At 50.4% G+C, this 57,084-nt stretch carries 54 protein-coding genes and 1 tRNA gene (1 of these 55 running past the window's edge); 31 read left to right on the top strand and 24 right to left on the bottom strand.

Features of this window, described 5'->3' with window-relative positions:
• Positions 1–108 precede the first annotated feature (108 nt).
• Positions 109–1,767, bottom strand: coding sequence for a 2-succinyl-5-enolpyruvyl-6-hydroxy-3-cyclohexene-1-carboxylic-acid synthase (gene menD / locus BLP55_RS02165; RefSeq protein ID WP_091140664.1), 1,659 nt, complete (start codon positions 1,765–1,767; stop codon positions 109–111).
• A gap of 58 nt (positions 1,768–1,825) precedes the next feature.
• Between menD and BLP55_RS02160 the strand changes: the two genes are divergently transcribed.
• Entirely contained in the window at positions 1,826–2,323 is a 498-nt protein-coding gene (locus BLP55_RS02160) for a GNAT family N-acetyltransferase (protein WP_091140663.1), read from the top strand.
• 11 nt (positions 2,324–2,334) lie between these two features.
• Here BLP55_RS02160 and BLP55_RS02155 read toward each other — a convergent pair whose 3' ends face one another.
• Genes BLP55_RS02155 through ccsA form a run of 3 tightly spaced genes read right to left on the bottom strand, consistent with a single transcriptional unit; the run spans position 2,335 to position 6,499 of the window.
• Entirely contained in the window at positions 2,335–2,634 is a 300-nt protein-coding gene (locus BLP55_RS02155; protein WP_091140662.1) for a hypothetical protein, read from the bottom strand.
• A 1-nt stretch (position 2,635) separates the two neighbouring features.
• Positions 2,636–3,232, bottom strand: a complete 597-nt coding sequence (locus tag BLP55_RS02150; protein ID WP_091140661.1) for a glutathione peroxidase — start codon at positions 3,230–3,232, stop codon at positions 2,636–2,638.
• Between the two features lie 51 nt (positions 3,233–3,283).
• The gene (gene ccsA, locus BLP55_RS02145) at positions 3,284–6,499 is read right to left on the bottom strand and encodes a cytochrome c biogenesis protein CcsA (protein ID WP_091140660.1); all 3,216 of its coding nucleotides are present in this window, start codon (positions 6,497–6,499) and stop codon (positions 3,284–3,286) included.
• Positions 6,500–6,745: 246 nt separating this feature from the next.
• Here ccsA and BLP55_RS02140 point away from each other — a divergent pair, with 246 nt between their 5' ends.
• From BLP55_RS02140 to BLP55_RS02060, 17 genes are all read left to right on the top strand, one after another.
• Positions 6,746–8,146 carry a hypothetical protein gene (locus tag BLP55_RS02140; RefSeq protein ID WP_091140659.1) on the top strand — a complete coding sequence of 467 codons (1,401 nt, stop codon included), beginning with the start codon at positions 6,746–6,748 and terminating at the stop codon, positions 8,144–8,146.
• Between the two features lie 228 nt (positions 8,147–8,374).
• The gene (locus BLP55_RS02135; protein WP_091140658.1) at positions 8,375–9,313 is read left to right on the top strand and encodes a T9SS type A sorting domain-containing protein; all 939 of its coding nucleotides are present in this window, start codon (positions 8,375–8,377) and stop codon (positions 9,311–9,313) included.
• Between the two features lie 85 nt (positions 9,314–9,398).
• Positions 9,399–10,463 (top strand): hypothetical protein, encoded by a 1,065-nt coding sequence (locus tag BLP55_RS02130; RefSeq protein ID WP_091140657.1) that lies wholly within the window; start codon positions 9,399–9,401, stop codon positions 10,461–10,463.
• Between the two features lie 3 nt (positions 10,464–10,466).
• Complete coding sequence (locus BLP55_RS02125; RefSeq protein ID WP_091140656.1) at positions 10,467–11,900, top strand: MBOAT family O-acyltransferase; 1,434 nt, start codon at positions 10,467–10,469, stop codon at positions 11,898–11,900.
• Between the two features lie 87 nt (positions 11,901–11,987).
• Positions 11,988–12,950 carry a T9SS type A sorting domain-containing protein gene (locus BLP55_RS02120; RefSeq protein ID WP_091140655.1) on the top strand — a complete coding sequence of 321 codons (963 nt, stop codon included), beginning with the start codon at positions 11,988–11,990 and terminating at the stop codon, positions 12,948–12,950.
• A gap of 119 nt (positions 12,951–13,069) precedes the next feature.
• Complete coding sequence (locus BLP55_RS02115; protein WP_091140654.1) at positions 13,070–13,954, top strand: T9SS type A sorting domain-containing protein; 885 nt, start codon at positions 13,070–13,072, stop codon at positions 13,952–13,954.
• Positions 13,955–14,060: 106 nt separating this feature from the next.
• Complete coding sequence (locus BLP55_RS02110) at positions 14,061–14,954, top strand: pirin family protein (protein WP_091140653.1); 894 nt, start codon at positions 14,061–14,063, stop codon at positions 14,952–14,954.
• Entirely contained in the window at positions 14,951–15,346 is a 396-nt protein-coding gene (locus BLP55_RS02105; protein WP_091140652.1) for an OsmC family protein, read from the top strand. The genes BLP55_RS02110 and BLP55_RS02105 overlap by 4 nt, the downstream gene beginning before the upstream one ends.
• Before the next feature lie 86 nt (positions 15,347–15,432).
• Positions 15,433–16,188, top strand: coding sequence for a Rossmann-like and DUF2520 domain-containing protein (locus BLP55_RS02100; protein WP_091140651.1), 756 nt, complete (start codon positions 15,433–15,435; stop codon positions 16,186–16,188).
• The gene (locus BLP55_RS02095; protein WP_091140650.1) at positions 16,172–16,699 is read left to right on the top strand and encodes a KdsC family phosphatase; all 528 of its coding nucleotides are present in this window, start codon (positions 16,172–16,174) and stop codon (positions 16,697–16,699) included. Before BLP55_RS02100 ends, BLP55_RS02095 begins: the two co-directional genes overlap by 17 nt.
• Positions 16,700–16,742: 43 nt before the next feature.
• A complete protein-coding gene (locus BLP55_RS02090) occupies positions 16,743–17,669 on the top strand; it encodes a geranylgeranylglycerol-phosphate geranylgeranyltransferase (protein WP_091140649.1) in 927 nt (308 codons plus the stop codon).
• Complete coding sequence (locus BLP55_RS02085; protein ID WP_091140648.1) at positions 17,662–18,237, top strand: Maf-like protein; 576 nt, start codon at positions 17,662–17,664, stop codon at positions 18,235–18,237. The genes BLP55_RS02090 and BLP55_RS02085 overlap by 8 nt, the downstream gene beginning before the upstream one ends.
• Positions 18,237–18,767, top strand: a complete 531-nt coding sequence (locus BLP55_RS02080) for a mechanosensitive ion channel domain-containing protein (RefSeq protein ID WP_091140724.1) — start codon at positions 18,237–18,239, stop codon at positions 18,765–18,767. The genes BLP55_RS02085 and BLP55_RS02080 overlap by 1 nt, the downstream gene beginning before the upstream one ends.
• A 234-nt stretch (positions 18,768–19,001) precedes the next feature.
• Positions 19,002–19,388: a hypothetical protein gene (locus BLP55_RS02075; RefSeq protein WP_091140647.1), complete on the top strand. Its 387-nt coding sequence runs from the start codon at positions 19,002–19,004 to the stop codon at positions 19,386–19,388.
• Between the two features lie 100 nt (positions 19,389–19,488).
• Positions 19,489–19,791, top strand: a complete 303-nt coding sequence (locus BLP55_RS16675; RefSeq protein ID WP_139149563.1) for a hypothetical protein — start codon at positions 19,489–19,491, stop codon at positions 19,789–19,791.
• 126 nt (positions 19,792–19,917) lie between these two features.
• Positions 19,918–22,413, top strand: coding sequence for a PIG-L family deacetylase (locus tag BLP55_RS02065; protein ID WP_091140645.1), 2,496 nt, complete (start codon positions 19,918–19,920; stop codon positions 22,411–22,413).
• Positions 22,414–22,520: 107 nt separating this feature from the next.
• Positions 22,521–24,242, top strand: a complete 1,722-nt coding sequence (locus BLP55_RS02060) for a sodium:solute symporter family protein (protein ID WP_091140644.1) — start codon at positions 22,521–22,523, stop codon at positions 24,240–24,242.
• A gap of 403 nt (positions 24,243–24,645) precedes the next feature.
• Here BLP55_RS02060 and BLP55_RS02055 read toward each other — a convergent pair whose 3' ends face one another.
• Complete coding sequence (locus tag BLP55_RS02055; RefSeq protein WP_091140643.1) at positions 24,646–25,491, bottom strand: DUF2911 domain-containing protein; 846 nt, start codon at positions 25,489–25,491, stop codon at positions 24,646–24,648.
• Positions 25,492–25,639: 148 nt separating this feature from the next.
• Here BLP55_RS02055 and BLP55_RS02050 point away from each other — a divergent pair, with 148 nt between their 5' ends.
• Positions 25,640–26,920 carry a cryptochrome/photolyase family protein gene (locus BLP55_RS02050; protein WP_091140642.1) on the top strand — a complete coding sequence of 427 codons (1,281 nt, stop codon included), beginning with the start codon at positions 25,640–25,642 and terminating at the stop codon, positions 26,918–26,920.
• An 80-nt stretch (positions 26,921–27,000) separates the two neighbouring features.
• On the opposite strand, the gene BLP55_RS02045 is transcribed toward BLP55_RS02050, so the two are convergent.
• The 4 genes from BLP55_RS02045 to BLP55_RS02030 form a co-directional block, all read right to left on the bottom strand.
• Positions 27,001–27,657: an HAD family hydrolase gene (locus tag BLP55_RS02045; protein ID WP_091140641.1), complete on the bottom strand. Its 657-nt coding sequence runs from the start codon at positions 27,655–27,657 to the stop codon at positions 27,001–27,003.
• An 86-nt stretch (positions 27,658–27,743) separates the two neighbouring features.
• On the bottom strand, positions 27,744–28,460 hold the full coding sequence (locus BLP55_RS02040; protein WP_091140640.1) for a tRNA threonylcarbamoyladenosine dehydratase: 717 nt from the start codon (positions 28,458–28,460) through the stop codon (positions 27,744–27,746).
• Positions 28,461–28,608: 148 nt separating this feature from the next.
• Positions 28,609–29,262 (bottom strand): TatD family hydrolase, encoded by a 654-nt coding sequence (locus BLP55_RS02035; protein ID WP_394331892.1) that lies wholly within the window; start codon positions 29,260–29,262, stop codon positions 28,609–28,611.
• Entirely contained in the window at positions 29,262–29,864 is a 603-nt protein-coding gene (locus tag BLP55_RS02030) for a DUF1684 domain-containing protein (protein ID WP_091140638.1), read from the bottom strand. The genes BLP55_RS02035 and BLP55_RS02030 overlap by 1 nt, the downstream gene beginning before the upstream one ends.
• Positions 29,865–30,220: 356 nt before the next feature.
• Between BLP55_RS02030 and BLP55_RS02025 the strand changes: the two genes are divergently transcribed.
• Positions 30,221–31,432, top strand: coding sequence for an MDR family MFS transporter (locus tag BLP55_RS02025; RefSeq protein WP_091140637.1), 1,212 nt, complete (start codon positions 30,221–30,223; stop codon positions 31,430–31,432).
• Positions 31,433–31,440: 8 nt separating this feature from the next.
• On the opposite strand, the gene BLP55_RS02020 is transcribed toward BLP55_RS02025, so the two are convergent.
• On the bottom strand, positions 31,441–31,989 hold the full coding sequence (locus BLP55_RS02020) for a hypothetical protein (RefSeq protein ID WP_091140636.1): 549 nt from the start codon (positions 31,987–31,989) through the stop codon (positions 31,441–31,443).
• Positions 31,990–32,449: 460 nt separating this feature from the next.
• Here BLP55_RS02020 and BLP55_RS02015 point away from each other — a divergent pair, with 460 nt between their 5' ends.
• From BLP55_RS02015 to BLP55_RS02000, 4 genes are all read left to right on the top strand, one after another.
• On the top strand, positions 32,450–32,809 hold the full coding sequence (locus BLP55_RS02015) for a BlaI/MecI/CopY family transcriptional regulator (protein ID WP_091140635.1): 360 nt from the start codon (positions 32,450–32,452) through the stop codon (positions 32,807–32,809).
• A 1-nt stretch (position 32,810) separates the two neighbouring features.
• A complete protein-coding gene (locus BLP55_RS02010; RefSeq protein WP_091140634.1) occupies positions 32,811–34,571 on the top strand; it encodes a M56 family metallopeptidase in 1,761 nt (586 codons plus the stop codon).
• A 74-nt stretch (positions 34,572–34,645) separates the two neighbouring features.
• Complete coding sequence (locus BLP55_RS02005; protein ID WP_091140633.1) at positions 34,646–34,789, top strand: SsrA-binding protein; 144 nt, start codon at positions 34,646–34,648, stop codon at positions 34,787–34,789.
• A gap of 83 nt (positions 34,790–34,872) precedes the next feature.
• Positions 34,873–34,946: transfer RNA gene (locus BLP55_RS02000), tRNA-Arg, on the top strand.
• Between the two features lie 577 nt (positions 34,947–35,523).
• Here the strand turns inward: BLP55_RS02000 and BLP55_RS01990 are convergent.
• Both BLP55_RS01990 and BLP55_RS01985 read right to left on the bottom strand, forming a co-directional pair.
• Positions 35,524–35,919, bottom strand: a complete 396-nt coding sequence (locus tag BLP55_RS01990) for a hypothetical protein (RefSeq protein ID WP_091140631.1) — start codon at positions 35,917–35,919, stop codon at positions 35,524–35,526.
• Positions 35,920–36,106: 187 nt separating this feature from the next.
• A complete protein-coding gene (locus BLP55_RS01985) occupies positions 36,107–37,147 on the bottom strand; it encodes an NAD(P)-dependent alcohol dehydrogenase (RefSeq protein ID WP_091140630.1) in 1,041 nt (346 codons plus the stop codon).
• 95 nt (positions 37,148–37,242) lie between these two features.
• Here BLP55_RS01985 and BLP55_RS01980 point away from each other — a divergent pair, with 95 nt between their 5' ends.
• Complete coding sequence (locus BLP55_RS01980; RefSeq protein WP_091140629.1) at positions 37,243–37,674, top strand: DUF6526 family protein; 432 nt, start codon at positions 37,243–37,245, stop codon at positions 37,672–37,674.
• Here BLP55_RS01980 and BLP55_RS01975 read toward each other — a convergent pair.
• Positions 37,671–38,954: an MFS transporter gene (locus BLP55_RS01975; RefSeq protein WP_091140628.1), complete on the bottom strand. Its 1,284-nt coding sequence runs from the start codon at positions 38,952–38,954 to the stop codon at positions 37,671–37,673. The genes BLP55_RS01980 and BLP55_RS01975 overlap by 4 nt on opposite strands.
• Positions 38,955–39,033: 79 nt before the next feature.
• Between BLP55_RS01975 and BLP55_RS01970 the strand changes: the two genes are divergently transcribed.
• Positions 39,034–39,612 (top strand): pentapeptide repeat-containing protein, encoded by a 579-nt coding sequence (locus tag BLP55_RS01970; protein WP_091140627.1) that lies wholly within the window; start codon positions 39,034–39,036, stop codon positions 39,610–39,612.
• Here the strand turns inward: BLP55_RS01970 and BLP55_RS01965 are convergent.
• The 8 genes from BLP55_RS01965 to glyA all read right to left on the bottom strand — a co-directional run bounded on the left by BLP55_RS01965 (position 39,596) and on the right by glyA (position 48,994).
• Positions 39,596–40,054 (bottom strand): hypothetical protein, encoded by a 459-nt coding sequence (locus BLP55_RS01965; protein ID WP_139149562.1) that lies wholly within the window; start codon positions 40,052–40,054, stop codon positions 39,596–39,598. The two genes, BLP55_RS01970 and BLP55_RS01965, sit on opposite strands and share 17 nt — an antisense overlap.
• A 111-nt stretch (positions 40,055–40,165) precedes the next feature.
• Positions 40,166–40,663 carry a GNAT family N-acetyltransferase gene (locus BLP55_RS01960; protein WP_091140625.1) on the bottom strand — a complete coding sequence of 166 codons (498 nt, stop codon included), beginning with the start codon at positions 40,661–40,663 and terminating at the stop codon, positions 40,166–40,168.
• Positions 40,663–42,450, bottom strand: a complete 1,788-nt coding sequence (locus tag BLP55_RS01955; RefSeq protein WP_091140624.1) for a sensor histidine kinase — start codon at positions 42,448–42,450, stop codon at positions 40,663–40,665. The genes BLP55_RS01960 and BLP55_RS01955 overlap by 1 nt, the downstream gene beginning before the upstream one ends.
• 9 nt (positions 42,451–42,459) lie before the next feature.
• Positions 42,460–42,912 (bottom strand): response regulator, encoded by a 453-nt coding sequence (locus tag BLP55_RS01950; RefSeq protein WP_091140623.1) that lies wholly within the window; start codon positions 42,910–42,912, stop codon positions 42,460–42,462.
• 50 nt (positions 42,913–42,962) lie between these two features.
• Positions 42,963–43,526 (bottom strand): helix-turn-helix domain-containing protein, encoded by a 564-nt coding sequence (locus BLP55_RS01945; RefSeq protein ID WP_091140622.1) that lies wholly within the window; start codon positions 43,524–43,526, stop codon positions 42,963–42,965.
• Between the two features lie 173 nt (positions 43,527–43,699).
• Positions 43,700–44,293, bottom strand: coding sequence for a MiaE family protein (gene miaE / locus BLP55_RS01940; RefSeq protein ID WP_091140621.1), 594 nt, complete (start codon positions 44,291–44,293; stop codon positions 43,700–43,702).
• A gap of 776 nt (positions 44,294–45,069) precedes the next feature.
• A complete protein-coding gene (locus BLP55_RS01930; RefSeq protein ID WP_170826766.1) occupies positions 45,070–47,499 on the bottom strand; it encodes an outer membrane beta-barrel protein in 2,430 nt (809 codons plus the stop codon).
• 220 nt (positions 47,500–47,719) lie between these two features.
• Entirely contained in the window at positions 47,720–48,994 is a 1,275-nt protein-coding gene (gene glyA, locus BLP55_RS01925) for a serine hydroxymethyltransferase (RefSeq protein WP_091140618.1), read from the bottom strand.
• Positions 48,995–49,101: 107 nt separating this feature from the next.
• On the opposite strand from glyA, the gene fahA reads away from it, so the two are divergent.
• Positions 49,102–50,385, top strand: coding sequence for a fumarylacetoacetase (fahA, locus tag BLP55_RS01920; protein ID WP_091140617.1), 1,284 nt, complete (start codon positions 49,102–49,104; stop codon positions 50,383–50,385).
• 18 nt (positions 50,386–50,403) lie between these two features.
• On the opposite strand, the gene BLP55_RS01915 is transcribed toward fahA, so the two are convergent.
• Complete coding sequence (locus BLP55_RS01915; protein WP_091140616.1) at positions 50,404–50,649, bottom strand: hypothetical protein; 246 nt, start codon at positions 50,647–50,649, stop codon at positions 50,404–50,406.
• Here BLP55_RS01915 and BLP55_RS01910 point away from each other — a divergent pair.
• Positions 50,642–51,394 (top strand): hypothetical protein, encoded by a 753-nt coding sequence (locus tag BLP55_RS01910; protein WP_091140615.1) that lies wholly within the window; start codon positions 50,642–50,644, stop codon positions 51,392–51,394. The two genes, BLP55_RS01915 and BLP55_RS01910, sit on opposite strands and share 8 nt — an antisense overlap.
• On the opposite strand, the gene ytxJ is transcribed toward BLP55_RS01910, so the two are convergent.
• Positions 51,383–51,763, bottom strand: coding sequence for a bacillithiol system redox-active protein YtxJ (gene ytxJ / locus BLP55_RS01905; RefSeq protein ID WP_091140614.1), 381 nt, complete (start codon positions 51,761–51,763; stop codon positions 51,383–51,385). The genes BLP55_RS01910 and ytxJ overlap by 12 nt on opposite strands.
• A 129-nt stretch (positions 51,764–51,892) precedes the next feature.
• On the opposite strand from ytxJ, the gene clpB reads away from it, so the two are divergent.
• The 3 genes from clpB to BLP55_RS01890 all read left to right on the top strand — a co-directional run bounded on the left by clpB (position 51,893) and on the right by BLP55_RS01890 (position 55,515).
• On the top strand, positions 51,893–54,496 hold the full coding sequence (clpB, locus tag BLP55_RS01900; RefSeq protein ID WP_091140613.1) for an ATP-dependent chaperone ClpB: 2,604 nt from the start codon (positions 51,893–51,895) through the stop codon (positions 54,494–54,496).
• A 167-nt stretch (positions 54,497–54,663) separates the two neighbouring features.
• The gene (locus BLP55_RS01895) at positions 54,664–54,909 is read left to right on the top strand and encodes a hypothetical protein (RefSeq protein ID WP_091140612.1); all 246 of its coding nucleotides are present in this window, start codon (positions 54,664–54,666) and stop codon (positions 54,907–54,909) included.
• 81 nt (positions 54,910–54,990) lie between these two features.
• A complete protein-coding gene (locus tag BLP55_RS01890; protein WP_139149561.1) occupies positions 54,991–55,515 on the top strand; it encodes an energy transducer TonB in 525 nt (174 codons plus the stop codon).
• Positions 55,516–55,542: 27 nt separating this feature from the next.
• On the opposite strand, the gene BLP55_RS01885 is transcribed toward BLP55_RS01890, so the two are convergent.
• On the bottom strand, positions 55,543–57,084 hold the 3' portion of the coding sequence (locus BLP55_RS01885) for a M1 family metallopeptidase (RefSeq protein ID WP_170826765.1). 687 nt of this gene lie beyond the right edge of the window; the window shows 1,542 of its 2,229 coding nt (coding positions 688–2,229); its start codon lies beyond the right edge, outside the window; it ends in the stop codon at positions 55,543–55,545.

Genomic DNA, 57,084 nt, shown 5'->3' with positions numbered 1-57,084 from the left:
TTTGTGGTTCTTTGCGGTTCATTTCTTTGCTGACTTTGCGGTAAAATTTACCACAGAGACACGAAAGGTTTAGCACAGAGGTGCGCAAAGGTACGAAGTTCAGGGGACTTAAGTGAGCGCCTTGAAATAATCCTTCAAAATCGCATCGTTTTCTTTCTCGGGTGTGAAAACTTCAAGGATGCTTGGTTTTTTGGATTTGTAAAGCGCGGCCATTCCCGCATCCAAACTGTCCGAATCCGTAGCGGTCAGATAGTCGAATTGGTACATTTTGGCCAGATGTTCGGCGGTTAATTTGTGCGACGTTTCGAAATACGTATTGAAAATCTTGTTCTCCTGGTGACCCGGCAAAATCCTGAAGATACCGCCGCCGCCGTTGTTGATCAAGATGATCTTAAAATCCTTCGGGATGTAATTGTTCCAAAGCGCATTGCTGTCGTACAAAAATCCGATGTCGCCCGTAATCAAAGTCGTGGGCTTGTTCGAGGCCGACGCCGCGCCAATGGCCGTAGACGTACTCCCATCTATCCCACTCGTCCCGCGGTTGCAAAACACCGCGATCGACGCATCGGCATCAAACAATTGCGTGTAGCGGATGGCCGCGCTGTTGCTCACCTGCAGCATGGAATCTTTGGGCAATTGCGGGATGATTTGCGCAAAGGCCTTCAAATCAGAGAACGGAATTCCGCCCACGTATTTCTGGTGCGACACCGCGCGCTTTTTTTGGAGCGTTTGCCCCAGCTTAAAGTAATCGCTGTTGACCGTCTTGGTAAACGGCAGGATTTGCGCGAAAAAGTCGTTCGGATTGGTCTCGAAATGGTGCGGCAACACGCCAAACGTATTGTAGGCGCGCAGCGGATCTACATGCCAATGGTGGTCTGGACGGTACTTGCGCAAAAACGCCTTGACGCGCTTGGACACGATAAGACCGCCGAACGTGACCAGGATTTCGGGCTGGAATTCCTTAAAATCTTTGTCCTTGAACGGCGTGATGATTTTGTCGATGCTGTTCAAAAAAGCTGGATGGTGCAGGTTCGACGTCGTTTCGGTCATCACCATCACCGACGGGTCCTTGGCCAAAACTTCGAGGATTTCGTCGTCGATCTCCTGCGGCGCGTTAACGCCCACGAGCACCAGTTTCTTTTTGGCCGCATTCCATATGTTGGTCGACGCGATGATGTCTTCGGGCGAAATGCTCTTGTACCATTTGGCGTTGGCCGAAATGATCGGATCGACCGCAATCTTGCGCGTGGTCTCGTACAACGGCTCCTCGAACGGCACATTGAGGTGCGTCGGGCCTTTTTTGAGCATCGCCTTGTTGATGGCTTCGTTGATGAGCAGGTCGTTTTCTTCCGAAGCGTCTTCGGTCAGGTTCGCATTGAACAGCGAATGGTTCTCGAACACGTTGCGCTGACGGATCGTTTGCCCGTCGCCGATGTCTATTTTAGATTCGGGACGGTCGGCCGAAATCACGATAAGCGGAATCTGGCTGTAGAACGCCTCGGCCACGGCCGGATAATAATTGAGCAAGGCCGAACCCGACGTACACAACAGCGCCACGGGCTTGCCGATTTGCTGGGCGATGCCGAGCGCAAAAAAACCCGCGCTGCGTTCGTCGGCGATGCTGTAACATTTGAAATTGGGATTGCCCGCAAACCCTATCGTCAGCGGCGCATTGCGCGACCCGGGCGAAATGACCACATGATTGACGCCTTTGGCCATACAAATCTGTATCACGCTTTGGGCTAACGGAATCTTGGGATAAATCATCGGCTGTTTTTAAAAGGCGAACAAATTTAGCTACTTTTGGGTAAAGTCTTGTGTTTTTATGGAAATTATCCTGCGCCACGCTACGCTGGCCGATTTGCCCGCCATCCTCGACATCGTCAACCACGCCATCGCCCACACGACGGCCAACTACAGCTACGAACCGCAAACACTCGAAATGCAACGGCAATGGCTACTGGACAAACAACGCAACGGCTTTCCGGTGATCGTGGCCGAGGTTGATAGAGAAATACTCGGGTATGGCGCCTACGGTACCTTTCGTGAGAAAATCGGTTACCAGTACACGGTCGAACATTCGGTGTATGTGGTGGACGGCCACAACGGCAAAGGCATCGGCGGCCGGCTGATGGCCGAATTGATCCGGCTGGCGCGCGCACAAAACCTACACGTCATGGTGGGTGCCATCGATGCGGCCAACGCCCAAAGCATCGCATTCCACAAAAAATTTGGGTTTACCGAAAGCGGGACCATACGCCAGGCCGGGTTCAAGTTTGGCCAATGGCTCGATCTGCTGTTCATGCAACTGATCCTGAAATGACCGCGATGTAATCAGTCGACGAGGTTGAGCGTGATCAACACCGTAATGACGCACAGCAAAACCAGCCCGCACAAGAAGGCGATGTCGGCGATCTTTTCGTACTTTTTGCCCGACGACACATCGTTGCGCATCGACAAATAAGACAAAATACTGCTGGTCAGGAAAATGAAAATGGCCCCGGCGGTGAGTTCGTCGATGACCGATGTTTCGCTGTTGTCGCGCAGTTTGAGCGAAGTCAACACCACAAAACACAACCCCAACAGCGTAGACGACGCATTGAGGATGTGCGGGAAGTTCTCTTTCTGGGACATGCTATTTGCTCTCGATCCACGAGATGATTTGCGGATCATTTGGCTTGACATCCGAAGCGAGCACCTCTACGAGTTCGCCTTTTGGGTTGAGCAGGTATTTTTGAAAGTTCCATTCAACCTTTGAATTCTTCAAACCGTTCTTGGCCCTTTGCGTCAGGAATTGGTATACGGGATGCATCTGCTCGCCCTTGACGGTTATCTTGGCCATCATCGGGAACGAAACGCCGTAGTTTACTTCGCAAAAATTGGCGATTTCACGGTTGCTGCCCGGCTCCTGCCCGCCAAAATCGTTGGTCGGAAATCCTATGATGACAAGTCGGCCCTGGTATTTTTCGTAAAGCGCTTGCAGTTCTTTGTATTGCGGCGTGAATCCACATTCCGAAGCGGTGTTGACGATCATCACCTTCTTACCCGCAAGCTCGCGAAAATCGAAAGTACCGCCGTTGATGCTTTCTACTTGGAATTGGTGTATCGATGCTTTCATGGTTTTGGCTTGGGTTGAGGATTTGGCGCCCGACGACGTCGAAAGCGATTGGGCATTTGCAGTACCACAAAGTACGAACGATGCAATGCCCCATACGATCAGTGTTTTTCTCATGAACCGGATTTTTTATAAAAATAACAAAAAGTTTGGCACCAACCGATGGGCCTAGCCATTTTGTTTGACGCCAGGCCCTTTGAATTTTCGGTAACGCCAGTACACCAACACCGAAAACAATAAAAATCCTGCCAAGATGTAGCCGTAAATCACCGCGTTCTGGCGCTCGCCGCTCGCATACGAATGCAATCCCGAGAGGTGGAAATTCACGCCAAAATACGTCATCAAAATCGACGCAAAGGCCAATACCGCAAAGAAATTGTACGTAAACTTACCGCGCAACGCTGGCACGAATCGCATGTGGATCACAAACGCGTAGACCATGATCGAAATGAGCGCCCAGGTCTCTTTCGGGTCCCAACCCCAGTAGCGACCCCAGCTTTCGTTGGCCCATTGCCCGCCGAGGAAGTTCCCGATGGTGAGCATCACCAAGCCAATGGTCAAGGCCATTTCGTTGATGTAGGTCAGCTCCTTGATGTTGAGTTCCATCTTTTTCTTGTTCTCGTCGTTCACGAACAGCATGAGCAACATCGCGACCAAGCCCAACACCATGCCCAGCGTAAACGGTCCGTAACTGGCGACGATGACCGCCACGTGTATCATGAGCCAGTACGAATTGAGCACCGGCTGCAGGTTTGCAATGGCCGGGTCCATCCAGTTCCAATGTGCAATCATCAGAATCATCGAGGCAACGAATGTTCCCGACGCCACCGTGAGTTTCGACTTGCGCGCCAACATCAACGTAAAGAACATGGTAGCCCACGCTACGTAAATCATCGATTCATAGGCGTCGCTCCAAGGCGCGTGCCCCGAGATGTACCAGCGCAACACCAATCCGCCTGTGTGCAACAGGAAGAAAAACCCGATCAGGATGTGGAAAAAGTTGATGGTCCAACGGATCGGCTTGTTGTCCGAAAAGATCTGTACGATCGCAAAAAGCAACATCAACACGCCCGAAAGCATATACCAGTAGTAGAGTTTCTTGAAGATGTCGTACTTGTTGTAGAGAATTTCGGAATCGATCTTCTCGTCGCTCGGCATCACCTTGGCGCCGTAACGGTGCTGGAATTTGTTGATGCCCTTGAGGTAAAAATCGGCCTCCTTATAATTGCCCGTTTTGACCGCGTTGCCCGCAGCCGTTAAATACAGCGGCAAAATTTGGCGCGTAAACGTCGAATCGATGCCCTTGAGCCCCGCGTGGCTGAGTTGCAGGTACGACACCCATTTGTTGTTCGCGTCGTTCGGGATCGGGAAAATGCGCAGTATGCTGCCGCTAAGCGCCGAATTGAGCAGGTTGACGCGTTTGTCGGCTTCGATGAAATCTTTCTGGAACTGATCCGGGACGGCCGCTTTGTAGGCCGCGTCGAGGTATGGCGACAATTTGTAGTTGCCCCTTTCGTCAAAGAATTTGATGAACGGTGCATATTTGTCGTCCTTGCCGATACCGATGAGTTTGCGGATGCTGTCGTTGCCGCTCTTGAGGTAAATCAGCGGCACCTCGAACCAGGCCGCCGGGTATTGCGTCATCGACAAAAACACCTGGTCGGAATTCATGTCGCCATAGGTGTCTTTTTTGCTGACCTTGCGCAACAATTCCGACGAAAACGTGTTGACGGGTTTCATACGTCCGCCCTCGTCCTGAATGACCAAACGCCCGAACTGCGCGGCGTGCGCCTCGGTGACTTTGTATTTCCCGAGCAACGAATCGATTTCCTTGGCCGTGATGGGCTTTTGCGCGGTGGCCTCGTGGTTGTGCGCGCTGTGGTCGTGACTTGCGTGGTCGTGGCCTTCGTGGCTGTCTTGCGTTTGGGCCGTCGCGCCAAGGCTCAGGAACAACAGCAGCACGCCCATCAGCTTGGCTTTCTTGGCCTTGACCGCATCGAGTTTGCGGCGCAAATCGCCAAAACGCGAATGTTTGGTGAACAGGATCGCGAGCATGCCAAAGAACAAGGCAAAGTAACCGATGTACGTAATCCAGGTTCCCCAATAATCGTGGTTTACCGACAGTATCGTGCCCTTTTCGTCGGGGTCAAACGACGCCTGGAAAAAGCGGTAGCCTTTGTGGTCGAGCACGTGGTTCATGTAAATGCGCGCATCGAATTTCTTTTCGGGATCGAGCACGGTGACCTGGCTTTCGAATGCCGCATAGCTTTTCTCGGTACCCGGATACTTGGTCGCAATGAAATCGTTGAGTTGCACCTGGAAGGGCGTCGTATAGACCTTGCTTCCGAAAAATACGGTAAAATCGAGCCCGCCGATCTTGAGGCTTTGCGGTTCGCCTTGCTTGCCTTTGCCTCCAATGACGGTCACTTCGCGCTCCTGCCCTTGCGAGCTGATGGTCATCGTGATGGCATCGTCGTGTTGCTTGGCCTTGATGTCTTCGTTGGATTTGTAGGCCTTGACGCCCGTAATCGCGGGTTCAGGGAACACGAATTGCGCGCCGCCCACATTGTACAGCGAGCGCATCATGAGCTGCTGTGTCGAATCTTTGACGACCTTACCCTGGAACTGGTCGGCCATACGCATGAATTGGCCCTCGAACGGGGCTTGGATCGTATAGACGCCGCCCGTGGTGTTGATGTTCACCGCGCCCTGCGTAAACTTGTTGAGCGCAAACAGCACGTTGTGGATGTTGGCCACTTCGCCCGATTGAAGAAAGTGTTCGTGACGTGTCCCGCCGCCCGACTCGACCATCTTCAAATACAAGGTACCGTTCTCTTTGGGCTCGACGGTTTCGGTGGCGCCCATGATGTATTTCTTGAATTCGATCTCAAACGGAGTATCGGCAAATTTTTCGCTGACCGTAAAATCGTTGTTGGCCACAGGCGAAAACAACAGCGGTTCTTCAAACACACGGCGTTTGAGCGCGCCCTGGTACTGTCCGTCGACCAGGACCGTCAGGTAGGTTTTGTCGGAATAGATCTGGTTGGCGGCCTCGCCTTCGCGTATCGGCATCATGCCTTCGTAACTGATGTAGCGCGTGACGAATGCCCCGGCGATGATCAGGATGAACGCCAGGTGTAGGATGAGCGTGGCCCATTTCTCCTTTTTGTACAACTGGTAGCGTTTGATGTTGCCGATGAAATTGATCATGAACAACAACATCATGGCCTCGAACCACCTGGTGTTGTAAACCCAAATCCTTGCGGTATCGGTGTTGTAGGCGTCTTCGATAAAAGTCCCCGCAGCCATCGCCGCCGCAAAAGAAAGGAACAAAACCGCCATTAATCGTGTAGAAAACAAAAAGGAAAGTATCTTTTTTTCCATCGAATTGGAATTAAATAAGTGTAGCAAAAGTAATCAAAAAAACGGAATTGGCTTCGGGACAAGGGAGCTTCTATAATGGTATGACATTGGTTTTCAAAACACTCGTAACAAACACTAACATTGTCAGATTATTACAAGAAAATAGCCGTGTCCATATAAAAACTTTAACAAGACTTTAATATCGATCGGAAAAAAATGATTTTATTTATTTGATATATCAATTATATTTGCATCAAAAAAATTGCAATGGAAAGAAAAATTACTGGCTTCCTACTCTTGTGGTCCGCGTTGGCCGTTGCGCAAGTAGGAATCAATACCCCTAACCCCGACCCTTCGGCAAGCCTAGACATCCGGTCGGCCGACACCGGGCTATTGATTCCGCGCGTGGCGCTCGTTAGCGTGACCGACGCAACTACACCCATCCAGACCCCTCAGCGAAGTTTGTTGGTGTACAATACAAACAACATCGTAACAGGTGGAAGTGGTGAAGGTTACTACTACTGGGATGGCGCGGCTTGGGTAAAATTGCTTACAGACGACGAAAAACTATGGCAACGCAATGCCGCGGGACAAATGTTTCCCAACCGACTGGCCGACCGTGTTGGAATCAACACCAACACACCAAACGCGCCCTTGCAATTTTCGAACACCGTCGAGAACCGCAAAATTGTATTGCACGAGGTGACAAACAACGACCATCAGTTTTACGGACTCGGCGTCAACCCAAACACGCTGCGTTACCAAACGGCGACCACAGCAGACGACCACGCATTCTTCGCGGGCAACGGCTCTAGCACATCGCGCGAAATCATGCGCATGCGTGGCAGCGGCAATGTAGGTATCGGCACCGCTACACCGGCTTACCGGCTTGACGTATCCGGTAGCGGCGGCATCGACATCAACTTCAGAACTACCGGACGGCTTTGGAGCGACAGTCCTTATGGCGGCCTGTTTACAGGCAATGATTCTTTTGTTGGCAACTTCAACACTACCCATTTCGGAATATGGACCAGCGGTGCAGGCAACGCTTTTACAATTCTGAAGGCCAACGGAAATGTAGGCATCAACAACGACAATCCGACGCAAAAATTAGACGTGGTCGGAAAAATCAGGATTGCCGACGGAACGCAAGCCCCTGGCAGGATACTCTCTACCGATGCCAATGGCGTCGCGAGTTGGGTCAATTCGACCTCTATCACACCGGCAGTTTCAGGTGCCTTCGGAGCCAATGGGCTCACCTTTGGCAACGGGGTAGGACCTGGCGGCACCACACCGTACTACTATTGCGGGGCATACATCGATTTGCCGCCCGGAAAATGGATGGTATTCGGAACTTTCCTGATCAATGGATTTTTGGCCGCCGACGCCAGCGTCATTGTTCGTACCTCGCTCTCGTGCAGCGATACCAATTATACGGCATGCAACACCATCATGGGCGCCTTGATTTCTGGAATACTGTCCGGCCCCAACGAGTTTGGGATTGCCACGGGGCAGTCGGTTATCCTCAACAATACGGCAGGCGTGCGGCGCTATTATCTATGGGCGAGCCTGACCAAATACGGTTCTACCCCCGCTGCGTTCACGGTCAACAACCTGGCGAGTAACGTATGGGGAGAAAACCAATTGACCGCAATACCAATGAACTAGGAAAGAGAAAATCAGTTGTTAGGTTGGGCGTGCCAGAAATGGTGCGCCTTTTGCATTTCAATAGCCTTGGATACCGCTTAAATTCATTCCTTGTCCGATTCATGACACATTTTTGCGCTTTCGTTACATTCGAACACTACGCCCGGGAAAGTCGCGTTTACTTTTGCCGCTGAAAATGAATGGCGACATTCGTTTCGATCAATCATCAATAATCAAAAAATCAGAACAATGAGAAAATCGATCTTTGCGTCGGCAGTAATCGCGCTGACACAGTTTTCGGCCTGGGCACAGCCCGTGGCAACATCGGCAAACGTCGTCGACTTTACCGGTGAATTCTATTTCGCCGAAGCGAACAGTTTCACTCCGGGGCCAGCCGGAGCCAATCAGACCTGGGATTTTTCGAATCTCCAATTGACCCTCGGCGGACTCGACACGCCGCAAGTGGTTTCGCAAACACCTTTTGGGGCACAGTTCCCCACAGCCAACAATTGTTACAAATTCAGCGGGATGTTTCCGCCCGACCGCTACTACTACCAGCACGTCACGCCCGACCGTTACGACATCATCGGCATGGCCATCACCACTACGACGGGCGACAATTACACGCCAAATCCGCGTACGTTTTGTACGTTCCCATACACGTTCGGGACCGTCTACAACGATACCTACCGAACGGTCAATGAAGGCACGGACACTTCGGTCGTGGTGACCTATGACGCCTACGGCACCGTTATTTTGCCCACGGGAACTTATACGAATGTCATCCGTCAGAAAGTGGTCAAGAACGGAACGACCACCAATTACAATTGGTTCAACGTACAACCCTTCTACCCGCTCATCCAGACCGTCTTGGAGCAAAACAGCCTCGGAATCCTCAAGGGTTTGACGCTGGCGACGGACGAACACAATTTTGGCAAAAACTTCGCCATCTACCCGAACCCGACGCAGGATGTGCTGCACATCGAGGCGCTCGGTACGATCGACCATGCCATCGACATGGAACTTTTTGACCTGCTTGGCCAACGCGTATTGGCGCAACATTCGGGTGCGCTCGACCACGATCAGGTGCAACTCAACTTGGCTGGCTTGAACGCGGGCATCTACTTGCTCAGGATTACCGATTCTGAAACAAAATCATCTCATACACAACGAGTTATCAAAAAATAACGCTGCTTTGGCATGGCTGCCGCCGATGGATTTCTGTTCCAAAACGGGCGGCCTTGTCTTTTGATCAACTGTAAAAAATCAAACAATGGAAAAATCTATTGCAAAATCGGCATGGCTCATGCTGGTGGTCGTGATCGTTGCGGTGACGGCTTATGAAATAAAGCTGCGCAACGACGGACTCGCGGTTTCCTACGACGACAGCCCCGCGCTTTGGACCGACAAACGCAACAACGTGTACGGAAGCAAACAAGACCAGGTGGTTTTTATCGGGTCGTCGCGCATCAAATACGACCTGGATATCGCGACCTGGAAGTCGATGACCGGTATCGAAGCCGTACAGCTCGCTTGCGTGGGCAGTACACCGCTGCCGATCTTGAAAGACCTGGCCGCCGACCAAAACTTCGCGGGACGGCTGGTCATCGACGTGACCGAACCGCTGTTTTTTTCGAGTGCGCCGTTCTTTTACGAACGCCCGAACAACAACCTAAAATATTTTCACGACCACACCATCGCCCAAGACGCGAGTTTCGAACTGCACCGCGCGCTCGAATCGCAATTGGTGCTGTTGGACGAAGAAAACCTGTCGATGAATGCCCAGCTCGGCCTGCTCCCGTTCATGGTCCCGCAATTGCAAAACCGTCCGGGCGTGATGGGTCCGCCGGTGTTCCCGATGGAATTTGCGCGAACTACCTTTGACCGACAAACCTACATGACCGCCAATTTCTTGGCCGATACCGCGCAGGTGGGCATCGTCAAAAGTATTTGGGCGGGTCTTGCCAAGATGCCTTCGCCACCGCCCATGAACGATGCGCAAATCCTGGCCTTTTTGCAAGATGTCAAGAAAAATACCGACCAGATCAAGGCGCGCGGCGGCCAGATCATTTTTGTACGCACGCCGTCGAGCGGCCCGTTCCGCGACATGGAACGCATGGGCTTTGCGCGCGAACGCTACTGGGACCAACTCCTGAAAGTGACGGGTTGCGCGGGCATCCATTTCGAGGACGACGCAGCAACAAAAGGCTTGGTCTGCCCCGAGTTCTCGCATCTTTCAATCGAAGACGCCCGAATTTACACCAAGGCTTTCGTAAACAGCCTTTCCAAGCATCCTGACTGGAACGTCCGGTCTGAAAAATTACTCACAAAAATCTAAACCATGGTATTCAATTCTTATACATTCGTCGCGTTTTTCGCGATCATGCTCCTGGTATACAACCTTCCGATTTCATGGAAGGCCAAGAAAGTGTCGTTGCTCCTGGGCAGCTATGTGTTCTACGCGGCGTGGAATCCGCCGTTCATCTTGTTGTTGTGGCTTTCTACCGTAGTCGATTTCTTTGTCGGACGTGCGCTGTATACGCAGCAAAATCCGGTCAAGAAAAAAGTATTGCTCGTGGTGAGTTTGATTGGCAACCTCGGGATGTTGTGTTTCTTTAAATACGGTACGTTCCTTTTGGAAAATTTTGTCGCCTTGGTCAATACGTTCGGGGTAGACTTTCATCCGGCCGAGCCAAGCATCATCCTGCCTGCCGGTATTTCGTTCTATACGTTCACCACTTTGTGCTACACCATCGACATGTACAAAAAGGAAAGCCAGCCCGTCAAGTCGTTGCTCGATTTTTCGCTCTTCGTGACGTTTTTCCCGCACCTGGTGGCCGGACCTATCGTGCGTCCGCCGCAATTGGTACCGCAGTTCGAGCATCCGAAATCGGCCACGCGCAAGCAAATGCTCGACGGCTTGCTGTTGCTTTCGTTGGGTTTGTTCATGAAAGTGGTCCTTGCCGATGCATTGCTCGCCGATACGGCCGACACCGTTTTCAATACCCCCGAAGCCTTGGCCACACTCGATGCCTGGGCGGGCGTACTGGCATTCTCGGGCCAGATTTTCTTTGACTTCGCGGGCTACTCGACCTGCGCCGTGGGCGTGGCCTTGTGTTTGGGGTTTGTGTTGCCGCAAAATTTCAATTATCCGTATGCGGCCATCGGCTTCTCTGATTTCTGGAAAAGATGGCACATCACACTCTCGGCCTGGTTGCGCGACTATTTGTACATTCCGTTGGGTGGCAACCGCAAAGGCAAATTCCGTATGTATATGGCGCTCATGGCCACGATGCTTTTGGGCGGACTATGGCACGGGGCGAACTGGACGTTCGTCGCCTGGGGCGGATTGCACGGATTGTACTTGTGGGCCGAGAAGTTCATCGGCGACAAACGCAACCTGACCGCCGAAGAAAAAGATCGGCAAAACCGCCAATGGACGGGCTTTTTGTATGCGTTTTTGACGTTCATGCTGGTCAACATCACATGGGTGTTTTTCCGTTCGGAATCGTTCGGTACGGCGTGGCGCATCCTCGAATCGATGTTCGGCTTGGTCGATGGCGGCAAAATGGTACTGACCACCATGGCGCTCGTCAAGGTGGCCGTAGTCATCCCGGCGCTGTTCATTTTCCAGTGGTTCATGCGCAACCGCAAAGTCATCGAAGTGGCCTACAACATGAAATGGTGGTCGCTCGGGCTGACCTGGTCGTTTTTGGTCCTGATGCTGATTTGGGCACAGGAAAGCGGCGGGGCGTTCATCTACTTTCAATTTTAAAGTTTAGTTTTTTAGTTATGGACGGGCGTGGCTTTCGGGTCGCGCCTTTCTTTGGATACAAGAATCATCAATCATCAATCAATCATCATGAAATCAATCTTTTTAATGGCGATGGGCCTCACGACGGCGGCCTACGCGCAGCCGGTGATCACACCCGCAAATTTGTCGAACTATCTACCCACCGAAGCGCTCACGGCCTCAACCGTTGGCTTTGATCCTGGTACCCCAGGCGCCAACAAAACCTGGAACTTTTCACAACTCGCGTTCACGCCTTCGGGCACCAACGATGTGATGTTGCCCAAAGACATCGCCTCGAAGAATCCGTTTCCGGCCGCGACGCTTTGCTTGTCTTATACGGGCAAGGTGGGCGAAGGCTTCCTGTTCTTTAAACACGACGCAAACAAACTCGAATGGATCGGGCAATCGTTTGACGGTGTGGGTACCGTGGCCTGTACGGCCAACCCCAAGACCGTGCTTACTTTTCCCTACGCCTACCAAACCCAAATTACCGATGATTTCCAAATCGACGGAACGCAGCAGGCGACAAATTTTTCCTCGGTTTACGACGCTTACGGCACGTTAATCATGCCGTATGGTACGCACCGCAACGTCATCCGTCAACGTATCGTAGTGGATGGACAAGCAGATTATATTTGGTTCAACGCACATCCGTTCTATCCGATCTTACAAACCGATATGTCGCGCGGTACGCTGGGTGTGATGATGCTCGCCGAAGCATCGGCCGGTTTCGAACCCAACCGATCGTTCCAAGTAACCGAACAGGCCTGTCTCGGACGTTATGACATCGTCACAGGTCATGCGATGGCCGACATTAAAGTGTACGACCTTGACGGCAAAACTGTAGCCGCAACCCAAGCCAACAACGGCGTGGCCACGATCGACCTGCAACACGGCCCGTGCGGCATTTACATCGCAACGATCAAAACCGCCGACGGCTATGCGATGCAGAAACTCATCAAGACCAGCGCCGAAAAAAGACGCTCCACGCCCTCGGCACCTTGCGACGACACCGCGCTGCTCAACCGGTAAAGATTACAGTGCATTTTATCAAAGCGTGGCTTCGGCTGCGCTTTTTTTTTTTGACGTCTTTGTAACAAAAGAAAAAAGTGTCGACAAATATTTGATATATCAAATAAAATCAATCATCAATGAAAAATCATTTGCTTTTGGCCTTGCTGGCCACCGCTGCTTTGCAAGCGCAACCCGTCGTGAATCCGAACAACCTGATCATGGACCTGAACACCGAGGCCTTTTTTGCCGAAGTCGAAAACCTCGACCCAGGGCCAGCAGGCGCCAACCGAAACTGGAATTTGACCAACCTCGACCTGATTCCCGTTGGGACCAGCACGACGACGTCGCCGGTGGGTACGGCTTTCGAAAATTCGTTCCCGACGGCCAACTATTGTAGCGCCACGACGGGCGAATTCCAAGGCGGCTACACTTACTTTCGGTACGACAATCAATCGATGGAACTGCTGGGCGATGCATTTACAGGAATAGGTATCTTTAGTTTCGATCCAAATCCGCGAACGTATATCACGTTTCCGTACACCTACAACACGGTCATCAACGACACCTACCACGCCGACAACATTGCCTTTACGGCAACCTATGATGGCTATGGTTCATTGACCGTGCCCTTCGGGACCTACCACAATGTCATCCGCCAGAAAATCGAGGAACTCGGCACGACCAACTATGTTTGGTTCAACGCCAATCCGTTTTTCCCGATTGCACAAACCACCGAAGGTGGCATCGGACTGATGCGCGCCACGAACTTATCGGCCCAACAGTTTACGCCGTCCCAAACCATAAGCGTATGGCCCAACCCATCGCGCGATGTATTTTGGCTCGAGGGCGTGCCGTCGCAATCCGACATTTTGGTTTGCGACCTGAAAGGACAAGTGGTCTTGCAGGCACAAACCCAAACGACATCGGCATCGGTAGACCTGTCTGGCTTTGCGTCGGGCGTGTATGTGCTTAAAATCGATGCTTTGGGACAACAAACCATCAAGAAAATCGTAAAATATTGATTCTGATTATTGTGATGCGAATGCCCGGGGTTGCCGATTACAACCACCGGGCATTTTTTTTGGCCAGGCGCGCGAATCTTTGTACTTTTAAGGCAAATCACTCACCATGTCCAACATCCAACTCATCATTGAGGAAAGGCCCAGCGTGGTCGGCAATTTCATGGTCGGCCGGTTGTTGCCGTTCCGCGAGAAAAGAACCGTGGGGCCGTTTGCGTTCATCGACCACATGGGACCGGTGTCGTTGCGCGATTACGAGAATTTCGACGTGCCGCCGCATCCGCACATCGGGCTTTCGACACTGACCTATTTGTTCGAGGGCAGCATCATGCACCGCGACAGCCTGGGAAGCGCCGTCGAGATCAAGCCGGGTGAAGTCAACTGGATGACATCGGGCAAAGGCATCGTACATTCCGAGCGCACGCCCGAGTATTTGCGCCATTCCGAAAAATCGCTGCACGGTTTGCAGATTTGGGTCGCCTTGCCCAAGGAACTCGAGCAAATGGAACCGAGTTTCTACCACGCCTCGGACCACGAAATACCGCACTGGCAGCAGGACGGCATTTCGTTCAAATTGATCGCGGGTGAAGTATTTGGCCGTAAATCGCCTGTTCCGGTATACAGCCCGCTTTATCTGATTGAAATCAAATCGAACGCGCGGCAAACCGTTTCCATAGGCGATGAATTGTTTGGCGAGAGCGCGCTGTACATTCTCGAGGGCAGCATCGAAAACGACGGACACACCTATGGCCCGAAACAAATCCTGGTGGCCAACGACGTCAAACTGTGCGCGTTTACGATGGCCGAAAACACGACCGTGTATATTTTTGGTGGCGAAAAATTTCCCGAGGAGCGTTTTATCTTTTGGAATTTTGTGGCCACCAGCCACGAATTGATCGAAGACGCCAAAAAACGCTGGACCGAACAAACTTTCCCCAAAATAGACGGCGAGACCGGGTTTGTCCCGTTGCCCGAACCCAATCCCCTAAAACCAAAAACATGACGAACGTTACCGCCGCCACGGGCAAAGAACGATACAAGACACAAATCAAGACAGACCACCACACCCTGATTGTAGACGAACCGCTTGAAGTGGGCGGCGCCAATCTTGGGCCAAAACCCAGTGACCTGCTGGCCGCGTCGTTGGCTTCGTGTACGGCCATCACGTTGCGCATGTATGCCGACCGAAAGGGTTGGGATTTGCAGGAAACCATGGTAAACGTGACGCTCGAAAACCATGCGCTCGAAGGTCGCGCCGATTTCAAGATGGACATTCGTTTGTTCGGCAACCTCGACACCGAGCAACGCGCCAAATTGTTGGAAATTGCGGGCAAGTGCCCCATACACCGTATTTTGAAGAATGAGATCGACATTCAAACCGTGCTCAAGGACTGATTGGCTTTGGATTTCGCCCGCAAGTTGCAGGATGGAATTTACCCTTTTACTTTTGCCCCTCGGCTCCATTTTATTAATTTAGCCGCATGGTTACAATAACGGTCATCGGTTCGGGCAATGTGGCGCATCACTTGATTCAAGCCTTTTCGCAAAGCACTGCCGTAGAATTGGTGCAACTTTTTGCGCGCGACAGCCGTGCGCTTGAGCAGTTTTCTGGCCTGGCCGAGATTACCGATGATTTGAGTGGATTGAAGCCGGCCGATTTGTACGTAATTGCCGTTTCGGACGACGCCATCGGAATGTTATCGGAGCGCCTGCCGTTCGAGAACCGCTTGGTGGTGCATACTTCGGGAAGCGTTTCGATCGAAGGTCTCGACCACAAAAACAGACGCGGCGTATTTTATCCGTTGCAGACTTTTTCCAAAAACAAGACGGTCGATTTCGACAAAATTCCGATTTGCCTCGAAGCGCAAACACCCGACGATTACAAAATGCTCGAAACCGTGGCGGGCGCGTTGTCTAAAAAAGTGTACCCTATCGACTCGACGCAAAGGCAGGCATTGCACGTGGCCGCGGTTTTCGTCAACAATTTCGTGAACCATCTGTATGCAATGGGCGCCGACATTTGCGATGCGAACCAAATCCCGTTCGAGATCCTCAAACCGCTGATCCTCGAAACGGCCGACAAAGTCATGACGCTCACGCCAAATGAGGCGCAAACCGGACCCGCCAAGCGAAACGACGCAGCAACCATCCAAAAACACCTCGATTTTTTACCGGACAACCAACAAAAAATATACGAACTCCTAACCCACTCGATACAACATGGCCAAAAGTTATAAGGAAATCATGAACCAGATCACGACGTTCATCTTTGATGTAGACGGCGTACTCACCGACAGCTCGGTACACGTGACGCCCACCGGCGACATGCTTCGCGTGATGAACATCCGCGACGGATTTGCGATGAAGGCGGCTGTAGAAAGCGGCTATCATGTGTGCATCATCTCGGGCGGATCGAACGAAGGCGTACGCATCCGGTTGCGCAACCTGGGCATCACCGACATCCATTTGGCCGCACCCGACAAGGTCGAAACGTTCAAGGAATACACCGAGCTGTATGGCATCGATCCTGAAAATGTGCTGTACATGGGCGACGACATTCCCGATTACCATGTGATGAAATTGGTTGGCCTGCCCGCGTGCCCGCAGGATGCGAGCCCCGAGATCAAAGGGATTTCCAAATACATCTCGCACAAAAACGGCGGACGCGGTGCCGTGCGCGACGCCATCGAACAGGTGATGAAACTGCAGGGCAAATGGATGGAAAACTTTGACGGCAAACACGACTAATAAATAACAATAAAGAATAAACAATAAACAATAAACAACAACCTTGAAATACCTCCAACTCATACGCTACCCCAACCTGCTGATGCTGGCCGTCATGCAACTCATCATTCGGTACGGATTCCTAGAATTGCAGAACATCCCATTAGGGCTCAGCGACTGGCAATATGCGTTGCTCGTGCTGTCGACGGTGCTGATTGCGGCCGCGGGCTATGTCATCAACGACATCCTGGACCAGCCGACCGACGCCGAAAACAAACCGTCGCGCGTGATCGTCGGGACCAAAATCAGCGAAGAACACGCGTATTATCTGTACGTTGCGCTCAACATTGTAGGAGTGGGCATCGGGTTTTATTTGGCCAACGCCATCGAGCGTCCGGGATTCGGATCGGCATTTATCCTGATCGCAACGTTGCTGTATTTTTATGCTAACACACTCAAGCAAATGGCCGTGGTGGGCAATGTGGTGGTCGCTTTGATTTTGGCCATGAGCGTGCTAATTGTGGTTGCGTTCGATATTTTGCCGATGATGTACGATTACAACCGCGCACAAATGCTCACGGTGTCGTCGGTTTTGCTCGATTATGCGGTGTTTGCGTTTATTGTGAACCTCTTGCGCGAAATGGTCAAGGACCTCGAGGACGTGAACGGCGACTACAACCAAGGCATGAAAACGCTGCCGATTGTACTGGGCGTGGGTCGTACGGCGCGCGTCGTGTTTGTACTGAGCCTTGTCCCGATAGCGCTTTTGCTGCATTACCTCCACACCTATTTGTTTGCCAACGATTTGTACCTGTCGGTGATTTACGGACTGGTTTTGGTGGTGGCGCCGCTGATCTATTTTTCGATGCGCATGTGGTCGGCCAGCAAGAAAAAAGAGTTCGCGCATTTGAGCCTGGTGCTTAAATTTGTGATTTTCTTTGGGATTGTGTCGATGGCGGTCATCTCCTATAATATTTCGCACCATGCTTAAGTCGAACTATAAAATCATTCTGGCCTCGGGTTCGCCGCGCAGGCAGCAGTTCTTCAAGGATTTGGACCTCGATTTCGAAATCCGCCTCAAGGACGTAGACGAAGTGTATCCGCCCGAATTGCAGGCCGAACAAATCACCAACTATCTTGCGGTGCTCAAAGCCGACGCCTTTCGCGGTGAAATAGCCGACAACGAACTGCTCGTGACCAGCGATACGATCGTGTGGCACAAAGGCAGGGCACTCGGCAAACCCAAGGACTATGAAGACGCGGTGAATATGCTGCAAACCATGGCGGGCAGCACACACGAAGTGATCACATCGGTGTGTTTGACCACAACAAAGCGCCAAGATCTACTGCACGAAGTGACGCGCGTGACCTTTGCCGATTTGAGCGAAAAAGCAATCCGCTACTACCTGGACAAGCACCGTCCGTTTGACAAGGCGGGCGCCTATGGCATCCAGGACTGGATCGGGCTCGTGGCAATCTCGAAAATAGAAGGCTCCTATACCAATGTGGTCGGACTGCCTACACATCGATTATTTGACTATTTATCAAACCTTGAATGATGATTGCAATCCGTGAGTTGTATGTAGAAATCTTGGCGACCGCAATTTTGGTTTTGGTCGTCGTTATCCTTCGGTTTTTTTCGGCCAAGGTGATCAAGCACTACGCCAAGACCAGCGAAATCCTCGAGCACCGCGCCAATCTGGTGATCCGGTACAACAACATCTTTTTGACCATTTTGTTCTGCATCGGGATCTTTATCATTTGGGGCGTACAAACCGACGATATTTTCCTGACGATTTCGTCGGTGGTCACCGTTGTGGGCGTGGCGTTCTTTGCGCAATGGTCGATTCTGAGCAACGTGACCTCGGGCATCATCCTGCTGTTTTCGTTTCCGTTCAAGATTGGCGACATCATCAAGATACACGACAAGGACTTTCCGATCGAAGCCGAAATAGAGGACATTCGTGCGTTCCATACGCTTTTGCGCACCAAGGACGGCGAACGTATTTCGTATCCGAACAACCTGATGCTGCAAAAAGGCATTTCGATCATAAATAATTTCTACGAAGACCAAGAATTTACGGATTAGTGCGTACTTTTGCACTCCGTTTCTGATTAAATCATTTGGTGATGATTCATCTCAAACGTTATAACTTGTAGTACTTTTCTTTATTTATTAGTTAAAAAGTGTATTTTATCGATGTTTTTTACACTTTAATCGACTTTTGTACAGGTTTTTACGTTACCTTTACATTGTAATTTAAATGAGGAATAGGTTCAACTTTTTGAAAGACCTCAAAACCTTTCAAAACAAAACACTAGAATGATGAAAAGTTTAAAGAACACCATCGCGCTCATTGCATTGCTCCTTAGTCCGATTGCGTTTGCGCAAACCGCGACCACCAAGAACGTGTCAGGACAACTGATCGATCCCCAAACCAACTGCATCCTGCGTTACTATTACTTCCCCAATCTCGAAGCCTACTACGACACGCAAAAAAACGAATACTGGTATACCGAGAACGGGCAATGGATTGTTGCCGATGAAATTCCGGAAGGCTACCGCGGCTATTCGCTCTACAACAAAGTCAATGTCGTGATCCACGATTATGACGACGACGATCCTACGCAATTCCTGTCGCGCCACAAAAAGAAGTATCCGTACATCACCAAGAACAACATCAAGAAACTCACGGCTTCGATCGAATAATAAATCGGCCGAAGGTTAAAGTTTTCTAAAATTCCGATTCGAGGTACGGTAATTGGAAATCCCGTTTTACTAACTGTCGTAATGACTAAATGATAAAACGATGAAAACACTTCAAACTGCCACAGTCCTTTTGTTCACCTTGTTCGCTGCGTTGCCAACGCAAGCACAGGTTTCGGTCAATGTAAGTCTTGGAATTCCGCTTCCGGTACCCGTAGCGGTGTATGAACCCGTCCATGTTGTCCATGCCCCGGTTTATGTCGCCCCACGACGCGTAGTGGTCCACAGACCCGTGTATGTAGAAAGACCCACCCGCGTGGTTTATGTCAAAGACAGACATCCCAAGTACAAACACAAATACCACCGCGGCCACAAAAGACACCACAAGCACGGTTGCGACGACTAAAATAAATCTCAACAATTTCTGGAAAAAGAGTGAAGCCCAAAGCTTCGCTCTTTTTTGTTAAAGAAAACCCAATTGAAAAACCCGCCGTGCAAAATGCTTATATTTGATTTTGTTTAAAATTCGGTTATGTCAAGATTCCGCACGCTGTTGCTTTTTTTGTCGCTTTCCTCGCTTCTCCACGCCCAACAACCCGCCAAACCCAACGCCTCAGAGATTTACAGCCAAATCGAGAAACTCAATTTCTTGGGATCGGTTTTGTATGTGGCCGCGCATCCCGACGACGAAAATACACGTCTGATTTCGTATATGGCCAACGCCGAACACGCGCGAACGGCTTACCTTTCGCTCACGCGTGGCGACGGCGGACAGAACCTGATAGGCCCCGAATTGCGCGAAGGTTTGGGCGTGATCCGAACCCAGGAATTGCTCGAGGCACGAAGAATAGACGGCGGACAGCAGTTCTTTTCGCGTGCCAACGATTTCGGCTACTCGAAAACCCCCGACGAAACGCTACAAATCTGGAAAAAGGAAGATGTTTTGGGCGACATGGTATACCTGATCCGTCAATTCCAACCCGATGTGATCATCAACCGTTTCGACGCACGTACGCCCGGCACCACGCACGGGCACCACACGGCCTCGGCCATGCTCAGCGTCGAAGCATTTGACCTTACCAACGACAGTCAAAAATACCCGCAACAACTGACACTCGTCAAACCGTGGCAACCCAAGCGTTTGTTTTTCAACACCAATTGGTGGTTTTACGGCAGCCGCGAAAAATTCGACAAGGCCGACAAATCTAAACTGTACAAGGTTTCTACAGGCGTGTATTATCAATCGCTCGGCAAATCGAACCAGGAAATCGCGGCCCTGAGCCGTAGCCGTCACCAGTCGCAAGGCTTCGGCAACACGGGCGTACGCGGCGAAGATTTTGAATACCTCGAATTGCTCAAGGGCGCCGATGGCCAGAACAAAACCGATATTTTTGAAGGCGTCGATACCTCGTGGAACCGCGTCAAAGGCGGCAAGCCAATCGGCGACTTGCTCGCATCGGTACAAAAACAGTTCGATTTCAAGCATCCGGCGGCAAGTATCCCAATGCTCACAAAGGCCTATACGATGGTGTTGGCGCTCGAGGACAACCATTGGAAACCCATCAAACTCAACGAAATCAAGAACGTGATCGCGGCCTGCGCGGGGCTCTATCTCGAGGCCGTGGCCGAAACCGCCGAAACAACACCGGGCAGTACGGTGAAACTAAAACTGGAGGCCATCAACCGCAGCGACGTGCCGATGCAACTGTTGGGCGTCAAGACCATGGCAACCGCCAATTCGATAGCACCTACCGAACTAAAACCTAATATTTTAAACAATTTCGAAACCACGGTGCAGCTTCCGCAAAATGATGGTTACACACAACCTTATTGGCTTGCCGAGCCGGCATCGGTGGGCATGTATACGGTTTCTGACCCCAAAATCATCGGCACGCCCGACATCATCCGCGACCAGAAAGTGGTTTTCGATTTGGCCGTAAATGGCGTACCGATTCCGTTCGAACGCACCATCATCTACAAATTCAACGACGATGTCAAGGGCGAAGTGTACCGTCCGTTCGACATCGTACCCGATGTTTCGCTTTCCTTTGTTGACAAAGTCGCCATCTTTAACGGTGAAAAAACCAAAACGCTGGGCGTCCTGGTCAAGGCAGGAAAGGACGACGTCAAAGGCGAACTCGTACTCGAACTACCAGCCGATTGGAAGGTTTCACCCAAAAACAGGGTCTTCCACCTGGCGCGAAAGGGCGAATCGTTAACCTTTAACTTTGAGGTGACGGCGCCCGAGAAAATTTCGGAAATCAACGCAAAAGTCGTCGCCACGGTAAACGGCAAACGGTTCGACCGCGAACAAATCAAGATTGGTTACGACCACATCGCGCACCAGCAGTTGCTCAAGCCCGCCGAGGCCCGTTTGCTGAACCTCGACATCAAGACTGGCAAACAAAAGATCGCCTACATCATGGGCGCAGGCGATGAAGTACCGGGTAGCCTCAAGCAAATGGGTTACGACGTTTCGGTGGTCAAGGCCGAAGACCTGTCGGTCGATTTGCTCAAGGGATTCGACGTTGTGATGACGGGCATCCGCGCCTACAACACCGTACCTGCACTCGCGTTCAAACAACAGCTGTTGTTCGATTTTGTCGCGCAGGGCCATACGATGATCGTACAGTACAACACGCTCGACGATTTTGTGACCAAGGACATCGCGCCTTTCTCGCTCAAGATCTCGCGCGAACGCGTGACCGAGGAAAACGCCGTGGTGACGTTGCTCGAACCGGCGCACCCGGTGCTCAACCATCCGAACAAGATCACGCCAAACGACTTCAAGGATTGGAAGCAGGAACAAGGGCTGTACTACCCCAACGAATGGGACAAAGCCTTTACCCCTATATTATCGTCGCACGACAAAGGCGAGTCTGAAAAAAAAGGCGGGCTGCTCGTGGCCAAACACGGCAAAGGACATTACATTTACACCGGCTTGAGTTTCTTTAGGGAACTGCCCGAAGGCGTTTCGGGTGCCTACCGACTCATGGCCAACCTGATTTCGATACAACCCGGTAAATAAAAAATCATGCGTAAAACCACCGTCTGGAAAAAAAGTTACACGTGGGTACTGGTCGCCAATGCGATCTACATCCTGCTGTTTTGTCTCATCATGGAAATGTTCGCCTGATGCAACAGATAGATTGGATCGTACTCTGCGTCACGCTTTTGTTCATCGTCGTTTATGGCGTATGGAAAACGCGCGGCAGTCAAAATGTCGAGGACTACATCCTGGGCAGTAACGAAACACCCTGGTGGACAGTGGGCCTGTCGGTCATGGCCACGCAGGCCAGCGCCATTACCTTTTTGTCGACGCCGGGCCAGGCCTACCACGACGGCATGGGGTTCGTGCAATTTTACTTCGGGTTGCCGATTGCGATGGTCGTTATCTGCTATACCTTCATCCCGATTTACCACAAACTCAGGGTGTTTACGGCCTATGAATATTTGGAGCAACGTTTCGATCTCAAGACGCGGTCACTGGCCTCGATCCTGTTCCTGGTGCAACGCGGACTGGGCACGGGATTGACGATTTATGCGCCGGCCATCATCCTGTCGGCGTTACTCGGCTGGAACTTGACGCTGATGAACGTGATTATCGGCGTATTGGTGATCATCTACACGTTCGCGGGCGGCACCAAGGCGGTGAACGTCACACAAAAGCAGCAGATGTTCGTGATCATGACGGGCATGTTCCTGACGTTCTTCCTGATCCTGCACCTGCTCCCCAACGACATGACGCTGAGCAACGCGCTACACATTGCCGGGGCCAACGACAAAATGGACATCGTCGATTTCTCGTACGATCCCGAAACGCGCTATACGTTTTGGAGCGGCATCACGGGCGGCTTCTTCTTGATGTTGTCGTATTTTGGGACAGACCAATCGCAGGTGGGCCGTTATCTGTCGGGCAAATCGGTGCGCGAAAGCCAGATGGGGCTCATCATGAACGGTTTCTTGAAAGTCCCGATGCAGTTCTTTATCCTGCTCATTGGGGTGATGGTGTTTGTGTTTTTTCAATTCAATCCGGTACCGCTCAATTTTAATCCGAACAACAAGACGACGGTTGAAAATTCCAAATACCGCAATGAATACCGCCTGCTCGAGAACAAACTCGAACGATTGTCCGAGGCCAAGAAAGAGATCAACCTGCTCTACATGGACCACCTCAACCAGAACTACGACAACCCCATACTGCGCAAGGAACTGGTGGCTTTGTCGAGCAAGGAAAACGACTTACGCGAGGAGGCGCGCGAGCTCATCGCCAAGGCCGACCCCAAATCGGAGACCAACGACAAGGACTATGTGTTCATCCATTTCATCCTGAACTACCTGCCCAAGGGCCTGATCGGTTTGTTGCTCGCGGTGATCTTGTCGGCGGCCATGTCTTCTACGGCGTCGGGCATCAACGCGCTTGCGTCGACCACGGCCATCGACATTTACAAACGCAATGTCAAAGGCCACAAAAACGAGCGTCATTTTGTAAACGCGACCAAGTTCTTTACGCTGATGTGGGGCGTGATCGCGATCCTGTTTGCGTGTGTCGGCACGTTGTTCGAAAACCTGATCCAGCTTGTGAACATCATCGGTTCGATTTTTTACGGCACGGTGCTCGGCATCTTCCTGGTGGGATTCTACATCAAATATGTCAAGGCCAACGCCATGTTTTGGGGTGCGGCCGTGAGCCAAAGCGTTGTGTTGTACATTTACTATTTCTTTATCCACATCCAACCCAAGGGCGAAGAAAAACTGGGTTATTTGTGGCTCAACTTTATCGGGGCGATGCTCGCGATCGTGTTGTCGGTGATGGCGCAGACGTTTGTGAAGTCGAAAACCACAGCTGATGCTTAAATTTTACCGCAAAAACACAAAGTGATTCGCAAAGGTCTGGACGATACTCGCGATCGTGTTGTCGATCATTGCGCAGACGTTTGTGAAGTCGAAAACCACAGCCGATGCTAAATTTACCGCAAAGACGCAAAGTGATTCGCAAAGGTCGCTAAGCTTTGCGCGCTTTGCGAAAACTCCCAAACTTTGCGGTTTTTTTAAATATCCTTCCTTTCTAATTATTCCCCAAGCTTTGCGCGCTTTGCGAAAACTCCCAAACTTTGCGGTTTTTTTAAATATCCTTCCTTTCTAATTATTCCCCAAGCTTTGCGCGCTTTGCGAAAACTCCCAAACTTTGCGGTTAAAAAAAAGGAACGAGTAAAAACCCATCCCTTTTCTATCAATACGAGTCAGTCATAACTCATAATTACTTCTTGCTCCACTCGGCAATACTCTCATTGTTCATCTTGACGTAATCGGCGTTCTTGGCTTCGGCGGCCATGGCCAACGACTTCTTGGCGGTTTCGATCGCGCCTTTTTTGTCGCCCAATTTGGCTTGGATCAACGATTTCATACGGTACATCCAAAACGCGTTGTTTTTGTCGAGCTCAACGGCCTTGTTCGCATAGCCGAGCGCCTTGTTCATGTCGCCGTTGGACTGGTACAGGTACTGCGCCGACGCGAAATACTCCTGCGAAGACGGACCGTTCATGACCTTTTCGATGCTCGCCATGGCGGTCTTGTTCGTAGGCACCTCAAACTTGACCGGGACGACGGTTTTTTCCCAAGACAATTCGAGTACGCCAAAATTGTTGTCGAGGTTGTTGACCCCTACGGTAAACGATTCTACATTGCGGTTGATCATCTCAGACTGTGCCGTGGTCTTGACCGCGACCTTGGCATCGCTCCACTCCTCTGGCGTTCCCCAGTTTTCGGTATCGCTGTAAAAGTAGACATCCCAACTGTCTGCCTTTGGCGTGGTGAAAATTGCATACTCGCCTTTTTTGAGCGTCTTGCCGTCGATCACGACATCTTCGCTAAACGAAACGGTGGTGTTTTTGTTTGCGCCGGTGCGCCACATCTTCCCGAAAGGGACCAGGTCGCCAAAAATCTTGCGGCCTTTCATGCTCGGACGCGAATACTTGATTTCGACATCGGTCAAGCCAACCGTTTGTTTGACCGTTGCGGCTGGGCTGGGCGCCGGCGTTTTGATTTGCGCCTCGACGGCTACGGTTGCCAAACATGCGGCCACGAAACATACTATTTTTTTCATAAGTTATTGGGTTTTTGTTATCGCCCAAATTTACAAATTCGACAGGCCGAATATGTTAATTAATACTTAATTCGCTAGCTTTGGGCCTCACCGATGCTACATTGTGGGGAGACATTTTTAAATTGGTCCAGTTAATATTCGTACAACGATGAACATCTTTTGGTTTAGACGCGATTTACGGCTCGAGGACAACCGCGGGTTGTTCGAGGCCCTGGTCGATGGACCGGTTTTACCGGTATTTATCTTCGACCAAAACATACTCGCGGAATTGTCCAAGGACGATGCGCGCGTGACATTCATTGCACAATTGCTCTCGAACATCAACATTGAATTGCACAAACACCACCGTTCGCTCGCGGTTTTTCACGATGAACCCGAATCGGCATTTCAAAAACTCGTTCGCGAAAATGAAATCACCGCGGTGTACACGAACCACGATTACGAACCCTACGCGCGTAAACGCGACGCAGCGATCGAAAAATTCCTCCAATCCAAAAATGTCGAATTCAAGACCTTCAAGGACCAAGTGATTTTTGAAAAGGACGACGTGGTCAAAGACGATGGCAAGCCGTATGTCGTGTACACGCCCTACTCGAATCGTTGGAAAGAACGCTTTAATCAATCGGATTTAATATGCTATCCGTCAGAAACCAAGCTTCAAAATTTCATCAAACACAATTATTCATTTTTGGATCTGGCCGACATCGATTTTCAAAAATCCGACATTGAAATTCCCGACTTCGATTTGTCGAAAAACATGATCGAACACTACGAAGCCACGCGCAATTTCCCGTCCAAACCAACGTCCAAACTCGGCGTTCATTTGCGCTTTGGCTCGGTCAGCATTAGAAAGGTCGTCGAAAAAGCCAACGGTTTCACCAACAAAACGTATTTGAACGAACTGATTTGGCGCGAATTCTTCATGCAAATCCTGTGGCATTTCCCCGAAACGGTCACCAAAAGTTTCCGTCCGGCCTACGACAACATCAAATGGCGCAACAACGAAAAGGAGTTCGAAAAGTGGTGCATGGGCCAAACCGGCTACCCGATTGTCGACGCCGGCATGCGCGAACTCAATGCGACGGGATTTATGCACAACCGCGTGCGCATGGTGGTCGCGAGTTTCTTGTGCAAGCACTTGTTGATTGATTGGCGTTGGGGCGAGGCGTATTTTGCCGAAAAGTTGTTGGATTACGAGCAATCGTCCAACATCGGGAATTGGCAATGGGCCGCGGGAAGCGGCGTAGATGCGGCGCCGTATTTCAGGATTTTCAACCCGACCGAACAAGCCAAGAAATTCGACAAAGACTTGCAATACATCCGCCATTGGGTTCCGGAATTGGAAACTTTGGATTATTCGCCGCCGATGGTCGATCACAAGGAAGCACGCGAACGGTGTCTCAAAGTGTACAAAGAGGCGGTTAATTGATTATTTTTTATTGTTATTATTTATTCCTCCTAACATTATTCCGTAGTAATAAACAATAGCAATAAATAATAAAAAATCAATCAAATCAAATCCCGCACTTTCTCGTAACTTAATTCGTCGAAATGTTGAATGACCAAATCCGCCTCGGAATAATCCTGCAATTTCGAATGGAAACTGTCGTAGCCAATACAATACAAACCTGCGGCTTTCGCGGCTTTGATTCCATTGGTGCTGTCTTCGATCACAATACATTCATTCTTTGGCGCAACAGACAACGACGACGCATGCTCAAAAATAGCCGGATGCGGTTTCGACTTCGGAAAATCTTCGCCGCTGACGATGTGCGAAAAATACGGATACAAATCAAAACGCTTGAAAATCCCGCCGATCGTGACCTTGGCCGATGAAGATGCTAAAATGAGCTGAACCCCATTGGCATGCAAATCCTTGATTAATTTTTCCACGCCTTCGAGCAAAAACAAATCCTCCTTCTTGTCGAACGCCTCGCTGAACAACGCGCGTTTGATGTCGATGAGCTTCTCGACCTCGTCCTCGATCGCAAAATGTTCCTTGATGCGTTCGTAGACATTTTTGGTCGAATTGCCCGTAAACGAATGGTACATTTCGGGCGAAACGTCGATGTTCAGGATTTTGAAATGCTCGTGAAACGCGTAGTGGTGCACGGGTTCGGTGTCTACGATGACGCCGTCCATGTCGAAAATGACTGTTTTTACCATTTGTTTAATCGTTGAACTGTTTAATCGTTTAATCGAATCTCGTAAGAATGCATCGGTTAAACGATTAACCGATTACACGATTAAACTTATTTCTTTAAAATTCCGCGGATGACGTAGCCTGCGGCGTGCAACCCGAACAATCCCGGCATATAGCTGTTGGTGCCGTAAAACGATTTCTTGAAATTCTTGCCGTCGGTTTTGCGAAGGCTTGTCGGGTCTTGGATTTCTGAAGAAAAAACGACCTTGACGCCCTTGTCGATTTTCTCGGCGCGCAGGCGTTTCTTGATGAATTTGGCGAGGTAACAATTCTCGGTTTTCGAAATATCGGCGACTTTTACTTTGCTCGGATCCGATTTTCCGCCCGCGCCCATCGACGAAATAATCTTCACTTTCTTGCGCTTACACGCCTTGATCAGGTTGAGTTTCGGCGTGACGCTGTCAATGCAATCCATGACGAAATCGAAATCCTTGGTCACGATCTCGAATGCGCGTTCGGGTTCGAGGAATTCGCGAATCTTGGTCAATTGCAACTCCGGATTGATGTCCATCAAACGGTCGCCGACAATGTCTATTTTCGGTTGTCCCACTGTCGAATGCAACGCAGGCAATTGGCGGTTGATGTTCGTGATATCGACCACATCGCCGTCCACGATCGTCATTTTGCCGACGCCCGCACGCGCAATGAATTCGGCCGCAAACGAGCCTACGCCGCCCACGCCCACGATCAATACGTTGGCATTTTTTAATTTTTCAAGTCCTTCTTTTTTGAAGAGCAATTCGGCTCTTTCGGTCCATTCGGGCATTTGTTTATTGTTTATTATTTATTTTTATTTTTTATTGGCGTTGCCGCGCACGGCGTTTTGTCTTCTATCAAGTTTATCGGCGCGGCCGCGCTTTCCGCTACAATCTTTCTCTACGCTGCGCTCCGAGAAAGGATTTTCGCTGCAATCGCTAACGCACCTCCTTTTGAAACACTTGCCTAAAATTCAAATGGATCAATTCTTTCAACGCTTCAACCGACGTTTGTTTGTATTTGGCCGCCAATTCGCAAACCTCGACAATCGATTCCTCTACAGTATCGGTTTCGAGAAAAAGCCGGTCGTCGGGAACCATTTTAAAAACGCCTTCCAATTCGGGATTGCGCAACAAATATTTCCCGAACGAAAGGTAGAATCCGTTGTCGAGCAATTGCCGTGCGACTTGTTCGTTCTTCGAAAATCCGTGAACGATCATCGGCACGGAAATATTCATTTTCTTTTTGGTTTCAACCAATTCCTGGAATGCAGCGACGCAATGGATCACGACGGGCTTTTTGTATTTTTCGGCCAATGCCAATTGCTTGTCGAACACCGATTGTTGCAATTCCATCGGTACTTCGATGCGTTTGTCCAATCCACATTCACCAACTGCTAAACAATTGTTTGTTTGCAATTTACCTTCAATGATCTGCAAATCCGCTTCAATCCAACTTTCATCGATGTACCACGGGTGGATGCCCATCGAATACTGCGGAATCGTCGCGTCAAACTCCCGCGGATATTGGTTCACCACCTCCAAAATATTTGGATCATCTGTAAACCGGTGCGTGTGCAAATTGACGTACATCAATCGTGGAATTTTTTAACGCCCGCTTTTATTTCTACCTGCAAATCATTCTCGAGCGGCACAATCGGACACGAATAGTTGTGGTTGTACGCGCAATACGGGTTGTAGGCCTGGTTGAAATCGATGGCAATTTTGTCGCCTTTTGGAATCCGCAAATCGATGTAGCGCCCGCCGATGTAGGTTTCGTTGCCGCTCGTCAAATCGGAAAACGGCAAAAACAAATGATCTTTATATCCTTTTCTCTTGATCAACTCGAGGTTCTGATAGACGTTGAGTTTGCAAGTTTTGCCATCCAATACAAACGTCAACTCGCCATACTTAACGTAGGTCGGCAAACGGTCGGTCGAGGTTTTCATCTTGAAAGGCTTTTCCTTTTTGGTGCGCTTGAAATCGGCCAAAACAAAATACTTCGCATCGGGCGCGTAGAAATCGAGACCGTGGAATGCGAGGCGGTCTTCCTTGGTCAGCGGACTTTTGAGTGAATCGGCAAATTCGGTCGTGAGTTCGTTTTGGAACACCTGCACCTTGACCTCGTCGAATTGCTCTTGCGCAAAGCCCAGCAAAGGCAGCAATCCAAAGACAAGCAGGAAGGCTTTTTTCATGGCGGTTCGTTTGTGCAAAAATAAGAAAATTGACGGTTGATTCATGCTGTTTTTGTTGGGGTTTTAAAATCTTGAAGTGGGTTTGAAATTTACAGTTTTTCTGTAGCAGACTAAACTTTTAAAATGGTATTTTTACTCTAGGGAAGGGGGCGTTGAAAGTATATCCCAACAAAATAAAATTGACACTCCGTTACAGAAAATCTGTACATTTTGTTAAAGTTTCATCCACCCTAGAAATACTCCTTACTACCCGCCCATCGCTTTGTTCAAGCCAAGAATCATTGGGATTGAATTACTTCAAAACTTCATCCGAGTTTCGCCGCTACTTTGTAAATTTGCACAAACCCAATCTTCACATGATCAAATCCGGACTGCGCCGCTACATCAACAACTTCAAGGGCTTTTCGCGCGAGATCTGGATCCTGGCCATCATCACGTTTGTCAACCGCGCGGGCATGATGGTCCTGCCGTTTTTGTCCAAATACCTTAAGGAAGATCTGGGCTTTTCGTACGGCGAAGTAGGCTGGATCATGGTGAGTTTTGGTCTCGGGTCGATGCTGGGGTCCTGGCTGGGCGGCAAGCTCACCGACAAAATCGGGTTTTACAAAATCATGGTTTTCAGCTTGTTCACAAGTGGAATCTTATTCATTTCGCTTCAATTCATCCAATCGTTCTGGGGGTTGTGCGCAGGCATGTTTGTGATCATGAGCGTGGCCGACATGTTCCGTCCGGCCATGTTTGTTTCGCTCACGGCCTACGCCAAACCCGAGAACCGTACGCGTGCGCTTACACTTGTTCGGCTGGCCGTTAACCTTGGCTTTTCTGTCGGTCCTGCGTTGGGCGGACTCATCATCATGGGTGTTGGCTACCAGGGTCTGTTTTGGGTAGACGGCGCCACCTGCATCATCGCCATCTCGGCTTTTGCAATGCTGGTCAAGGAAAAAAAGAACCCCGAACACCACCGCGCCCACGACGCCACACCCGTGCAATCGGTTTTCAAGGACCGTATCTTTTGGCTGTTTTTGTTTGTATGCTTTGTCACCTCGATGATTTTCTTCCAGCTGTTCACGACCTTGCCGTTGTACCACCGCGAGCAGTACAACCTGACCGAAGTCGACACCGGGCTTTTGTTGATGCTCAACGGCTTGCTCATTTTCCTGCTTGAGATGCCCATCGTAAGCATTTCTGAGCGCCACGCCATCCCCAAAATAAAGCTGCTGATGTGGGGTGCGGTCATGATGGGCCTCAGTTTCTTTGTATTGCTTCCCGAAGGTTGGGCGGGCTTGCTGATTTTTAGCATCATATTGATGAGTTTTGGCGAGATGTTCATCTTTCCGTTCTCGAACTCGTTTGCGATGAGCCGTGCACCCAAAGGTCACGAGGGCCGTTACATGGCGCTGTTCACGATGAGTTTCAGCCTTGCGCACATCATGAGTTCCAAATGCGGGATGGAAATCATCGATCACTTTGGCTATGTCTTCAATTGGGTGTTTATGGGCGCCGTGGGTGTGATGGCCGTTGGAGTTTGCTTGTGGATACAGCGGTTGTTGGCGGCCGAGAACCGGTAGTTTATTCTTTATTTTCTATTACTATTTTTTATTGCCGATTTGATTTGCGACAGCGATTGATCGGTCGCGATCATTTGATGCACCACGTTTTCTTTTAATGCTTCCGGATTGTCTTGCCGATAGTAGGCCGTCCAGCCATCGTTCTCCAGCAGGTTGCGGATTTGCCGGATGCGTTTCATGGTGTCGGATGCCGTACGCAAAAACTGTCCGTTGTAGGACGCCTGGTCTTTGTGCGCAAATTGCACGCTACCTCCTACCCACTCGATAAAATAGAGCTTTTCCTGGTCGTTGTCGCGGCAAAACCAAGTCCATGCGGCGTAACCCAGTTTGGTGCGCTCGGCAGTATCGCCGTTTGATTCGAGCCTCCATTTGCAGTTGGCCGCGCGGCCCCAGTGGTTCGAAAGCCGGTACACCCCATCATTCGTAAAATAGTAGCTGCTGCCCGACTTGCTTTTGTAACCGAGCGTCAACCCCGCGATTTCGAAAAGGCCCACCTGACGGAACACGCAAAAGGTATGTTTGTGAAAATTGCCGCGGTGGTAGGTTTTTGTCTCCATGCCCTGTTTTACTGGTGTAACAAAGGTACGCATTAAGAGTCATTGCGTTATAAAACTTAAAAATTAGTTAAATAACTAAAAATATAGTTGCGTAACTAGAAATATAGTTGTAGGTTTGGATCGTGGTGGTCATAAAGTCATAAAGTCATAAAGTCATAAAGTCATAAAGTCATAAAGTCATAAAGTCATAAAGTCATAAAGTCATAAAGTCATAAAGTCATAAAGTCATAAAGTCGTAAAGTCGTAAAGTTTAAAGTTTACCGATTAAACGATTAAACCTCCGCGTTAGGGATTACCTTCGGTCAATTCGGCCAAAGGCCTCGGGTGAAGCAATCCCGATAGCTATCGGGAGCGCACCGCGAAAAGCCCGGCCGCGCCAACAAATTTCGATCAAGACACAGTACATCAAGCGCGGCAACGCCCCAATAAAAAATAGGAATAAAGAATAAAAAATAAGACAATGCAAAAACTAACCAACAAAGAAGAAGAAATCATGCACGTGCTCTGGAAGCTCGAAAAGGCGTTCGTCAAGGAGGTCATGGCCGAGATGCACGACGAGCAGCCGCACTACAACACGCTGAGCACGATCATCCGCAACCTCGAAGAAAAGGGTTTTGTGGCGCACAACGCGTTCGGAAACACGCACCAGTACTACCCTGTCGTGAAAAAAGAGGATTACCGCAAGCGGTTCATGAACAATGCCATCGACACCTATTTCAAAGGCTCCTACAAGAATATGGTGTCGCATTTTGCCAAGGAAAGCAAGATTTCTGCCGACGAGTTACGCGAGATTCTGGAAATGATCGAACAAAAGAAATAAGATGGAAACGCTGGCCATTTACCTCATCAAATCGGGCGCATTGCTCGCGGCGTTTTACCTCGCCTATTATTTGCTGCTCCGCAAAGAGACATTTTTTAACAGTAACAGGTGGTTTTTATTGTTAGGGTTAGTTACTTCGATATGCCTGCCACTGGTTACGTTTAAAAAAATTGTTTGGGTAGAACCGACGCCCGACGCCGAATGGACCGAAGTTCCCGTCGCGCTGGCTGCAACGCCTGCCACCTCAGGGTTTGAGATCGATTGGTTCCTGGTCGCCGCACTCGCCTATGCCATCGGATTGTTTGCTTTCCTGATTAAATTCATCTTCGACTTCGGCAGCCTGGTCAAAACCATCAAGGGCCAGCCCGTCAAGCAGCAAGCCGATTTCAAACTGGTCGATGTGCCGCACAACGTCTCGCCGTTCTCCTACTTCAATTACATCGTGTACAATTCCGATTTGTACAGCGCCGCCGAACTCGAGAACATACTCGAGCACGAAAAGGTGCATTGCGAACAAAAACACTCGGCCGACGTGCTCGTCGCGCGGTTGTTCTGCATCTTGTTCTGGTTTAACCCGTTTGTTTGGCTGTACAAAAAGGCGATGCTGCAAAACCTTGAATTCATTGCCGACAGCGGCGCGCTCAAGAACATTTCCGACAAGAAAGCCTATCAGTTTACGCTGCTAAAAGTAACGACGCACGAACACTGTGTCGAAATCACCAATCATTTTTATCAATCATTAATCAAAAAACGAATCGTTATGCTCAACAAAAATCAATCGAAAAAGTGGAATGCCTGGAAATATGCACTCATCGTACCGGTGCTCGCCGCGTTCATGTTTTACTTTCAGGTCAATGTGATCGCGCAGGAAAAAACAACCGATGTGGTGGCGCTTCCGGTGCCTTCTGAAGAAATCGTCATCGACAAAAACACCACAGACGCGCAGCTCGAAGCCTATTCGGATCAATTCAAGCAAAAGTACGGCGTCAAGCTCAAGTTCTCGAAAGTCAAACGAAATGCCGCTGGCGAGATCGTATCGATCAAGGCGCAGTACGACGACAAGAACAAGCAGTCGGGCACCTGGCAGATGTCGGGCGACGAGCCGATCAAACCCGTGCGTTTGACACGCAAGGACGACGGATCGATCGCGTTCGGCTCGGAGAAAAAGGTACGCATCATCCGCCACAGCGACGATGTAGCCGATACCGAAACCGACAGCACCCGCTCGGGCAAAAAAGTGTACAGCTACAGTTACAGTTATGATTCGGACGAAGATGGCGACGAACCAATGGTAATCGTCAATGGCGAACACATTCCATTGCCACCAGACCCACCTTGTTTTGTGGACTTCGAAAAAGTAAAAGCCGACATCAATAACAATTTACACGTCAAAACGATCACCAGCAAGGACGGCAAGGTGGTGGTTTCGGGCAACGGCGAAGTCATCGACATCGACCCCGACAAAATCATGGCCGAAATAGACATCGAGGGCATCAAGGCGCAAGCACGTGCCGGGGTCCGTATCGCCAAAGACCAAGCCCGTATCGCGCGCAAACAGGTTGAATTGGCAAGGCACCACGCCGGTATTGCCGAAGAAGATGCCGAAGACGCCAAGCAGGAAATGGAAGAAGCCCGACGCGAAATGGAAGAAGCGCGTCGTGAGATGGAGGAATCCAAACGCGAATTGGAAGAAGCACGCCGCGAACTCCAAAAGGAAAAAGCGGCGCTCAAGGCCAAGAAATCATCATCAAAATCAAGATAAGCAGATTTCAATCAGGAGAAAAAGGCGGCTTTGGGGCTGCCTTTTTTTCTTATATTTGTTCAAACGCACCCACCATGTTCAAGTTATTGGCCAAGATAAACAAGCTGCTGCTGCCGAGTTTTACCAAACAAGGGCTCGATTTGACCAAGGCATCGTCATGGCAAAAGGCGCTCATCGCGTGGCGTTATTTTGTAACCGCAAGAGCGTTAGACGAATAATCATCTGTGCAAAATAAAATTCGCTTTTATTTAAATTTGAACTTGCAAATATGACTTTATTGCGTATATTTGCACCCGCATTAGGCCTCGTGGCGCAACTGAATAGCGCATCTGATTACGGCTCAGAAGGTTACTGGTTTGAATCCAGTCGAGGTCACGAATAAATACTTAAATAAGAAAAAACGCCAAGCTCGCTTGAGCGTTTTTTTGTTTTAAGTGTTTTCAAAGCGGAGCTTTGCTGGATGTCGCGCAGCGAAATCCAGTCGAGGTCACTTAAGAGGGAAAAGCCTGAGCAATTGCTCAGGCTTTTGTTTTTTAAAAATTGATGTCGAGCTCGCTCGTAAAATCAATTTTTAAAAAACAAAAGCATTTCAATCTTTGATTGAAATGCTTTTCACTTAGACTACGGAGCGCATTCTGGATATTCACTCCAGTTGAGGTCACGAATAAATACTTAAATAAGAAAAAACGCCAAGCTCGCTTGAGCGTTTTTTTGTTTTAAGTGTTTTCAAAGCGGAGCTTTGCTGGATGTCGCGCAGCGAAATCCAGTCGAGGTCACTTAAAAACAAAAGCATTTCAATCTTTGATTGAAATGGCTTTTCACTTAGACTACGGAGCGCATTCTGGATGTCGCGCAGCGAAATCCAGCCAACCTCCTTCCCTACATCAAAGAAAAACAACCGACCCAAACAACTTTCGCCTCTCAACATTTTCAAAACGCAGCGAATCCACACCTAACCATGTCTTAAATACAACTTCCAATCGCTGCTCATCTCCACGAAACGCTGCCGGCTCGCTTTCCTGACCACCGCCGATTCGACGGCAAGATGCCGGTGGGTTTTGCTTTCGAAAAGGTCGACGAAAGTCGCGACCAAATCGTCGCTGGTTGTTGTGCCGTCAAGCGGATTGAGTGAAAATCCCGTCACATTCATACTCACATAAATACAATCGTCGTACTCGGTGACTTCCTGGTCTATGGGATGTACGCCCGACGGATCGGGCTTGTAGCCGATGTACTCCACCGACACGCGTTCGGTTTTCAGGATGTGCAGTATGGTGTCCAATACGCTTTGTCGGAACAGCGCGCGGTTGTTGTCGGGCGGCGTCTCGATGGCTCCGTTGATTCGCATGGTCAGATTTGAAGTATTGTCAAAAAAATCCATGGCATTTTTGTGGCAAGTTGCGACTTTTAGCGATTACATCCTTTACATGATTCACTTCCATCCTTACAACAAATACCGCCCTATCGGCCACGCCTATAATGCAAAAAACACCCGAAACCGAGTGTTTTTTTTTAATACGAATGCTATCGATTGGCTACAGCGTTGCGATGTCGATCACAAAACGATACCGTACATCGCCTGCAATCATTCGGTCGAATGCCGTATGGATGTCTTTGATGTCGATGAGTTCGATGTCGGATACAATGTCGTTGGCTGCGCAAAAATCAAGCATTTCTTGCGTTTCGGGCAATCCACCGATCATCGACCCTACCAAACTCTTTCGGCCGCCCAGCAACGTGAACGCGCTGATCTGGAACGGTGTCGGCGGCAACCCCACGCAAATGTGTACGCCGTCGCGACGCAAAAGCCCCATGTATTGGTTCAAATCATGCGGTGCCGAAACCGTATCGAGGACAAAATCGAAACGACCACGGGCGGCCTCCATTTGCGCAGGATCGGAAGTGACCACGAAATGGTGTGCGCCAAGCTTGCGCGCATCGGCTTCTTTGGCCGGCGATGTACTCAACACCGTCACCTCGGCACCAAAAGCGACCCCAAACTTGACCGCCATATGCCCCAGTCCGCCGAGTCCGAGCACGGCCAGCTGATGCCCCTTGCCCACTTTCCAGTGACGCAACGGCGAGTAGGTCGTGATGCCCGCGCAAAGCAACGGCGCGGTGGCCGCCAGATCGACTTGATTTGAAATGCGCAGCACAAAATCTTCGTGGACAACGATGGTGTTCGAGTAACCGCCCTGCGCCGGAATACCGTCCTTGCCCAAAGAATTGTAGGTATACACTTTTTGTCCTTCGCAATACTGCTCGAGCCCGTCGTTGCAATTCGAACACGTGCGGCACGAATCCACCAGGCAACCCGTGCCCGCCAAATCACCTACCTTGAACTTCTTGACGTGGGCGCCTACGGCCACGACCGTCCCTACGATTTCGTGCCCGGGAACCATCGGGAAAATAGCACCACCCCACTCGTCGCGGATCTGGTGCAGGTCTGAATGGCAAACGCCACAATATTGGATATCGAATTGTACATCGTGCGGCCCCAATTCCCGACGTTCGAAAGCCCACGGGGCCAGATCGGTTTGGGCATCTTGGGCGGCATAGCCTTTTGCTGGTATCATGTTTTTAAAATTTTTGACTAAAGGTAGCCATTTGGCGGCAGAGTCGCATCGGTTTGTATGGCAGAAGTCGTTAAATTAGTATTAAAATATTCGGTATGGAACAATCGTACAAACACCACATCCGGTACTATGTGCCGCATCATTTTGTATTTTACCCGATTATCGCAATGGGTTTGGCGGCATCGGTCTATTTTGCCTTCACGAAAACCGAAACCCTGATTTGGTCGACCATAGCCGTTTTGCTCGCGCTGGTGGCGTGGCTGTCGTACATGCTACGGCAGCATTATGCACTCACGCTGCAAGACCGCATCATCCGGCTCGAATTGCGTTATCGGTATTTTTCGCTGACAGGAAAACGTCTCGAGGCCTTCGAACATGAACTACGCGATTCGCAATTGTTCTCGCTTCGTTTTGCTTCGGATGCCGAACTGCCTGCGTTGATCGAACGCGCGAGATTGGAGAAAATCGGTGGCGAAAAGATCAAGAAAAGTATTGTCGATTGGAAGCCCGACCACCACAGGGTCTAGTCTTTTTTTGCGTCGGGGTCCTCGAACGTAAAATTGCGCAGCTGCGGTGCCTTGAAATAGGTGTAAATGACCACGCCCAGGGTGATGCATCCGCCCGTGACCACGGCCCTGACCGTCCCGAGCCAGTGCGCCATCACACCGCTTTCGAAATCGCCAAGCTCGTTGGACGAACTGACAAACATGGTGTTTACGGCCGACACGCGCCCGCGCATTTCATCGGGTGTGAGCAATTGCAGGATGGTACTGCGGATCACGACGCTCACGGCATCGAACATTCCTGAAAGCATCAGCATGAACATCGACAGGTAAAAGTTTTTCGATATCCCGAATACGATGATCGACACCGCAAACCCACCCACGCAAAAGAACAACTTGCGTCCTGGGTTGGTCCTGAGCGGCAAAAACGCCAGCAACCCCATCGTAAGGAGCGCGCCAATGCCCGGTGCGGAACGCAACAGCCCGAACCCCATCTCGTCTACGAACAAAATTTCCTTTTGGTACACCGGTAGCAACGCCACGGCCCCTCCGAAAAGCACCGAAAACATGTCGAGGCTCAAGGCCGAAAGCAGCGCGGGTGTTTTCCAGACAAAACGCAACCCTTCGGCCACGCTTTGCAATACCGGCTCCTTCACTTTCTTGACGATGGGCTTGGCGGCGATGGCCAGCAACGGAAGCGTCAGGGCGGTCAACAACACAAACACCGCGAACAGGCTCGGCGCGATGCCTTTCCACGCGATGCCGAACCCGGCGGCCAAAGGCCCGAGCACCGCACCCAAATGCCACGCCATACTGCTCCACGAAGTGGCGTTCGGAAAGTGTTCGCGCGGCACCACCATCCCAAACAAAGCGAACATCGACGGGCTGTAAAACGAGCGCAGGATACCGCCCAAAAACACCAACAGGTAAATCAGGTTGACCAGCAGGTTTTGGTCGATCGTCGCCTGCGATACCGCGAGGGCAAACAGCGAAAGCGCCAGCAAGATGTAACCCGAAAGGCACATCAGCACCATTTTGCGTTTTTCGTTGTGGTCTACGACGTGCCCCGAGAAAAACGAGACGGTGATGGCGGGAATCACTTCGGCCAACCCTACCAAACCCAAAGAAAGTTTGTCGTTGGTTATTTGATAGACCCAAAAATAAACCACCGTGATTTGCATGTTGAGCCCGAAAATGATACCCACGCGCAGCAGCAGGTATTTTTGAAACTCGGCGATCTTGAGCGACGGGTTCTTGGCAAAGAAACCTTTGGGGACAGGCGACAACGGCGTATTGGGATCCATGGGCTTTTAGATGATGCGTAAATTTAGGGCTTTTGGCGCGAGAGTGAACCAAAAGCCATACATTTTTGTTTCTTTGCATATGCGCAAAGCCGAATACCTGCTCGACCAAACCTTCAGCGATTTGTCGTACGACATAGAAGACCTGAATTTCAAGGAATTCGAGCGGTGCGTGTTCGACCGTTGCGATTTGGGCCGTTGTGTTTTCCTGGCCGTGACCTTCATCGATTGCGTGTTCAACGATTGTGTGTTCAGCGGCGCCAAGATCAACTATGTGGCGTTGCGCACCGTGACCTTTAACGATTGCAGGATCGAAGACGTCAACTTTGCGATGTGCGACAAACTTATTTTTGACATCGCGTTTAACCGGTGCCGGCTCGATTTTTCGAAGTTCTACACGCTCAAGATCAAAGGGACGGTCTTTACCGATTGCAGCCTGATCGCCGTCGATTTCATGGCCGCCGACCTGACCGGTGTGGTGTTCGACCGTTGCGATTTGTACCGCGCCGAATTCGCCAAGGCCATCGCCAACAAAGCCGATTTCAGGACCAGCCACAACTACGGCATCGACCCCGAAAAAACCAAGCTGCGCAAAGCCAGGTTCTCGATCTTACAATTGAAGGGGTTGCTCGCCAAGCACCAAATCAGTGTGGTGGATTGAACGAAGGAACGGCAGCAGTCAATTCGTCGGCGTATTTGTCGAGCGACTCATCGTCGAAACGCGCCACCGTAAAGACACTGGCGAGCAACAATCCGTACAGGACCAACCCGAGCATCTTGCACACCAGCCCCGAACGACCGAATACTTGGAACACAAAGCAAACCGCAGCGGTCATCACCGTAAGCCCGAACATCAGGTTGACCGCTTGCCCGCGTGTGATGGGGTTTCCAAAAGCCCGCAATTCCTGATCGTTTAAACCACTCTCGCGAAGGAATCCGCCCAATACGCCCGAAGCGGCCAGCATCAAACAACAAAGCGCCAATTCTTCCATATAAATCCGCGTAACAAAGAATGCGGCGATCTTACACAAAAAGCCCACGATAAAGAACAACATCGGAATGTGGACAAGACTGGTCTCAAACGGTTCGGAGAAAGGCGGCATGGCTGTCGGTTTGGTTCGGGCCAAAACTAATCCAACCGTAAAACGCGCAAAAATTAATGAGGTGAACGCCAATTTCAGCGCGGTGGAAATGCGTTAAAATCTAAACTCTTCTTAAAAATCGCCGAGTTTTTTTTCCATGCGGTAGTCTTCCATCAGGTAGCCGTGGCCAATGGCGATGTCTTCCTCGGCGGTGATCGCAAACCCCATCTTATGGTAAAATCCGAGCGCCTTGTTGAAGCGGTTTACGTTGAGCGACAACTTCCCGGCATGTTGCTCGCGCGCCAAAGCCTCGACGTGTTCGAGCAACAACTTGCCCACGCCCTTACCTTGTGTTTCGGGCAACACATAGATTTTGTGGATCCGCGTCACGGGCGCGCCTTGGTATTGGTGCTCGTAGCCCACAAACCCTAACGGTTTGGTGTCTTCGATCAAAATATACCGATGGCCTTTGTCGAGCGAAGATTGCAACGCTTCTATCGAATAGAACGACTCGAGCATGTAATCGAGTTGCGGTTTCGACAGGATTTCGCCATACGTCACGGGCCAAATCGCAAAGGCCAGGTCGTGTACGATGTGCAATTCATGGGTATGTATTTCGCGTAAGGTCATCAGGTTTTGGGCAAATAGATGCTGAAATCGGTGCCTTTGCCGGGTTTGGACTTCACGGTGATGTAGCCGTTGTGGTTTTCGATGATCTTCTTGCAGATGGCCAATCCCAAACCGGTACCCGCGTACTTGACATCGGTTTCCAAACGGTGGAACAGCACAAAAATTTTCTCGGCATACTCCTGACGGAACCCGATGCCGTTGTCCGATACGACAATCTTGCAAAACTGCCGGTCGGTGACCACTTTGTCCTGAATGGTTTCGGGTTCGGTGATCTTGACGCCCGCGATACGGATTTTGGGCGGCACGTTCTCTTTGCTGTACTTGAGCGAATTGGTGATCAGGTTGATGAACAACTGTTCGATCTGGAACGGGATGGCCTTGATGGTGGGCAGGTTCTCGAACGTCAGGCTTCCTTGCTTTTCCTCGACATTGATCGACAACTCCTGGGCCACCTGCTCGAGCAGGCTTGAAAAATTGGTCTTGACAAAAGTCTTGTCGCCCTTGATGGTGCGCGTGTAATTGACCAGATCGATCATGAGCGTTTGCATGCGGTTGGCCGACGCGTAGATTTTCCCGAAATAGTCTTTGCCTTGCTCCGACAGCACGCCGTCTTCTTTCTCCTGGATGCGCGAAATAAACATCTGGATCTTGCGCAACGGCTCCTGCAGGTCATGGCTGACGATGTTGTTGAACGATTCGAGTTCTTCGTTGACGGCCTTCAGGTGGCGGTTGTTGTGCTCGAGTTCGATGTTCTTGAGGTACGGCTCGGTAATGTCGTAGTTGACACCCACCTTGATTTGGTCGCCCTTGCTGTTTTGCATAAAGCTGCCCACCGAATTGATGTACTTGGTTTTACCATCAGGCAACACATACCGAAGGACCACCGACGTCGACGCAAAGGTTTTCAACGATTCCTCGTGCGCCTTGGCCGCCGATTCAAAATCCTCGGGATGGATAAACGTGGCGATGTTCTCTGGGGTGGCCTCGGGCGAATCGGGATCGATGCCCAGCAACCGGTAAAAATTCTCCGAAAAAGTATAGGCGTTGGTCGTCAAGTTCAACTTCCAGTGCCCAAAATTGGCCACCTTCTCGGCATTGTTGAATGCCTGGTTCAGGAACTTGAGTTCGTCGTTGGCCTTTTGCAGTTGATAAATATCGCTGCTCACACGGTTGAACGACAACAACAACACCAGCAAAGACAAAATTACGAGCAAAAATGCGCTGACCATCGAATCGTTGAGCCCAAACTGGTGCTCATCGTTGAGCTTTTTGAGCTTCTTGGCTTCGCGGTCGATCGCACGGTACACGTGGTCGCGCATTTGGATGGTATAGGCCGTACTCTCGAGGAGCTTGTCGTTGAGCATTTGTTTGTCGGCGTTGCGCACACGCGCCAGGGTGAGCGTTTCCCTGAACAAATCGAAGCGTTTGTCGAGCATCACCTTGAGCGAATCGAGGCTGCGCGTCATGCTTGGGCTATTGGCCGTGAGTCGTTTGAGTTCGACAAAGTTCAATTCGATCTCGCCACGGTCCAAGAAGCGGTTCTTGAGATAGGCTTCGTCCTTGGTGATGATGTAGCTGCGCAAATAAGTCTCGTAGTGCGTGATGATCGACAGCAACTTTTCGAGCTCCAACTGCGTTTGGCTGGACGTGGCAATGCGCTCGACCGAGGCGTCGAGTTGCTGCATCTTCGAGTAAAAAACCGAGGCGATGTAACCGATAACAACAATGGCAATCCCTAAGGCTATCCTAAATACCTGGTCGTTTTTGTATAGTCTTAGGAATTTCATTCGGGGCCATTATATGCTGAAGAAAAAGGTCTCTTTGTTTAGTCCCGATGAATGAAATTGCCAGTTGATGTTGACCACATCCTTGATCACTTTCTTGAGCTTCGAGAAGTCGTTGGGCTTCTTGATGTAGATGTTGGCCCCGCCCACAAAGGTTTCTTCGATGTCTTTTTCTGCCGACGAGGTCGAATAGATCGCAATCGAAAGTTCCTTGAAACGGCTGTTGGCCCTGATTTCCTTCAAACAGTCGAATCCCGTCTTGCCGGGCATGTTCAAATCGAGGAACAAGATGTGCGGCATCTTGATGTCGGGGTTGTCAAGGTAATCCATCAGCTCTTTTCCGTCCTTAAAGAGCGTGACTTTGTTGGTCATCTTGAGTTCGGCCAAGGCTTCGCTAAAGAAGTTACGATCGTCCTCGTCGTCGTCCGCAAGCAGGATATGGATCGGATCTTTGTGTGTTATCATGGGGTTTGGGAAGGTTTATTTTTGTTTTGTTTTTGCAAATTTCAACGCGTCTACTCGACCTGGTTGACCAGCAAGCGGCGTTTGTCGATGATGCGCTTGAACATAGACGGCGTGAGTCCTGTGACTTTCTTGAACTGGCTGGACAAATGCGCCACGCTGCTGTAGTTCAACTTGTAGGAAATCTCAGTCAGCGTCAACTCTTCTTCTACAATCAGCTTCTTGGCGCGTTCGATCTTTTGGATGATGATAAAATTCTCGATCGAAGTAAAGGTGTATTCCGAAAAGATGTTTGCGATGTAGCCGTAACTGAAATTGAGCTTCTCTGAAAGGTAGTGCGATATGGTGGTCGATGGCAATTTGTCGCGTTCATACACCATCTCTACGATGGCATCCTTGATGCGTTGGATGAGTTGGCTTTTCTGGTTGTTCAAGATGTAAATCCCGTAACGGTTGAGCGATTCCTGCACCTCGGCAAAGCGTTCTTCGGTCACTCCTTCGTCTATCTCGATCTCGCCCAGATCGAGCAATTGGTATTTGACCTGGTGCTTTTCGAGTTGTTCCTGAAGTATCACCCGGCAGGCCATGATCCCGTCATATTTGATGTATAGTTTCATTGGCTGCTATGCTTAATTTTTGTTTTTGATTCGATAAATATAGGGCAAAAAACAAAACTGCCAAGTGTTCGGCAAAACTATTCGCCTCAAATTAATCCAGCAGTTCCCCAAATATACTATAATTATTTGACTTTTAACAGATTGTATCCGTCGTAGATTTCAACTTTTAACAACTATCCGTGAATGGTTTCCGACTTACCGTAACGCGCGATGACCGAAGCCTCGAAATCAAGCCATTCGCGCCAACGCTTCTCGACGTCGATGCCCGTACCATACTTGCGCGCATAGCCGATGAAAGTGGTGTAGTGGCCCGCCTCGCTTTCCATCAGTTCGCGGTAAAATTCGGCCAGTTCGGGATCCTTGATGTTTTGCGACAACACCTTGAAACGCTCGCAGCTGCGCGCCTCGATCATGGCCGAAAACAACAGCCGCTCCACCAAACCCGACACACGGCTACCATTAGAATTGCGTTTCATGTATTGCGCCAATTCGCCCACGTATTCGTCCTTGCGCTCGCGCCCTAGCTTGTAGCCGCGCTGCTTGATGATTTCGTGCACGCGCTCGAAATGTTCGATTTCTTCCTTGGCCAATGCGAGCATGTCGGTCACCAGATCGGGAAACTCGTTGTTGATCGTAACCAGCGTAATCGCATTCGACGCCGCTTTTTGCTCGCACCATGCGTGGTCGGTAAGGATTTCCTCGATGTTGCTTTCTACGATGTTGACCCACCGCGGATCGGTAGGCAGTTGCAGGCGAAAAGTAGACATGGTGTTCAAGTTTGCCCCAAATTTAACGTTTTCGGCGCAAAAAGAAAAAGGATCTGCGCAAATTGGTGCTGTATCACACCTATTTTCGTCGTTCGCCATCAATGCACACCGATGCAACGCTCCAAAAATCGACCCCAAAACACCCGTGCCTTACCCTAAAAACCCGTTCGGTTTTATGGCATTTAACCAGTGAATTTTCTCAGATCATGTTTGTTGTGAAAAATCTGTTGTAAAAAAATCACAACAGATTTTTTACAACAAACTGTAAAAATGTTTCTGAAAAACGCAAGCTGGACGAAGGTTTTCGTCGCCTACATCCAAGAAAAACACCTGCCAGCGCGTACTTGGAAAATGCGCAAAAGACATTGTACAAAAAGAGAAATCCGACCAGTGCACTTGCAAGGCGCTGGTTTTTTTGACAGTCGTAGTCGTGTTTCTGGAAAAATCCTCTTTTAAGGAGCTAGCTACATGTTGCTTGTATCGCGTTGCCCATAAGCAAGAAGTTTGCTTCGAACGTCAAGACAAATTCATGGTGGGCAACCAAGCGTCACCGCAATGCGGCGACCGGCGCAGCTCAACAATGATCTCATCGGGAGAAAAGCCGACGGTCGACCCCATTGAAACTTTAACAAAAAGTGCAGATTTTCTATACCCAAAAGTCATTTTGGTTTGTTAGGGGTAAACCTTACTCCCCCTTCCCTTACTAGTGACAAACTACATTTTTTTTCGATACCCGTCTTACAGAAAAACTGCCTATTTTAACTTCCCAATCCACATCACTTCACCCTATTCTGCTCACTCTCGGCGCCCGTACGTTCCCCGCCGTCCTTAGACGCGAACATCTTCCCGAACGCATACGTAAACGTCAGCGCCGCATACCGCGTGTCGCCCCAGTTCTCGTAATTGGCGTATGTATCCTGCAAATTGTTGATGGTGCCCGCATTGACGTTGCTGTAAAAAATGTCGTTCACCGTAAACCGTATCGTGCCCTGGTCCTTGAGCACCTTTTTTTGCACCCCGCAATTCACCGTATGTTTGGGGCGCGTCCCGACCTGCGCCGACGGCAGCGCCGAAATCACATTCCCGCCCAACTCGGCCTGCCAACCCTTGCCCAGTTTGAATCGGTTGTTGGCCTGCAGGTAAAACATCGTGCCTTCTGCCGTCAGGTATTGCGTATACAACGGGCTGTCGTACTTCATGTGCGTGACCTCGCAATACATATTGGCCGACCACCACTGGGCCACCGGAATGTCCGATTGGATGTTCCAGCTCACGTACTTGGTTTTGCTCAAATTGCCCGGGCGGCTGTAGTAAACCCCTTCTTTGATCTCGAGCGTTTCGTCGATGCCGTCCTCGGTAAACCCATAGCTTACCGTTGTATTGAAAAGACTTTTGTAACGGTACGACAACTCTACCGTATGCGAAAAAGATGGATTCAGGTACGGATTGCCCGTGTAAAACGTAAACTTGTCGAGCGGGCTCACGAACGGGTTCAAATCCTGGTAATACGGCCTGTTGATGCGCTTGCCGTAAGAGGTCACCAGTTGGTGATTGCCAATCGAATCCACTTTGTACTGTACATAAAGCGTAGGGAACAAATTGGTGTAATCGCGTCTGAATTGCGAGGCGGGCTTCATTACATTGCCCAATTGGTTCCCCTTAGAGATCGTGTGCTCGACCCTGAGTCCGGCCTGCAACGACCACCGTTTGAAATTGCGGCTGTAGTTCACATAACCCGCATGGATCACTTCGTCGTATTTGAAATGGTTGCTCATGTCGTAGTTCGGAACCGAAGCTGCGTCGGTAACGTCGGCATACTCGGTGACGTTGTCGGTGTGCGAGTAGCTCAATTTGTAACCCGTATCGAGCGTCTGGTCTTTCGGGAAAGCATGGCTGTAATCGGTCTTGAACGCATAAATGTCGATCACCCCCGGGAGTTTGCCCGTCGATTCGTCCGAGCTCGCGAGCCCACTGTCGGGACGAAACACATAATTGCTGAAATTTTGGATCGTCTTGTCGTCGTACCGCAAATAATCGACGTCGGCCGACCATTTCTTGCCTTCGGCAAATTCGTGGCTCCCATTGAGGTTGACGCTGGCGTTCTTGAACCTGTTGCGTTCGGAGTTCTTGGCCACGATGGTCGAATCGAGCACACCCGCTGCGTCGTACACCACGCTGCTGCCGTCCGACCGCTGGTTGCCGCGTCTTAACATCCCGCCAAGGTTGATGCCCAGCGTGGTCTTCTCGGTCGCATAAAAATAGGTACCCAAACGCAGGTTTGCGGTGTTGTTGCGCCGTTCGATGAGCGTCTTTTGGTCGAACAACGAACGCGTGCTGCCATCGGGATTGAGAAATTGCCGGTAAATGTCCAAATCGGTCACAAAAGCCTGTGTCGCATAGCCCGCGTTGCCAAAAACCCGCACCTTGCCCTGCATAAAGTTAAGACTCAAACCGTTGCGCGAATGCCAGCGTTTGCCCACCGAACCACGCGCCGTATAATTGCCGTTGAACCCTTTGGCCTTGCTTTTCTTGGTCTTGATGTTGATGATGCCCGCGCTGCCCGCCGCTTCATACTTGGCGGGCGGATTGGTGATGAGTTCGATCTGGTCGAGCGTACTGGCGGGCAACGCCTTGAGATAGGCCTCGAGTTCCGAACCCGAAAGGTACGTCGGTTTGTCGTCGATGAACACTTGTACGCCCGAACGCCCCTTGAAACTGATCGTCCCGTTTTGGTCGACGATGATGCCGGGCGATTTTTCCAGCACATCCATCGCATCGGAACCCGCACTCGATACCATCGCATCGACATTGACCACCGTGCGGTCGATCTTGTACTCGGCCAGCGGCTTTTTCTTTTGTACGGTGACTTCGGAGAGTTGCTGCGCTTCGGTCAACGTCAAGACGGGATTGGCGGTTGCCGATTGGCTGTCGACTACCGATATCGGCTGGCTCGCAAAAGTCTGGTAGCCGTTTTCATCGATGGTGATGACGTATTCGCCCGCCTGTAGGTTTTCGAACGCAAAAGCGCCGTCAGGTTGCGTGATTTCGGTTTTGACGAGCGTTTGATTTGTCGATTGGAGCAGCGAAATCAGGATGTTGCCGACAGGTTTTTGATTGGAATCCTTTACTATTCCCGAGATTTTGGCGGTTTGCGCCGATGTGATGCCAAAGCAAAAAAGGCATACGACTGCATAAATGATTTTCATTGGATTGATTTTGATTTTCTCGCGGCGTTTCGAACAGTTCGGGTACGCCTCGAGTGATTGATGATTAACGATAAAACAAATAGGTATGCAATGCTTCATTTTTGTAACAGCGCGAGCGAATGTTGCGGTCGTTTGACCGATGCTACCGCGGCAACGACAATACCCCAAAAATAAAAAGGCCTACGAAATCCGCAGGCCTTTGTTGTACAAAAACGTTGGTCTAGAACACAAAGATGGCGCGTTCGCTCATCATGTCGTTGACCTCCTCGCCCACTTGCGCGATGAGTTCGTCGTTGGTGTGGTTCATCAAAACGCGGTCGATCATGTCGACGATTTTCTCCATATCGGCCTCGACCAAACCACGCGTGGTGATGGCAGGCGTTCCGATACGGATGCCCGAAGTCACAAACGGCGACTTGTCGTCGAACGGCACCATGTTTTTGTTGACGGTGATTTCGGCCTTGACGAGCGCGTTTTCGGCTTCCTTGCCTGTGATGTTCTTATTTCTCAAGTCGATCAGCATCATGTGGTTGTCGGTACCGCCAGAAATCAGGTTGTAGCCGCGCTTCATAAACGCTTCGGCCATCGCCTTGGCATTTTTCTGGACTTGCATCGAATAGTGGAAAAACTCGTCGGTGAGTGCCTCGCCGAATGCTACGGCCTTGGCCGCGATGATATGCATGAGTGGCCCACCCTGGTTGCCCGGGAATACCGCCATATCGAGCAAATTCGACATCATCTTGATTTCGCCTTTTGGTGTCGTGAGTCCCCACGGGTTTTCGAAATCCTTGCCCATCATGATCATCCCGCCGCGTGGCCCGCGCAACGTTTTGTGCGTGGTGGTCGTGACGATGTGGCAATGCGGAATCGGATCGTTCATGAGTCCTTTGGCGATGAGTCCCGCCGGATGCGAGATGTCGGCCAACAACAATGCGCCTACACTGTCGGCGATTTGGCGAAAACGCGCAAAATCCATGTCGCGGCAATAGGCCGATGCACCCGCGATGATCATCTTGGGTTGTTCTGCCGTTGCAATCGCCTGGATTTTATCGTAGTCGAAACGTCCGGTTTCTTTTTCTACACCGTAAAATGCGGTTTCGTATAATTTACCCGAAAAGTTCACGGGCGAACCGTGTGTCAAATGCCCGCCGTGCGAAAGATCGAACCCGAGGATTTTGTCGCCCGGTTTCAAACAAGCCGCGTATACCGCCGTGTTGGCTTGCGACCCCGAGTGCGGTTGCACGTTGACATATTCGGCACCGAACAACGCCTTGGCCCGATCGATGGCAATTTGCTCGACCACGTCGACTACTTCGCATCCGCCGTAATAACGACGGCCCGGGTAGCCTTCTGCGTATTTATTCGTAAGGCACGAACCTGCGGCTTCCATCACCTGGTCGCTCACGAAATTCTCGGACGCGATGAGCTCGAGCCCGTGTATTTGCCTGTCTTGTTCTTCTAAAATAAGGTCGAAAATTTGTTCGTCGTGGTGCATATGATAATATTTCGTTAAAACTCCCCAAAAGTACAAAATCGGTTTGTTAAATAACGACTTTACTATATATTTGATGACTTAATTTTCAACACTAAACCCAGCGCAAAATGCCCATCCCTGCAAACGATCCGAACCGAAAATCCTGGCTGGAAGTACCCCAGGACAGCGATTTCCCGATACAAAACATCCCGTTCGGCGTGTTCATCACCAAGGACGACGTGGTCACCATCGGGACCCGGATCGGCAACCATGCGGTCGACCTTGGGGCATTGCAACAGCTCAACTATTTTGAAGGCATCGAACTCACCGACGACATGTTCATGCAGGACACGCTCAACGATTTCATTTCGGACGGCAAGAAAACCTGGCGACTGGTGCGCAACCGCATCGCCGAGATTTTTGACGCCGACAATGGCGAACTGCGCGACAACAAGGACCACCGCGCCGTGGTCGTGTGCTCGATGGACGAAGTCGAGATGCAGCTTCCGGTACAAATTGGTGACTACACCGACTTTTACTCGAGCAAGGAGCACGCAACCAATGTTGGGATGATGTTCCGCGACCCCGAGAATGCGCTGTTGCCGAACTGGCTGCACATTCCGGTGGGTTACCACGGGCGCAGTTCTTCGATTGTGCCGTCGGGCATCCCGGTACACCGTCCGATGGGACAAACCGTTCCCGCCGGTGAAAGGACCCCAGTTTTTGGGCCATCGCGTATGATCGACTTTGAGCTCGAAACGGCTTTCATCACCACCGATGTCAACATCATGGGCGAAAACATGCCCGTACACGAAGCCGAAGATTATATTTTTGGAATGGTGCTCATGAACGACTGGAGCGCGCGCGACATCCAAAAGTGGGAATATGTGCCGCTGGGGCCGTTTTTGGCCAAGAATTTCGCGACGTCGATTTCGCCATGGATCGTGACGCTCGATGCGCTCGAACCGTTCCGTACCAAGTCGCCAAAGCAAACCCCGACACCGCTGCCCTACCTGCAACAAAAAGGCAAGCATGCGTTCGACATCAATTTGGAAGTTTCCATCGAGCCAGAAGGCGTCGAACCGACGGTGGTATCTACGTCGAACTTCAAATACATGTATTGGACGATGAGCCAGCAACTGGCGCACCATACGTCGAACGGTTGCCGTGTCAATTCGGGCGACATGATGGGATCGGGAACAATATCGGGCCCTACCCCTGACAGTTTCGGGTCGATGCTCGAGCTCACCTGGAGCGGCAAGAATCCGATCAAGATGAAAGACGGCTCGGAACGCAAATTCATCAACGACAACGATACGGTGATCATCAAAGGCTGGTGCAAAAACGCCGAAACGCGAATTGGTTTTGGCGAGGTAAGCAGCAAGTTGTTGCCGCCGTTCGGGAGGAAATAGACCGCGAAAAGTTAAATTTCATATAGCCGCGGGATGCGGCTTTTTTTGATTATTTGGTATATTTGGCGATGACATTAAGCGCGTTTTGTAGTCTTCACTATCAACCGTTTCCATCAGCATGGCAAAGATCAACAACAAAACAACAGACGACTCACACAAAGCGCTGTTGCGAAATTTATCAAAAAATGACAAATCCTCTTCTAACGCCAGTAAAGGGTTAATCGCATCCCTACTGCTCGCCAGCTGCTCCCCTTTGATGTACATCGAAGAATATGGACTACAAACCGACGGCCGCCGCAAAACAGAACTAAGCGACTATGAATTTGAGGTACGTGGCGACACGATTGTCAAAACAAAATTGAGCAGCAAGTATTCGTTGTTTTACGACAAGCACGGGCGCCCGACCGAAATATGGCATTGGGGTAAGAACCAAAACAAGCCTGTCATCAAAGAAATGTTCAAGTACGACGACCAGAAACATACCATTACCTATGAATCGGTCCGTAAGGATACCATACTTGAGTTTTACACTGTCTATTCTTTCAACCGAAAACGACAACCAACCGGGAAAACGCGCTACGAAAAAGGCCTGAAAACCTCCTACCAGGTCAACGTATTTGAACCCAACCGACGAGACTTCATCACTTACAGCTACGACGAGACCAACACCTTAAAGGATAAATTCTTAACGCAAAAAAACAAAAAAGGCCAAACAACCAGGCAAGCATCCTACAATACCGACGGTAGTATCAAGAACTACTCGAACATTCTATACTACAGCAACGGACTCGAAAAAGAACACATTTGGTACCAAGCCGATGGAAAAATATGGTTCGGGTCCAAAGACATCAAATACAGCCGCAGCGGGCAACAAACCTATTCGGTAAACGCAACGGACAGCACCATACAATCTGCATTGGTGCAGCGTTTCGGAGACAGTATACGCACCGTTTATTTCAGCGATAAGAAGGCGACGGCGATAGAAGAGGCGATCATCTCATACAAGTGAAGGGGCTATCGATACCGCAGAAACCTCTTCATGCGACACATCATAAACACATCTCCCATCCTTAATCATCAAAACCTGCGGCGACTGATGCACCACGTTAAACCGTTGGGAAATCGCATCGGAAATATCGCGGTGCGCGAGCAAATCTAAAAAATACGGTATCACTTTATCCTGGAAATCGAATTCGCTTTCGAACCGCTTGAGCACCATCCGGCTGATCCCGCAACGCGTCGAGTGTTTGAAAACCAATATTGGTCGCGTGTTGGATTGTTCGACAAGTCCGTCCAATTGGGCAACGTGCGTCAGTTCGTTCCAATCTATCTTTGCATCTGGCTGCCCATCGCCAAACCAACCGTTTAAAAACCCCATAACTGTCTGATTTTAGGACAATTTGACATCTAATTTCCATTAGCAAATGTCAAAAAGTCAGATTATTCACCTTGGAATACCAATTGCAATGCGTCGGCCAAAGTTAACAAACGAAAGGAACAAAAAAATATGAATATAAATCTCTTAACAATCAAATCGCAGGAAGCTTTGCAACAGGCGCAATTGCTTGCGCAAAGTTACGGCAACGGACAAATCGAAAACGAACACCTTTTGAAGGCCATTTTCGAAGTCGACGAAAACGTCGCGCCGTTCCTGCTCAAGAAACTCAATGTGAATGTGCCGCTGTTCGGACAAATCCTCGACAGCACCATCCAGAGTTTCCCGAAAGTATCGGGCGCGCAAATTACGTTGTCGCGCGAAGCGAACTCGACCTTGAACGAAGCCGAAATCATCGCCAAGAAAATGAACGACGAATACGTTTCGATCGAACATTTGATCTTGGCCATCTTCAAATCGAAAAGCAAGGTCGCTCAAATCCTCAAAGACCAAGGTGTGACCGAGAAAGGCTTGCAGGCCGCGATCGATGAGTTGCGCAAAGGCGAACGCGTCACCTCGCAATCGGCAGAGGAAACCTACAACGCGCTTTCCAAATACGCCAAAAACCTCAACGAATTGGCCAAGACCGGCAAACTCGATCCCGTCATCGGGCGTGACGAAGAAATCCGCCGCGTCTTGCAAATCCTGACGCGCCGCACCAAAAACAACCCGATGCTCGTGGGCGAACCCGGCGTGGGTAAAACTGCGATTGCCGAAGGACTTGCGCACCGTATCGTCGATGGCGACGTACCTGAAAACCTCAAGGACAAAATCGTCTTCTCGCTCGATATGGGCGCGCTGATTGCGGGTGCAAAATACAAGGGCGAATTCGAGGAACGTTTGAAATCCGTAGTAAAAGAAGTGACGACTTCTGAAGGCGACATCGTTTTGTTCATCGACGAAATCCACACCTTGGTTGGTGCAGGCGGTGGCGAGGGCGCGATGGATGCGGCCAACATCTTGAAACCGGCGTTGGCGCGTGGCGAATTGCGTGCCATCGGAGCGACGACGCTCGACGAATACCAGAAATATTTCGAAAAAGACAAGGCTTTGGAGCGTCGTTTCCAGAAGGTTTTGGTCGACGAACCCGATACCGAAAGCGCGATTTCGATCCTGCGCGGCATCAAGGAAAAATACGAAACACACCACCAAGTGCAAATCAAGGACGACGCGATCATTGCCGCCGTCGAACTGTCGCAGCGCTACATCACCAATAGATTTTTGCCCGACAAGGCCATCGATTTGATGGACGAAGCCGCGTCGAAATTGCGTATGGAAATCAATTCAAAACCCGAAGAACTCGACGTTTTGGACCGCAAGATCATGCAACTCGAGATCGAAATCGAAGCCATCAAACGCGAAAACGACGAGAGCAAACTCAAATCGCTTGGCATGGAACTCGCCAATTTGAAGGACGACCGCAACGAAATTTTCTCGAAATGGAAATCCGAAAAAGACATCGTAGATGGCATCCAGGCGGTCAAAACCGAAATCGAAGACTTGAAACAGGAAGCCGAACGCGCCGAACGCGAGGGCAACTATGGTAAAGTGGCCGAAATCCGTTACGGAAAAATCAAGGACGCACAAACCAAATTGGAAGATTTGCAAAAACAATTGCAGGAAAACCAGTCGGGCGCTTCACTCATCAAAGAAGAAGTCACACGCGAAGACATTGCCGAAGTCGTGGCCAAATGGACCGGTATTCCCGTGACCAAGATGTTGCAGGGCGAACGCGAAAAACTGCTCAACTTAGAGGCCGAACTGCACAAACGCGTGGTCGGACAAGAAGAAGCGATCGAAGCCGTGGCCGATGCCGTACGCCGTAGCCGCGCAGGATTGCAGGATTTGAAAAAACCGGTCGGGACGTTTTTGTTCCTTGGGACAACGGGCGTCGGAAAGACGGAACTCGCCAAAGCGTTGGCCGAATATTTGTTCGACGACGAAAACGCAATGACCCGCATCGACATGAGCGAATACCAGGAACGCCACAGCGTGAGTCGATTGGTAGGCGCGCCTCCGGGATACGTCGGTTATGACGAAGGCGGGCAATTGACCGAAGCCGTACGACGGAAACCGTATTCGGTGATTTTGTTGGACGAAATCGAAAAGGCGCATCCGGACACATTCAACATCTTGCTGCAAGTTTTGGACGAAGGCCGACTTACCGACAACAAGGGTCGACTCGCCGATTTCAAGAATACGATCATCATCATGACGAGCAACATGGGCAGCGAAATCATCCAGGAGAAATTCGAAAACCTCAAGGGCGGCATCGAAGCGGCAACCGAAGCGGCCAAGACCGAAATCCTTGGTTTGCTCAAGCAGACTGTGCGTCCCGAGTTCATCAACCGCATCGACGAAATCGTGATGTTTACACCGTTGACTTCGGCAAACATCCAACAAATCGTCGGTTTGCAACTCAAATCGGTGACCAAGATGCTCGCGCAACAAGGCATCACCATGGATGTGACACCCGAGGCCATCGCCTATTTATCCGAAAAAGGATTCGACGCGCAATTCGGCGCAAGACCCGTAAAACGCGTCATCCAACGCGAGGTGTTGAACCAGTTGTCGAAGGAAATCCTGGCCGGAAAAATCACCACCGACAGCATCATTTTGATCGATGCGTTCGACGGCCAACTGGTATTCCGCAACCAAACCGATTTAAAGGAGTAATCCTACATGGATTTTGCATTTAAACCATATTTAGTCGTATGAATCTACAGATTCTAAATAAATTATCAACGTTTTAACACTAATACGCCATTATCGGCGTTAAGTTTACTTACATACTTCGATTTGCTTGGCTGTGCAATGTCAATTTTTACTAAACAAATAGATGTATGGACAAGACAAATGTCACAATCAAATTGCCAGGAAGAATCCTTTCTGAAAAAGAAAACCTTATCGACCTCGACGAACAGGAATTGGTCCAACGGCTGATCCGGCTGCTGCAAAGCAGGAAAAACCTCGTCAATGTGTCGTTTCAGTCCAAAGGCAATGCGCGCCAAAAAAGTACGAGCGCCATCACCAAGATTGAGATCCTTTTAGCGGATGAAGGCGGAGACTTCAACTATTACGAAGATTGACAGAGGGTCGGCACATGCCGGCCCTTCCTTTTGTAGTGTTTTGTAATTCAAAAAAATAGCTATATTTGACAAAAATCCGCGATGAGAACAACTTTGCTTTTGGGACTTTGCTTGACGGGCTTTGCGCTGTCTGCGCAGAACTACACCGTCGACAAACCCGACGCGGAAAAAACGGCCGTCAAGGCGCCCGAACCCATCGCCGACAAAGCCGACCGCAACGAGAAAGTGTTCCGAACACCCGAAGTCGATGCCAAGCCGCAACTCAAAAACCATTTGTCGTTGTCGGTACACGTGAGCAACAGCTTCAAATTTCCCGACCTCAAGAACAAGAAAGTCAAGATCTTCACGAGTTTTGTGGTCGAGCCCGACGGGAGCATGAGCGATGTGCGCACGTTCTACGTCAGCGTCAAGGATTTGGTGCCGGCCGAGCAAGTGGCCATCGCCACCGAGGAGCAAAAAGCCTACGAAGCCAAGCAAACCGAATTGCTCAAGGCCGAAGCCGTACGCGTGTTGGCGTCGTTCGACGAAAAATGGACACCGGCCATAGAAGACGGCAAGCCCGTACGCTGTTTGTACAACTACCCGATCAATTTCAACATCGAATAAAAAAAGCACCATCGGGTGCTTTTCTTTTTATTGGCGTTTAAAGGTGTACCGCTTTTCTCCTTCCGAAAAAACAACCGATGACCGATCGGCACTGAATTGGAACGACATGCTGGTCCCTTCGAATCCAAAACGGTCTTTGCCCATTGGTGCGAGTTGGGCCGGCGCCTGGCCTGTGAACTGCACGAGCAACCCGTCGGCACCTTGGGTAAACACCAATTCCAAACGCAACTCGCTGCTTGCAAAAGTCCCCAGATAAGGCGTCAGGATGATGTCTTCGTCGAGCTTGTCCTTGCCCGAAACCCAGCTGTTGTTCGCCGGATTGTAGTCGGGAAATACGTGGCTCGGGTCGAGCGTCAGGGTTTTGATGGCTTCGGTAGACGGATGCTTGAACGTCCAGCTTTTGTTGCGTTGCCACACTTCGACAGGCAGGTTAACGCGTTCGGTTTTGCCCGATTGGTATTGGACATCAAGCTGTACGGGCATCGCCATTTTTTCGAGATTGTCGATGGTGATGAGAACACCTTGCTTCGGATCGTTTTGGACGTACCTGACCGCCGCGATCGCTTGGTCCAAACGCCAGTTGTTGACGATCCAGCCGCGCCAGAACCAGTTCAGGTCCTCGCCTGCCGCGTTTTCCATCGTCCTGAAAAAGTCATTGGGTGTTGGGTGCTTGAACGCCCATCGCTCGATATAGGTGCGAAACGCAAAGTCGAAACGCTCCTTGCCCAAAACCTGCTCGCGCAACATCGTCAGTCCCGCCGCAGGCTTGTAATAAAGCAACACGCCGATGCTGTTTTCCTTCATGTTGTCGGGCGCGCTCATGACCGTTTCGAGTTCGGGATGCGTCATGTAGGCCGCCTGTTGTTGCATGTCGAGCGGCGCGCGTTTGTATTCGCCTTTGTTGAAATCGATACTGCTCAGCGAGTTGATGAACCAGTTGAACCCTTCGTCCATCCATCCGAATTGGCGCTCGTTCGAACACACAATCATCGGGAACCAGGTATGGCCGAACTCATGGTCGGTCACACCCCAAAGCTCCTCGCCCTTGGCCTGCCATCCGCAAAAAACGATGCCCGGATATTCCATACCGCCCGCGACAGATGCCACATTGGTGGCCGCAGGGTACGGATATTCGAACCACATTTTAGAATAATGCTCCATCGAAGCCTTGGTGTATTCGGTCGAACGCTCCCAGCCGTTGTTGCCGTTGCTTTCTTCGGGATAGGCTGAAATGGCGAGCGATTTTTTCCCGCTCGGCAGGTTGATCCGCGCCGCATCGATAATAAACGCCGCCGAGGACGCCCACGACACGTCGCGCGTGTTTTTCATCTTGAAACGCCACGTAAGACTGGACTTCCCGGCCGGACGCGAGCTGCTTTTGCCCACTTCCTGCGCCGAGCGGATCAGTACCGTTTTGTCGCTTTGCGCGGCCAATGCCCATCGTTTTTGTTGCTCGGTCGTGTAGACCTCGTTGGTATTGACCAATTCGCCCGAACAAACGACAATGTGGTTTGCAGGCGCGGTGATGCTCACGTCGAAATCGCCGAACTCGAGGTAAAACTCGCCCGC

The sequence above is a fragment of the Flavobacterium caeni genome, from assembly GCF_900101895.1.
Classification (GTDB): Bacteria; Bacteroidota; Bacteroidia; order Flavobacteriales; family Flavobacteriaceae; genus Flavobacterium; species Flavobacterium caeni.
The sequence above is the reverse complement of the archived record's forward strand: the minus strand, read 5'-3'. Positions and strand labels throughout refer to the sequence as shown.

What these genes read in the sequence shown, in the direction of transcription:
- menD (WP_091140664.1), bottom strand. Translation starts at nt 1,767, where the DNA reads ATGATTTATCCCAAGATTCCGTTAGCCCAAAGCGTGATACAGATTTGT.
- BLP55_RS02160 (WP_091140663.1), top strand. Translation starts at nt 1,826, where the DNA reads ATGGAAATTATCCTGCGCCACGCTACGCTGGCCGATTTGCCCGCCATC.
- BLP55_RS02155 (WP_091140662.1), bottom strand. Translation starts at nt 2,634, where the DNA reads ATGTCCCAGAAAGAGAACTTCCCGCACATCCTCAATGCGTCGTCTACG.
- BLP55_RS02150 (WP_091140661.1), bottom strand. Translation starts at nt 3,232, where the DNA reads ATGAGAAAAACACTGATCGTATGGGGCATTGCATCGTTCGTACTTTGT.
- ccsA (WP_091140660.1), bottom strand. Translation starts at nt 6,499, where the DNA reads ATGGAAAAAAAGATACTTTCCTTTTTGTTTTCTACACGATTAATGGCG.
- BLP55_RS02140 (WP_091140659.1), top strand. Translation starts at nt 6,746, where the DNA reads ATGGAAAGAAAAATTACTGGCTTCCTACTCTTGTGGTCCGCGTTGGCC.
- BLP55_RS02135 (WP_091140658.1), top strand. Translation starts at nt 8,375, where the DNA reads ATGAGAAAATCGATCTTTGCGTCGGCAGTAATCGCGCTGACACAGTTT.
- BLP55_RS02130 (WP_091140657.1), top strand. Translation starts at nt 9,399, where the DNA reads ATGGAAAAATCTATTGCAAAATCGGCATGGCTCATGCTGGTGGTCGTG.
- BLP55_RS02125 (WP_091140656.1), top strand. Translation starts at nt 10,467, where the DNA reads ATGGTATTCAATTCTTATACATTCGTCGCGTTTTTCGCGATCATGCTC.
- BLP55_RS02120 (WP_091140655.1), top strand. Translation starts at nt 11,988, where the DNA reads ATGAAATCAATCTTTTTAATGGCGATGGGCCTCACGACGGCGGCCTAC.
- BLP55_RS02115 (WP_091140654.1), top strand. Translation starts at nt 13,070, where the DNA reads ATGAAAAATCATTTGCTTTTGGCCTTGCTGGCCACCGCTGCTTTGCAA.
- BLP55_RS02110 (WP_091140653.1), top strand. Translation starts at nt 14,061, where the DNA reads ATGTCCAACATCCAACTCATCATTGAGGAAAGGCCCAGCGTGGTCGGC.
- BLP55_RS02105 (WP_091140652.1), top strand. Translation starts at nt 14,951, where the DNA reads ATGACGAACGTTACCGCCGCCACGGGCAAAGAACGATACAAGACACAA.
- BLP55_RS02100 (WP_091140651.1), top strand. Translation starts at nt 15,433, where the DNA reads ATGGTTACAATAACGGTCATCGGTTCGGGCAATGTGGCGCATCACTTG.
- BLP55_RS02095 (WP_091140650.1), top strand. Translation starts at nt 16,172, where the DNA reads ATGGCCAAAAGTTATAAGGAAATCATGAACCAGATCACGACGTTCATC.
- BLP55_RS02085 (WP_091140648.1), top strand. Translation starts at nt 17,662, where the DNA reads ATGCTTAAGTCGAACTATAAAATCATTCTGGCCTCGGGTTCGCCGCGC.
- BLP55_RS02080 (WP_091140724.1), top strand. Translation starts at nt 18,237, where the DNA reads ATGATTGCAATCCGTGAGTTGTATGTAGAAATCTTGGCGACCGCAATT.
- BLP55_RS02075 (WP_091140647.1), top strand. Translation starts at nt 19,002, where the DNA reads ATGATGAAAAGTTTAAAGAACACCATCGCGCTCATTGCATTGCTCCTT.
- BLP55_RS16675 (WP_139149563.1), top strand. Translation starts at nt 19,489, where the DNA reads ATGAAAACACTTCAAACTGCCACAGTCCTTTTGTTCACCTTGTTCGCT.
- BLP55_RS02065 (WP_091140645.1), top strand. Translation starts at nt 19,918, where the DNA reads ATGTCAAGATTCCGCACGCTGTTGCTTTTTTTGTCGCTTTCCTCGCTT.
- BLP55_RS02060 (WP_091140644.1), top strand. Translation starts at nt 22,521, where the DNA reads ATGCAACAGATAGATTGGATCGTACTCTGCGTCACGCTTTTGTTCATC.
- BLP55_RS02055 (WP_091140643.1), bottom strand. Translation starts at nt 25,491, where the DNA reads ATGAAAAAAATAGTATGTTTCGTGGCCGCATGTTTGGCAACCGTAGCC.
- BLP55_RS02050 (WP_091140642.1), top strand. Translation starts at nt 25,640, where the DNA reads ATGAACATCTTTTGGTTTAGACGCGATTTACGGCTCGAGGACAACCGC.
- BLP55_RS02045 (WP_091140641.1), bottom strand. Translation starts at nt 27,657, where the DNA reads ATGGTAAAAACAGTCATTTTCGACATGGACGGCGTCATCGTAGACACC.
- BLP55_RS02040 (WP_091140640.1), bottom strand. Translation starts at nt 28,460, where the DNA reads ATGCCCGAATGGACCGAAAGAGCCGAATTGCTCTTCAAAAAAGAAGGA.
- BLP55_RS02035 (WP_394331892.1), bottom strand. Translation starts at nt 29,262, where the DNA reads ATGTACGTCAATTTGCACACGCACCGGTTTACAGATGATCCAAATATT.
- BLP55_RS02030 (WP_091140638.1), bottom strand. Translation starts at nt 29,864, where the DNA reads ATGAAAAAAGCCTTCCTGCTTGTCTTTGGATTGCTGCCTTTGCTGGGC.
- BLP55_RS02025 (WP_091140637.1), top strand. Translation starts at nt 30,221, where the DNA reads ATGATCAAATCCGGACTGCGCCGCTACATCAACAACTTCAAGGGCTTT.
- BLP55_RS02020 (WP_091140636.1), bottom strand. Translation starts at nt 31,989, where the DNA reads ATGGAGACAAAAACCTACCACCGCGGCAATTTTCACAAACATACCTTT.
- BLP55_RS02015 (WP_091140635.1), top strand. Translation starts at nt 32,450, where the DNA reads ATGCAAAAACTAACCAACAAAGAAGAAGAAATCATGCACGTGCTCTGG.
- BLP55_RS02010 (WP_091140634.1), top strand. Translation starts at nt 32,811, where the DNA reads ATGGAAACGCTGGCCATTTACCTCATCAAATCGGGCGCATTGCTCGCG.
- BLP55_RS02005 (WP_091140633.1), top strand. Translation starts at nt 34,646, where the DNA reads ATGTTCAAGTTATTGGCCAAGATAAACAAGCTGCTGCTGCCGAGTTTT.
- BLP55_RS01990 (WP_091140631.1), bottom strand. Translation starts at nt 35,919, where the DNA reads ATGCGAATCAACGGAGCCATCGAGACGCCGCCCGACAACAACCGCGCG.
- BLP55_RS01985 (WP_091140630.1), bottom strand. Translation starts at nt 37,147, where the DNA reads ATGATACCAGCAAAAGGCTATGCCGCCCAAGATGCCCAAACCGATCTG.
- BLP55_RS01980 (WP_091140629.1), top strand. Translation starts at nt 37,243, where the DNA reads ATGGAACAATCGTACAAACACCACATCCGGTACTATGTGCCGCATCAT.
- BLP55_RS01975 (WP_091140628.1), bottom strand. Translation starts at nt 38,954, where the DNA reads ATGGATCCCAATACGCCGTTGTCGCCTGTCCCCAAAGGTTTCTTTGCC.
- BLP55_RS01970 (WP_091140627.1), top strand. Translation starts at nt 39,034, where the DNA reads ATGCGCAAAGCCGAATACCTGCTCGACCAAACCTTCAGCGATTTGTCG.
- BLP55_RS01965 (WP_139149562.1), bottom strand. Translation starts at nt 40,054, where the DNA reads ATGCCGCCTTTCTCCGAACCGTTTGAGACCAGTCTTGTCCACATTCCG.
- BLP55_RS01960 (WP_091140625.1), bottom strand. Translation starts at nt 40,663, where the DNA reads ATGACCTTACGCGAAATACATACCCATGAATTGCACATCGTACACGAC.
- BLP55_RS01955 (WP_091140624.1), bottom strand. Translation starts at nt 42,450, where the DNA reads ATGAAATTCCTAAGACTATACAAAAACGACCAGGTATTTAGGATAGCC.
- BLP55_RS01950 (WP_091140623.1), bottom strand. Translation starts at nt 42,912, where the DNA reads ATGATAACACACAAAGATCCGATCCATATCCTGCTTGCGGACGACGAC.
- BLP55_RS01945 (WP_091140622.1), bottom strand. Translation starts at nt 43,526, where the DNA reads ATGAAACTATACATCAAATATGACGGGATCATGGCCTGCCGGGTGATA.
- miaE (WP_091140621.1), bottom strand. Translation starts at nt 44,293, where the DNA reads ATGTCTACTTTTCGCCTGCAACTGCCTACCGATCCGCGGTGGGTCAAC.
- BLP55_RS01930 (WP_170826766.1), bottom strand. Translation starts at nt 47,499, where the DNA reads ATGAAAATCATTTATGCAGTCGTATGCCTTTTTTGCTTTGGCATCACA.
- glyA (WP_091140618.1), bottom strand. Translation starts at nt 48,994, where the DNA reads ATGCACCACGACGAACAAATTTTCGACCTTATTTTAGAAGAACAAGAC.
- fahA (WP_091140617.1), top strand. Translation starts at nt 49,102, where the DNA reads ATGCCCATCCCTGCAAACGATCCGAACCGAAAATCCTGGCTGGAAGTA.
- BLP55_RS01910 (WP_091140615.1), top strand. Translation starts at nt 50,642, where the DNA reads ATGTACATCGAAGAATATGGACTACAAACCGACGGCCGCCGCAAAACA.
- BLP55_RS01915 (WP_091140616.1), bottom strand. Translation starts at nt 50,649, where the DNA reads ATGTACATCAAAGGGGAGCAGCTGGCGAGCAGTAGGGATGCGATTAAC.
- ytxJ (WP_091140614.1), bottom strand. Translation starts at nt 51,763, where the DNA reads ATGGGGTTTTTAAACGGTTGGTTTGGCGATGGGCAGCCAGATGCAAAG.
- clpB (WP_091140613.1), top strand. Translation starts at nt 51,893, where the DNA reads ATGAATATAAATCTCTTAACAATCAAATCGCAGGAAGCTTTGCAACAG.
- BLP55_RS01895 (WP_091140612.1), top strand. Translation starts at nt 54,664, where the DNA reads ATGGACAAGACAAATGTCACAATCAAATTGCCAGGAAGAATCCTTTCT.
- BLP55_RS01890 (WP_139149561.1), top strand. Translation starts at nt 54,991, where the DNA reads ATGAGAACAACTTTGCTTTTGGGACTTTGCTTGACGGGCTTTGCGCTG.